Origin of the sequence: Dyadobacter sp. CY356, assembly GCF_021440195.1 — a bacterium.
Classification (GTDB): Bacteria; Bacteroidota; Bacteroidia; order Cytophagales; family Spirosomataceae; genus Dyadobacter.
In genome coordinates, this window is record NZ_JAJTSZ010000011.1 from 56,938 (window position 1) to 114,608 (window position 57,671).

Sequence of the window (57,671 nt, forward strand, 5' to 3'; positions counted from 1 at the left end):
AAAATGGGTTTCTGTCCAAAAACTTTCGGGCAGAGATTAGAAAAATAAAAATGGCAAATATTATATCAATCGTAGGGCGCCCAAACGTGGGTAAATCTACACTTTTTAACCGTCTGATCGAGAGCCGTAAGGCCATCATGGATAACCAGAGCGGCGTTACACGCGATCGTCACTATGGTTATGGCGAATGGACGGACCAGTATTTTACCGTGATCGATACGGGAGGATATGTAGTAGGATCAGAAGATATTTTTGAAGGAGCAATCCGTGATCAGGTTGAGCTGGCGATTGAAGAATCGACGGTAGTTTTGTTTATGGTCGATACCATGACAGGACTAACTGACCTAGACAAAGACTTTGCAAACGTATTACGTCGTTTCAACAAACCGGTTTATCTGGTTGCCAACAAGGCTGAAACAACAGATCGTTACCAATCAGCAGCTGAGTTTTATGAATTAGGTATGGGCGACGAGATCTATCCGATTTCTGCACAAACCGGTTTCGGAACAGGTGATTTATTAGATGAAGTAATCAAACATTTTGAAACAGCGGGTGTTGAAGATCCGGAAGCTGGTATTCCGCGTATCGCAATCATGGGCCGTCCAAATGTTGGAAAATCTTCTTTCCTGAATGTTTTGACAGGCACTGACCGAAGTATCGTTACCGATATCGCCGGAACTACGCGTGACGCAATCCACACGCATTACAATGCTTTTGGAATGGAATTCATTCTGACGGATACGGCCGGTTTGCGTCGTAAATCCCGTGTGAATGAAGATATCGAATATTATTCAACGCTTCGTTCGATCAAAGCGATGGAAGAATCTGACGTTTGTATCATTCTTTTGGATGCAACCTTAGGTTTGGAAGGACAGGATATCACGATCATCGGTCAGGCCGATAAGGCTAAAAAAGGTATCGTGATTATGGTGAACAAATGGGATTTAGTAGAAAAAGATTCTAAAACAGCTGATACTTTCAAAAAACAGCTGCTTGAAAAACTAGCACCGATGAACTATATGCCGATCATTTTTGCATCCGTTGTTGAAAAACAACGTATTCACCAGGTGATGGAAATGGCAATGCAGGTTTATAAAAACAAAACGAAGAAAATCACGACTTCAAAACTGAATGACGTGATGCAGGCAGAAATTGAAAAATATCCGCCGCCGGCACATCGTGGAAAATATATCAATATTAAGTATATGATCCAGTTGCCAACACCTTCGCCGACTTTTGTGTTTTTTAGCAGCAATCCAAAACATGTGAAAGATCCGTACTTGCGCTATCTGGAAAACAGGATGCGTGAAAACTTTGATTTCGCAGGAGTACCGATCACGATTTTCTTCCGGGAAAAATAAGAAGGTAACCGCTTCAAATTTGATAATTAATGCAAAATGCCGGCAAATCTCTTGTCGGCATTTTGCATTCTATCGCCAAAAGGATATGGTTTGGAGACCGAATAATCACTTTCATCTTTTTTTATTTCCAAGGTGCAACCTTTGTTACTAATTTTCCATCATTAAAAAAGACGGATTAAACCGCTTTACGACCGTTTTTAACAAATTGAAAAAAAATATTTCAAAAAAAATGTTAAAAACAAGGTACTATGTATTGCAATGTACCTGATAAAACATATATATTTGTACTGTCAATTAGTTACAAGGATTTAAGCACAACGATTTTCTCTAAAAGACTGAAATAACATAGCCATGAAAACCATAAAATTACTTATCGTCCTTTTCCTTTTCAGCCTTCAGGTTAATGCAACCGGCTATTCTCACAACATGTTTGTAGCGCATAAAAAGCTTCAGGCCGGTAAAGAATATCGTGAAGTAAAAGAACGTGTTGCTAAACAAGTTCCTGCAAAAAGTGTTGTAAATAAAACAGTGATTATTCAGTCTTCAAACACAGCTGTTTTGTATACAAAAAACTTTGCGAATAAAGTTAGCAGCATGGTAACGCTGAATGAAAGAATGCTGGAAGAAGGTCCGGCAGCTTTTTTTGAAAGCGAAGAAGATGAGAAAAGTAATAATTCAATTGCAACAAAATTGGCAGGTTTGATCAAACAGGTTATCTACGCATTCGTTGGATCTTCCTCTTTATCAAAATCTTGAAATAAAAAAATCGCAGATATTACGAATTAAGTTTAGCAGGTATGATTTCAAAATCATACCTGCTTTTTTATGTCGGTTAACCAACGGTGTTCGTGAGCGTTCCGATAGGTTCGATGGTAATATGAACGATATCACCAACCTGCAAAGTAAAGTCGGATGGAGGAATAATTCCGGTTCCGGTCATCAGATAGCAGCCTGTTGAAAATGATAATTCCCGGTATAAAAACCGCAGCAACTCATCCGCCTTGCGTTTCATTTGTGAAAGGGTGATTTCTCCGTTAAAAACCTCTTCGCCATCACGAACGATGGAAAGGTCGATAACAGTTTCCGGTGAAAGCGGCTGTTCGGGAACATAAAGACATGGGCCAAGTGCAGCACTTCCTGTATAAGATTTTGCCTGTGGTAAGTAAAGGGGATTTTCACCTTCAATACTTCTTGAACTCATGTCATTACCAATCGTATATCCAACCAATGTTCCTGATTCAGAGGCAAATAAAGTTAATTCAGGTTCCGGAACATCCCAGGTTGAGTCACGACGAATGCGGACCGTTCCTTTATGTCCCACAACGCGTTGTGCAGTTGATTTGAAAAATAATTCGGGACGCTCGGCATCGTAGACACGGTCATAAAAACTTCCGCCACCAGCTTTTTCAGATTCTTCCATTCGGGCTTCACGGCTACGGAAATAAGTTACTCCCGATGCCCAGACTTCCTGAGAACCAATCGGTGCCAATACTTCCGGCATCGGAAAATCGTCAGTAAAAGTTACAGGAATTAGATTTTCCGTTTGTAACAATAGCCAGTCGTACAAGTCGTCACGGTTAACTACCTTATCCCAATCCGTATCTGGTATACGGTAGAAAAGATCTTCTTTTTCAAGTAATATCCCGTGTTCGGTTTTATATAATTTCATGGTTTCAAGATTGGTTTTGCTTCAATAAGCCACAAAAGTGATACCTATACTTTAAGATAAGTACGAATTTTGAAGTATTTGGGCTATCGGGTCATGAATATTGGGCGAAAGTAAAAAACGCGTCTAATTAATCGTGCCGCCACAAACGCCTGTCAATTGGGATTTTTTCCTGCGCAATTAATCGAATTTCTGAAAAAGAAGAGTGTTTTGGGTGAAGCAAAATGTTATAAGAAAAAGGAACAATTACGGACGGCAGCGCAATGGCAGGAATGTCAGGATTTTGCAACCATTCTTTCAGTCAGTACTGTGTTCTTTCATAATTTTTATCCTGCCAAAACGGAGGCATTTCTTCTCTTTTGTAATATTTGATTTGATCGGGAATTTCAATGGAAGAAAGCCAGTAAACCGGCAAATCTTCATAACGAACGCCGGGAGCGTGCGCAAGGGTTTCAATTAAACCTAATTCAGGCGTTGAAGTTGTATACAAAATTCCTGTTCCTTTCGGATTCCAGCGGGCACCAAACAAGCGGCTTCCTTCCGAAGATAGGGCCTGATCAACAAACTTTTCCCGTACAATTCGATAAACGATCATAAAGTAACAGGATCAGGCAGGAAGACCATAATCCAAACGCCCAAGGACATCATCTACCAGAGAAAAGCCAGTAACGGTATCCATCATTTGCAACGGCGTTTGGTCATTAAGTTCGGTTATAGAAGTCCTGAGCCAGTTTCTGACAACATCTTCTTTTCCTTCAAAAGTATCCAAAGCATGGATTAAAATGTTTTTCAAAAGCAAAAGCCTTTCAGAAGCATCCGTTCCCAAACGCTTTTCCGGTGTGATACGGTGAAGATTTCGCGGCGTCATACCAAGTAAATAGGCCATTTCATTATCTGTAAGTTTGACCATTCCTGACACATTATCTACCACCGAACGCAGAACACCTTCCCTTGATTTTTTGATAACCGACAAATCAGATGACGGGCTTGCGCTGTAATGAACAGCACGATCGGCAAAAGCTTTTAATTTTTCCATACCTCAAACATAAAAAATGGAATTGTGTCATAAATCTATGTGACTTATTTCGCAATTCCAATCTTTAATCAAACTTCAACTAAAATAGTTGAAGCCAGTAACCATCTGATCTTAAAGCTTTTCTTTCAAAAAGTCAGCTGTGTAGTTTCCTTCCAGTTTCGCCATATCTTCCGGCGTTCCGGCGAATGTAAGATATCCGCCGCCTTCTCCACCTTCCGGACCAAGGTCTAAAATCCAGTCTGCACATTTGATCACCTCCATATTATGTTCAATGATGATCACACTATCACCCTGATCTACCAAAGCATTAATGGCTTTTAACAACTTTTTGATGTCATGAAAATGAAGTCCGGTTGTTGGTTCATCAAAAATGAATAACATTTTCCCTTTATGACCCGAACCTTTTCCCAGGAATGATGCCAGTTTCACGCGTTGGGCTTCTCCACCCGAAAGTGTATTGGATGATTGCCCCAAACCGACATAACCTAAACCAACTTCCTGCAATGGCAATAATTTATCAGCCAGCTTAGGCTCCGATTCCCTGAAAAACTCAATCGCTTCATCAACCGTCAGATCCAGAATGTCAGAAACATTTTTGCCATTATACTGTACTTCCTGAATTTCCTGTTTAAAACGTTTTCCGTTGCAGCCTTCGCATTTCAGATAAATATCAGCCATGAATTGCATTTCAACTTTCACCTGGCCTTCGCCCTGACAAATTTCGCAGCGTCCGCCATCCACATTAAATGAAAAATGGGAAGGTTTATAACTCCGCGCTTTTGAAATAGGCAAATCCGACATCATCTGACGGATATAGTCATAAGCTTTGATATAGGTTACCGGATTGGACCGCGATGATTTTCCAATCGGATTCTGGTCAATCATTTCAATCGCTTCCACACGGTCAAGACTTCCACTGAGGTCATTGTATTTTCCAACTTCCTCACTGAATTCACCTTTCAGTCGCATAAGGGCCGGATATAATATTTTCCGGATCAATGTTGATTTTCCTGAACCACTGACGCCGGTTACAACGGTCAGATTGTTCAACGGAATTTTTACATCAACATCTTTAAGATTATTTTCTCTTGCACCTTTTATTTCAAGAAAATGCAAAGATTTTCTTCTTACCGTCGGAACAGGAATTGAATCATGACCTAACAAAAAATCGAGCGTGTGTGAATTCAAACTGTTTTCTTCACCACTCAGTTTCAGTTCACGGATTTCATCCCAGTTTCCCTGAAAAACCAGATTTCCGCCACCAGTTCCCGCTTCCGGACCAATATCTATAATCTGGTCAGCGGCGTGCATGACTTCTTCCTCGTGTTCAACAACGATCACGGTATTTCCCAAATCACGAAGCGATTCCAGAACACCAACCAGACGCTGCGTATCTCTCGGATGCAAACCGATACTTGGCTCATCCAGAATATACATCGAACCAACCAGCGCACTTCCCAGAGAAGTAGCCAGTTTGATACGCTGAAATTCACCTCCTGATAAAGAATTCGTTAACCGGTTTAAAGTCAGATAACCCAGACCGACACGGTTCATATAATCCAGACGGGTTTCGATTTCTGTCAGAATCCGTTTGGCAATACTTCTGTCGTGCTCGTTAATATCAACGGTTTTGAAAAATTCAATTACATCGTTGATCGGCATCAAAACCAGATCCGTAATGGAAACGCCGCCCACTTTTACATAAGAAGCATCCTTTCTTAAACGCGATCCTCGGCAATCCGGACAAGTCGTACGGCCTCGGAAACGTGATAACAATACGCGATATTGAATTTTATAAGTCTGCGTTTCCAGTTCAGCAACAAAGCTGTTGATTCCCTGGAAATATTGATTTCCGGTCCAAAGCAATTCTTTTTGCTCAGCCGTAAGTTCCTTATATGGCTTGTGAATTGGAAAATCAAATTTGGCACCATTACGTACCAAAGGTACCAGCCATTCGCTCATTTTCTCTGTACGCCAGGGCGCAATAGCACCATCATATACAGAAAGATTTTTATCAGGAATAACAAGTTCAGGATCAATGCCTAAAACTTTTCCAAAACCTTCACAGCGTTTGCAAGCACCGAAAGGATTATTAAAACTAAAAAGATTTACAGTCGGCTCTTCAAAAACAATCCCGTCCAGTTCAAACTTATCAGAAAATGTTTTCTGTTCACCATTGACAACCTGAACATAACAAATGCCTTCTCCTTCAAAAAATGCAGTTTGCACGGAATCAGAAAGACGATACTGCGTGTCTTCGTCGTCCTTATGGACCGAAGCACGGTCAATTAAAATATAAATTTCTTTTCCTTCCAAAGGAAAATCTTCCGGTTTTTCCAGAATTTCTTCGATATAAGCTACCTCGGTACCGATCATAATCCGGTTGTAACCTTTGGAAAGAAGTATCGTTAACTCTTCATAAATGGACCTTCCGTCACGGACCAGTAATGTTGTCAAAATTAAAACGCGCGCGCCTTCTTCGTGGTTTAAAATATAATTGACAACGTCAGTAACAGAATCTTTTCGAACCAATTGTCCTGAAACCGGCGAATAAGTATGGCCGATTCTGGCAAAAAGTAATTTCAGATAATCATAAATTTCAGTGGAAGTTCCAACCGTAGAACGCGGATTTCTTGTATTGACTTTTTGTTCAATCGCGATTGCCGGCGAAATTCCTTTGATATATTCCACCTCAGGTTTTTCCATTCGTCCCAAAAACTGGCGGGCGTAACTGCTCAGACTTTCTACATACATCCGCTGGCCTTCGGCAAAAAGCGTATCAAAAGCCAAAGAAGATTTACCCGAGCCCGAAAGTCCGGTAATGACTACCAGCTTATTTCTTGGAATGGCGACGTCAACGCTTTTCAGATTATTAACACGCGCACCTTTAATCAGAATGTATTTTCTTGGATCTAGTTCATCGAATTGAGAAGCGTCAATCCGGGTCACAGGTAATTGCATCATATATAGAAAATCAGGTCGATTTGCGCGGGGATTTTTGGTAATCCCCGATCATTATTTAACCCAAAAATCGGCGAATTAGTTTGCCTTTCCTAATCTGAAATGGTAGTCGCCAAATGATTATCCAAAAAATTGCAGGATAATTTACGAAATACATTTTGGGCGTATATTCCTATTTCGAGCCAACTTTTGCCAAAACGATTCCATATTTTTCATAGTAAACCGTGTCAATCGGATATTCTTTCAAACGTGGTTTTCTTCCAAAAACAATCTCACCCGCTTTGGGCTCACGATCAGACGCATATAGTCCTGAATAAAAATGAAAACTTGGATTATAATGATTGAAGATAACCATGTTGTCAAAGCTGTTTTTCTTTGCCATCAGCGCGGCATCTTTTACTGGTTGCTGCAATAATGCGCCCAGTCGCGGCATCCATAGAATATTAATCGTAAATAGAATAATCAACCCGACAACACTCATCCTGATTTGCAGATCCCAGTCTTTTTTTACCCAAACAATAATCAAAATCGTGATCAGCACAAGCATGACAATTGCATAGAAAATATCAAATTCAGAAGAAACGCCTTTCATAATTTCGACAGCATATTCATCATCAATTTTTGGAATAATACCTTGAATCAAAAAAGGAATTATTGCTAACAAAACCAGTAAAATAAAGGAAGGCCAGACAATGGGAAGACGTTTATTATTGGCTGCAAACCATCCACCCAAAATGCATAACGGCGAGTAACCGTAAATGATGTAATGATGCAGTTTGGTGCCGGAAAGTGAAAAAAGTATAAATACAAAGGCAAACCAGATCAGCAAAAATGAAAAAAACGGATCAGCCCATATCATCCGGATTTTGGAAAATGATTTTAAAACAACTGCGGTAAAAGGAAGAAGACCGAGCAGAAGAACCGGAACAAAATATAAAATGCCGCCATAATGTCCTTCAAAAGCAGTTTGAAAACGGTTTACATTATGGTTCAGGAAAAATCCGCTGATAAATTTTTCACCGGTTTGAAGATATTGCAAAATATACCAGGGCGCCGCAATGATCAAAAATATCAACAAACCCGGAATGTTGAATAAACGTAGAAATGGTTTCCAGGTTTTATTTTTCAACAAATAAATCAAAAAAACGGCTCCGGGGATCAAAACGGCAATCGGGCCTTTGGCGAGAAAACCGACGCCTGTAAATGCGTAAAAAAACCAGATGTATTTTTTGTGGTTTTGATTTAATATTTCAAACAAACAGAACATGGCACCGGTTAATGCCATATTCAAGAGTCCGTCTGCCAGGGCAGCTTTCCCAACGATTGTTATTTGTAAAGATGAAGCAGCAATAAGTGTTGCGAAAAAGGCAGTTTTTTCACCGAGCTTTCTTTTAGTAAACATGTATATCAGCAACATCCAGATCACAGATGCCAGACAGGAGGGAAGCCGCATGGCGAATTCATTCCAGCCAAAAACCTGCGCACTTCCGAATTGAAGCCAGTTGGTAAGCGGAGGTTTGTCAAAACGTTGTTCCTGATTGACAAAAGAAGAAATGAAATCACCGCGGACAACCATTTCTCTGGTTCCCTCGGCAAAAAAACCTTCATCTTCATCAAACAAAGGCGCATTGCCGATTCCCCACAAAAAGCTGAAAAAGATAAAAATGGCAAGAAATATTTTTCGGGTATTTTCAGGATTTGGCATTAAATATTTTGGCTAATAGTCTGATTATAAATACTTCATCAAACCGCCGCCAAGCCTTGGGTTAGACTGCGACTGCCAGAATTGATTCAGATAAAAGTATACGATTACAGAAAAGGAAATCCCGATAAATGCCCCAAGATATACATCGCCCAGAAAATGCGCTAACAGATACATCCGGGAATAGGCTACGAGAAGCGGAGGAATAAGCAGTAAAACTTTTAAAACCGGAGACTTACATTCCAGAGCCAGAATCGTAAAAAGGGCAAAAGCAGCAGTGGTATGCCCCGAAGGAAAACTGTTGAAATAATATAAATCAACACCGTCTACTTTATGAAGCTTTGGCAATAATGCCGATAATATTTTTGGCGGACGATAAATTTCAGCAAAAACCATTCGTTTCAAAAACTGTACAAAAAGGCCTGTTATCGCATAACTGAGAACAATTTTGACCGCAAGCCGGTAAGAATATAATGTGGCTAAAAGTCCGGCGATTAATATAAAAGCACCATCGCCGACAAAAGTCATCCATTTGAAAAAATGGTCTGCAAATGGAGACCAGAAGTGATTAACATGAAGAATAATGTAATTCTGTGTAAAAAGCAGCTGAAGGAAACTCAGTGCCGCCCAGATGATTATAAAAGGTAAAAAATAAAATCTGTGGCGGAATAGGAAGAGTTTCATAGGTTATTATTAGATCTGGATTTCTTTCGAGGTTATAAAACGGACGCCTTTTTCCTTTGCTTCTTCAAAAATGGGATCGGCCAGATAGCCAAAATTTGTTACATCCGAAACACAATCAGTCAGTAATGTAACTTTTGGTATAAGCGCAGGCGCATATTGTAAAATCTGTTTCACACTCGTTGCCACGCAATGCGAACGCGCTTCGCCTGCTATTAAAACCTGGTCAAAAGCTTCAAGTTCAGCCAGAAATTTCTGGTCAAGCTGTGTTTCCGGCGAGCCTTCGATCGGCACCTGGGCACGAAATACGCCAAAATGCTCTGTCAGCGGATTCGTTCCTTTGATAACCGCCTTGTAATCAGTTCCTGTGCGATGTGTCCAGGACAGCAGAGCGTGCAAAATAGTATCATCCAAAGCTGCCCCACCTGAACCGATCAGGCAATGCTCCGGCCAGATGAAGTGTTTGAATTCACCTTCCTTTTCAAGTTTTTCCAGATATTCCAGCACATAATCCTGGTTATAGCGCGGCTTCCATTTTCCGGCTTTCACAGCGGCAGCTGTGATCAAAGTAAAAGGAGCGACCGTATTGCCATTAGGATCTTCCCAAAAAAGAGGATGTGCAATATCCAGAACCCGGTGTGTATCTAGCGTGACAAAAATCTCGTCAATTTCTGCTCCATGCGTTGCAATTAATTGTGCAATTATTTCGACATCCTTTTCAGCCCCAGGTACATACAAGGTTCCTTTTGGATTGCAAAAATCAAATTGAGCATCAATAATAAGCAGCGCTGTGGATTTGTTTTTCATTACAAATTACAATTCAGATGTGAAGAAATAGAGAAAATTAAATAAGTCTGTTAAGCTAGGATTAACTTAAAATGATGTTATTCCCAAATCTCCGGAAGTTCCAGTTGTTTCGCATACATTTTGGATGCCAGCTGATGAACCTGTTTAAGCATTTGATTCACATCCCGTTTATAATCAACATGATAATCTTCATCCAGTTTATTAAATCCGTTCAATGTTGTCTGTGCTTTTTTTGCAATGTAGAGTGCAACTTTGTCCGTTCTGGAACTGTATCCGCGCAGTTTGTCGGCGTACTTTTCCAAAAAAGTATTGAGCAAAAATAGATTGAGCTCCAATGCGCCTAATTTGTCTTTTGTAACCTTTACATGATAAGTAATATCCCCGCTCAAATTCCGCATATCCATCAAAATCCACCCCGGCGAATCCTGAATTATTTTTGAAATTCGGGTAATGCGGCCCATGATCGCCTCCCGCCTTTCCGGAATGGTGGACGAATCCTCGATCAGTTCAAAAAATAATTTATCGGTTAGTGTGCTGTCTTTGGTAATCAGCCGCAGCAGAAGTTTATCTTTTTCTTTCTGAGGCATTTGTATGATGGCTTTTTTTAGTTGATCAGGTATTGGCATAAGCTGTACGCTTTATTTTTTAAATGTGATGTGGTCCGGACTTAAATCCTACAAAAATTGAAACTTCTGATCAGCTTTCATAATCAGGATTTTTTGTAATTTCTATATCTTATATTCTTATAATGATTAGAATTCAACTGATTATGCAACTTTAAAATTATGAACGTTAAAATAAAGATACGTTCACTATGTATAAAGCTAAATTATGTGGAAAAGACATAATAGGCTCTTAACTTGCACCGTTTTTGTAATATAAACGGATTTATACACTATATGATTTCAGTGGCCATGTGCACTTACAACGGGGCAAAGTATTTGCCCGAGCAGTTGAAGAGCATTGCCAATCAGATAATCCCTGTTGATGAACTGGTTGTGTGTGATGATGGATCGAATGACGATACCATCCAGGTTTTAAAAACCTTTTCAGAGAATTCTTCTTTCCCGGTTTTTATTCACCAAAATGAAAGTAACCTGGGGTCTACTAAAAATTTCGAAAAATGCCTTTCGCTTTGTAAAGGAGATATAATTTTTCTTTCGGATCAGGATGATGCGTGGAGAGCCGATAAAGTAGAAAAACAAATAGCCTATTTCAATGAACATCCGGAAATAGACGCGGTTTTTTCAGATGCCATGATGATGGACGATGATTCCAGGCCAACCGGACGTACCATTTGGCAAGAGATTGAATTTAATGCTGAAGCTCAGGCCAAGTGGATCAGGGGAGAAGGACATGAAATTCTTTTTAAAGGATTTGTAGTGACCGGAGCAACGTTGGCAATAAGAAAAAAGGTACTGAGAAAATTGATGCCATTTCCTACGCATGTGCCGGATCTTATTCATGACGCGTACATTGCGATGGTTTTGAGTTTACAGGAAAAAATTGCGTTCATTAATGATACGCTGATTTCTTACCGGATTCATGCCAGCCAGCAGGTAGGTTTTGGTTCAAAAGTGGAATATGTGCGCTTTAAAGACCGCTTTTCCAGAGACAGAAATGAAAAACTTATTCCATTAAAAGAAAAAGCGGACAAATTATTCAAGCTTTATCTTCTGTTGATGGAAATTCCTTTTATTCCAAAAGAAAAGCTCAGGAAACTGCGGATGTCTCAAAAGCATTATCACAAGCGGGCAACGCTGCCGGATAATCGCCTGAAACGTATTGCGCCGGTTGTGACGGATATAGTTCAGGGCAAATATGCTTTTAGCAGCAAGGACTGGTGGCTGCCGGCCTTTGGTGATATTTTTGAATAATTAACACGGAGTCGGTGAAAAGTAAAAATCAGGATCCGGCCGTAGCCGTTGTCATTCCTATATATAAGTCGGCATTGAATGCGCTTGAAACTGTTTCATTCAGACAATGTATGAAAGTTTTAGGCCGATATTCCGTCAGGATTGTGAAGCCTCAAAGCCTTGATATTCAAAACCTGAAAGAAGAATTCCCGTTGATTGAATTCATTTCGTTCGATGATTCTTTTTTTAAAGATATCGATTCCTATAACAGGCTGATGATCTCGGTTGATTTCTACAAAGTATTTACGGATTTTGAATTTATCCTGATCTATCAGCTCGATGCCTATGTTTTCAAAGATGAGCTATTGGATTGGTGTAACAAAGGTTTTGATTATATAGGAGCGCCATCGCTTCACCGTGAAGAATTTGACAGATTACCAGCCGGTTCGGAAAACACTTTTGCTTCTGCACTATCCAGTAATCGATTTGTTCTGAACGGCGGTTTATCGCTCAGGCGAATTCCGGCATTTTTGCGTTATCTGAAAATCTACAACACGTTTTATCCCAAATGGGTTGGAAACGAAGACATGCTTTTTTCTCAGGAAGCCACCCGGCTGATACCCATGAAAATGTTTCTGAAGCTGCCGACATGGCAGGAAGCACTCAGGTTTTCTTTTGAAAAAAGTCCGGCCGCTACTTATGAAATCACCAATCACCAGCTGCCTTTTGCCTGCCACGCCTGGGAACGTTATGATCCTGAGTTCTGGAATTCTTTTATTCCGGTGAAATAAATACGAAAAAGGAGTTTAACAATTTTTAACAAACTATCGAATCCTTACGGAATTTTTGAAGTTAATTTTGTGAAAAAATTAACCATAACAAACTATGAATTATAAATCGCTTTTGGCCTTTGCTTGTGCTATTGTGCTTTCATTTACTGCTACTTTCGGGCAAATAACTGAAAACCCGAAAGTAGAGGAGCAATCAGCGGAATATGTAAAAATCAAGCGTGTAGAATTGACGGACCAGTATACCATCGTCTACATGCAGTTTGAAGAAAAATTAACACCGGGCTTTAAAGATTTGCAGCCTTATCTAAAAAGAAGACAGGGCGGCCAGCAATTTGAAATGCCATCAACCAGTACAATCGGGCTGGATCCTGAAACCCGTCTTTACAAACCTGGGGATGTAAATGTAAGATTCAAATTAATCAAGACGAAGGATATCCCAACAGAAATGCGGAAACAGGTTAATCCTGGCGATGTTGTGGATTTTGTGGCTTATTTTGAAAGACTTTCTCCGGGTATTGAAGTTTTTGATTTCTATGAAGGCCGGGCAAAAAGCAAATACGAAAAGACGTGGAATTTCTACGGAATCCATGTCAAAAATCCTTTGAAGAAAAACGGTAAAACAACCGCGAAAGTTATTCCAAAAACTGAAAAAACGGCTCCGCCGATAATTGAGGAGAAGAAGGAAGAAAAAATCGAAACCAAACCAGTGGTACCGGAAGAAGAATTGGTGATGATTAAAGGGACTGTTTATGATTCAAAAACCAGGAATCCTGTTCCCGCCCAGATCAGCTATCTTGAAAAAGGTGATTCTCTTCAATATAAATCGTCATCCGGAAATTACCGGATTGGTATAAATCCAAATGAAAGATACGATTTCAAAGTATTTGCGAAGGGTTATTATGGAAGTAATTTTAGTTTGAATGCGGCGGATTCTGCTTCCAAAGGATCTTTTGTAAAAGATTTTTACCTTATTCCGCTCACCGTAGGAGAAACCATTTCGCTTCCCAACATTTATTTTGAGACTTCCAAATATACCTTACTTCCGGAATCATTTGCTGAGTTGAACCGGCTCGCAGATATGATGAAGGAAAATCCAGAGATCAAAATCCGTGTGGAAGGACACACCGATAATGTTGGTGATTTTGACAAAAATCTTGAGCTTTCAACAAGCCGTGCTTTATCGGTAAAAACTTATTTGATCAATAAAGGGATTGACGAACAGCGTATTGAAGCGAAGGGTTTTGGAGCTACAAAACCGCTGGCTAAAAACGGTTCAGAGGCAGAAAAAAGAAAAAACCGTCGTGTTGAATTTGTGATTACGAAGATTTAATAATCAGATATAAAAAACGGGTTCCGGAAATAATTTCCGGAACCCGTTTTTTTATAAGCAAAATTATCTTGCTTTGATAATATTGGTAAACTCACGTGATTTAAGAGAAGCACCTCCCACAAGTCCTCCGTCGATATCCGCAGAAGCAAAAAGCTCATCAGCACTTGCAGCTGTAACACTTCCACCATACAGAATAGAGATTTCTTCGGCAGTTTCAGCTCCGTATTTTGTTGCGATATGTGCACGTAAAGCAGCATGCATTTCCTGAGCTTGTTCCGCGCTTGCAGTAAGTCCTGTGCCGATAGCCCAGATTGGCTCATAAGCAATCACAACAGAAAGCAATTGCTCAGCTGAAAGGTGGAAAAGACTTTCGGTGATCTGGTTTTTTACAAAACCGATATAGTCTTCATTTTGTCTTTGATCCAGGGATTCTCCGCAGCAGAAAATTGGAGAAATGCCGTATTCCAAAGCGATATTAACCTTGGCGGCAAGTAATTCGTTGGATTCATTAAAATACTGGCGGCGCTCGCTATGGCCAACAAGCACATATTCAATACCGATTGACTGAAGCATGGCAGCAGAAATTTCGCCTGTGAATGCACCAGAAACTTTATCAGAGCAATTTTGCGCAGCTAATGCAAAATTCGGAGATTCCTCAATATATTTTTTTAGGGTTGTCAGATAAATGGCCGGAGGGCAAAGAATCACTTTTACATCTCCTTTTACTTCATCATTCGCCATGTTAACAAGTTCTGAGGTAAGGGCAACTGCCTCATCCATAAGCTTGTTCATCTTCCAATTACCGGCAACTATTTTTTTTCGCATAATTATTTTATTGTGTTAAATCTTCATTTTGCGCTACAAAAATACCATAATTTCGACATTAACCGTATTCTATTTGCCTTTTAAAAAATATTCAGATTAATGATGAAATATAAAGATTTATTTGTGTTTATTATAGAAATTAGAATTAATTTTACTTAAGAAACTGATTTTGTTAAAATGACCACTTGCATTATTTCACAAGGTGTAAATCATTCTGAATGAGACCGTTTAATTAATGAAAATATAAATACTAACAAAAGTTTAAAAGAAAGGAGGCCAAGATGAAAACGTTTATCTGGTTATGTTTATTCAGCATGGTTTTAATTGTAAAACCTGCCATGTCGGCATCTGCCGACGGAATTGAACTTGCTGATTCGGAGAAATACGGTTATTTCCTGGAAAAAAATCATAAATCTGCACGTATCCCTTTTGAGCTGCACTCAAATCTGATTTTAGTTTATGTCAAAGTAAATGATGTGGACTCGTTACGCTTTATTCTTGATACAGGTGTAAGCTCAATCATTATTACTGATCCTCATATTTTGAAACCGGATAAGCTTCGTTTGACCCGTAGTGTAAATCTGGCCGGTGCAGGGGAAGGTAAATCCATAGCAGCCCATGTAGCCATTGATAACCGGTTTTCCATGGGGCGTTTAAAAGCAAACCATCAAAATATTGTTGTTATCGAAAAGGATTTTTTACGTCTCTCAGAATATGTCGGCGTGCCGGTTCATGGTATTTTTGGTTATGATGTTTTTAACAATTTTGTTGTAACAATCGATTTTGCCAGAAGAGAGCTCGTCCTTGTACAAAACGGGAAGTATAAATACAAAGCCAGCAAGGGCGATAAACACGAGATAACAATAGAAGATGCCAAACCCTTTACCAACGCCGTAACATTATTTGCAGACGGCCGTGAAAAACCTATCCGGGTTTTGATTGATACCGGCGCAGGCCATGCCTTATTGTTGAACAATACGCCAACTGAAACTTACCGGTTACCGGAAAAAGTAATTCGTGCGCAATTAGGAAGAGGTTTGAATGGTGTTATTAATGGCAATTTGGGCCGGGTTGACAGGATGCGTCTTGGAAAATTTGAACTGGACAACATTGTTGCTTCGTTTCCCGATAGTCTTGGATTTAGCGCAAAAATGAGTAAAGGCGTTGAACGTCAGGGTAATATCGGTTGTGAACTATTAAGAAGGTTTAAAGTTACAATGAATTATCATGAAGGTTATATGGTTTTGAAACCCGTGAGAAGAACAATGCGGGAAAAATTTGAACACGATATGAGCGGTATGGAAATCAGGGCTGATGCAGCTAATTTGCATTCTTATTTTGTCAATCATGTGCAGGAATCTTCTCCTGCATTTAGTGCGGGTTTAGTGGAAGGAGATCAGCTGCTTTTTATTGATAATCATGCTGCTGCTGAACTGAATGTAAGCGAGATCTATAAACTCATGCAAAGAGGTGATGGCAGAAATATTGATTTGCTCGTAAAACGCAACGGAGCCATTTTCTTTACCAAAATTACACTGAGAAGAATGATTTGAGTATTTTTAGACTCTAAACTAAATAGTAGTCTTGATTTGGAACGCCTAAGAGTAACAGAAGACGGATCTCATTCTTTATACAATTCCCAATACAATCAGCATTATCATTCTGTGTCTGGAGCTCTCAAAGAGTCCAGACACATTTATATGAACCTGGGCCTGATTCCTGCACTGGAATCATATCAGGAAATTATTCGTGTCTTTGAAATGGGCTTTGGAACAGGTTTAAACGCATATCTTACCTGGCAGGCAGCCGATCAATATAAAAAGAAAGTTCTCTACACAGGTGTGGAGGCGTTTCCGGTTTCTCATGAGGAAGCTTCTAATTTAAATTATGAATCAGTCATTTCCCAACCCGGATTTTTGCAGCTTCATGAATCCTCCTGGTTCACCAATCATTCTTTTTCAGAGTATTTTCAATTCAGAAAAGAGCAATTAACCTTACAGGAATTCTCTACGGAAAATCTTTTCGACGTGATTTATTATGACGCCTTCGATCCCAAAGCTCAGCCTGAACTTTGGACAGAGGAAATATTGCAAAAAATAGCGGCCCAAACCAGATCGGGCGGCGTATTAGTTACATATTCTTCCAAAGGAATTGTGAAACGGGCGCTGGCCGCAGCCGGTTTCAAAGTTGAAAAACACAAAGGACCCGGGAAAAAATGGCATGTTCTCCGGGCAGTAAAACAATAGGTTAAATCTGGTCTGGTTTTATAATGCTTTGCCGGACGGAGCGTTAATGGATACATTTGTGGAATTATTAAAAGTGTTAGTTTAAAACAGTATGACATATCAGGATATTATTGGTCAGGAATTACGGGAAGCACAAACAGTTCTCGATACATTTTTAAGCGATCCGGTTCAAATAGAAAAAATTGAAAAAGCAGCCTCCTTAATGGCGGATGCCATTTTAAATAATCATAAAATAATTTCCTGTGGAAACGGTGGCTCTCATTGTGATGCGATGCATTTTGCAGAAGAATTAACAGGCCGCTACCGTGATAATCGCCGCTCATTACCTGCTATCGCAATTTCTGATGTGAGTCATATCAGCTGTGTGAGTAATGATTTTGGTTTTGAATATGTCTTTTCAAGATTTGTTGAAGGTCTGGGTCAGGAAGGCGATGTACTTTTGGGATTGAGCACAAGCGGAAATTCGGCCAATATTATTCGTGCTGTCGAAGCTGCAAAAGAAAAAGGAATGAAGGTAGTGATCTTGTCCGGGAAAGACGGCGGAAAGCTGGCCGGCGTTGCGGACGTTGAAATCCGTGTTCCGCATTTTGGTTATGCCGACAGAATTCAGGAAATACATATCAAGGTGATACACATTTTCATGCTTCTGATTGAAAAAATGGTGATTGAAAAATAATTTTTAGTAATATGCTTCCAGGTTTAAATTAAGATATTCTGTTTTCATGAAAGTACGTCCGGCGGTTGTTATAGTTAAAGAAGGTACTGTTTTGACCATGCGTTATGTGTATGGGGAAAAAGAAGTTTACGCGCTTCCGGGTGGTAATCCCGATCCTGACGAATGTTTGCCGGAAGCACTTCTCAGAGAACTTATGGAAGAACTAGGCGTCACGGTGGAAGTTGGTGAAATGGCGTTTTGTGGTGAAGTTTTGTGGGGCGGTATGAAAAAAGAAACACTGCATATGGTTTTCAATGCAAGAATTGTGTCGGGAAATCCTGCTCTCAATCCTGCCGAAACGACAGCATTGGAGATGATCTGGCTGCCTTTTGAAGAGCTGGATCAAAAACTGATGTATCCAAATGTTGGAAAACATATTCTTCAATATCTTAATGGCAATTTAAAATCTTCTTATGTTGGTGTGATCGACCAGCCATTTGTCCAGTAAATAAAAATTTATAAATGGTTCACTCACTCGTTATCAGAAGAATCTGAAATAAATTATTGCGGAAAATTGCATTTTCGGGGGCATTTAAAGGCTATTTCCATTATACTTTTATTTCAGGCTTCACAAAAACAGAAACAAACCGTACTTTTGCGGTTTAACGAGTTTCAAGGATCAATGGACAACGAGAGGAAGGAGCGATTATCACAGTTTTTGAAAAGAAACTCTGAAGGCCAAACATTATCACAAGGACGCTCAATTTTCAGCAGTGGAGGTTACAGCATTGTGAAATTGGATTACAATGGAGGAGGTTACGCCGAATTCAAAGTGAAAAGTGATTACTCGGTCCGGGATTATGTTATCAAAATCCAGGATTTTCTTACCCCGAATATAATTACTTCCTGTACCTGCACGCATGATTACGGCGGGCTGTGCAAGCATAGAATTGCAATGACGCTGTATGTGCTGGATAAAATGCCGGCTTATGTAAAGCCAACCGAGCACAACATGGCCGATACTATGGTAGTACTTCCTTCCTTAAAGGATGTTTACCTGGAAGATTTTGTACAGCGTGAATCCTGGAATAATCGGAATCAGCCTGTTAAGGTGGATATTTTGGCAACGCGTGATGGATTTGCCGAGTGTAAAGTAAACCTGCGGGACAACGATTATTCTGTTCAATTCACCAAAATTCCCAACTCCAATCAGATTCAGACAAGCTGTTCCTGTGAGCAGATTCTTTACGTTCCCTTATGCGAGCATAAACTGGCGTCACTTCTAAAACTGCGTGATCAGTTTGGTGAGCGTGCGTTTGACATGATGCGTGACTGGACGGAAGATAAAACCACACTTTTGGCAGAATACGGTTATACGCTGGAAGATAATCTGGAAGGGAAATTTGATTTTAAAATTGATCAGAGCGGGACTTTACAATTAATCAGACAAGATAAAGGGATACAAAAAGTCGGCGTTTTCCAGAACTGGCAAACACTTCGGAATAAGGTAATTCCTGATTTGCAGCCGGTTTATCAGGTAAATGATTCAGATTCACATTCCGGAGACGAAAGGCTTTCCCTGTATGTCTTCTGGCCGAGAGGTTTTGATAGTTTGCTGGATGTAGGTTTTGGAATTTTTTCTGCCAAGAGCAGTTCTAAAACACAAAAATATACCCATATCAGAAGTATTGCCGGTGGATCAGGAACCGCTTATTTACCAGAAGAAATTCCGGTTTTTACGGCCAGTGATTCACGTCTGGTTCGTATTGCGCGTCATTTTAGTCCGGAAGGTCTTCAAAAATATATGAAGAGCCAGGGGCAGTCAGCAGCTCATTTGAGCGACGAATCTTCTGATTATCAAAATGAAGCAAGAAAATGGGTTGGCCGGCAGATCGTCCGGATTTTTAAAGACCTGAGTGGTGAGCGTTTGTTTATTACTGAAAGCGATTATGTAACAAATCAGAATCAGCTTCAGGAAGTAAAAATTCACCCAACACCTGCAAAATTATTTTTTGTATTAACCGAGGATCAGGAATTCATCAGCCTTAATCCTTATGTTGAAATTGAAAAAGGCCGGCCGATCGATTTGCAGCAGGTTGCTTCTTCTTTTGACAGTTTTTGGTTGGGCATTTATAAAGAAGATATTCTTTTCCGTTGGGCCAGTATCAATGACGCCGAAATGGTAGATTATCTGCGTCAGAACGGTTATAAAATCCGGGTTAGAAAAGATCACGCCGAGACTTTTATGAAGGATTGGGTGATGCCGGTTACCGAACATTTCGAAGTTGTTTTCCAAACACGTCATGCTTTGGAAACCAGTGCGATGAAATATGAAAAAGGCCGGGTTTATCTGAAAGAAGATGATGCCAATTTGCTCATCGTCCCGACTTATGTTTATGAAGGCGACGCAGAATCGGAAGAAACAGAATTGATCCACGATAACCAGCGAACCAAAGCCAGATTTGAAGATAATCATATTCATTTGCTGGAACGTGATATGGCTGCCGAGAAAGCGCACTGGGAATGGGTGAAATCGTTGCATCCTGATTTTGCGCAGCAACCTGAACAACCTTTTTTCTTCATACCTTTTGAAGAGGTGATGAAAGACGGCTGGCTGTTCCATTTTGTTGATACGGTCGAGGGAAAGGAAGTCCAGCTTCTAGGTTTCAAAGACCTGAAAAAAATGCGCATTAACCCAAACCGGGGAAAGGTGCAGATCAGAGCTTCTTCGGGCATCGACTGGTTTGATATGCAGATCGAAATCACTTTTGGAGATCAGCAGGTATCACTCGCAGATGCTAAAAAAGCCTTGCTGAAAAAACAGAATTACGTGGAGCTGAAAGATGGCTCGATGGGAATTTTGCCGGAAGAATGGATCCAGAAACTTGAACCTTTGTTGAAATTCGGACGTGTGGATGGTGACGAAGTGCATTTGTCAAAATTCCATTTTTCGCTGATTGAAGAACTTGCTTCGCAAATTGATAATGAAGAAGTTTTGCAGGAGCTTTGGGAGAAAAAACAAAAACTACTGAATTTTAAAGAAATTCCAAGTGTGCCGCTTCCTGAAAATATCAATGCGACGCTGAGACAATATCAGGAGGAAGGATACAAATGGCTGAATTTCCTTGAAGAATTTGGCTGGGGCGGATGTTTGGCGGATGATATGGGTTTGGGAAAAACCCTGCAAATGCTGACTTTCCTGCAACACCAGAAAAACAAAAATCCGCTGGCTACGAATTTAGTCGTAGTTCCTACCACATTGATTTTCAACTGGCAAGCGGAGTCAGCCAAGTTTACGCCGGATCTGAAATTGTATGTTCACCGTGGGATGGACCGCCGGAAAGATCTCGAAATTTTCCAGGATTATGATATCGTTTTGACAACATACGGCACGATGAGGAGTGACGTGGAATTGTTGAAAAAAATACAATTCAACTATATCGTTTTAGATGAATCGCAGGCAATCAAAAATCCTGATTCATTGACTGCAAAAGCATCCAGATTGCTGAGATCAAATAATCGTCTGGCCATGACGGGTACGCCGGTTGAAAATAATACGTTCGATCTTTATTCTCAGTTTGAGTTTTTGAATCCGGGATTGTTAGGTCACGCTGACTTTTTCCGTGCAGAATATGCTACGCCGATTGACAAGTTTCAGGATAAAGTAAAGGCAGAAGAATTACGTCGTCTGGTATATCCTTTTATGTTAAAACGGACGAAGGAAGAAGTTGCCACTGATTTACCTGATAAAACTGAAACCATCTTGTATTGTGAGATGGGTAAGAAACAACGGAAGGTATATGAAACCATTCGTGAAAAATACAGATTACAGATTGCAGAGAAGCTGGCGACCGATGGTTTGAACAAAAGTAACTTCTTAATCTTCGAAGCATTACTGAAACTTCGTCAGATCTGCGATTCTCCGGTATTACTTTCGGATGATGTGGACTATGGAAATGAATCTGCAAAACTGGAAGAGATTGTAAGGGAAATTGAGGAAAATGCTTCTAATCACAAGATTTTGATATTTAGTCAATTCCTTGGAATGCTGGATTTAATTCGTCAGCATCTGGAAAAAGTAAATATTCCTTATGAATATCTGGACGGACAAACGGTTGATCGTGCGGGGCGTGTAAATCGTTTCCAGAATGATCAGAATTGTCGTGTTTTCCTGATGAGTTTGAAAGCTGGTGGAGTAGGACTTAATCTTACCGAAGCGGATTATGTTTATCTGATGGATCCTTGGTGGAACCCGGCGGTTGAACGCCAGGCAATTGACAGAACGCACCGGATCGGACAAACGCGTAAGGTATTTGCTTATAAAATGATCTGTAAGGATACAATTGAAGAAAAAATATTGCTGCTGCAAGAACGCAAGCAGGAACTAGCAGAAGATTTGGTAGGCGGCGAAGCCGGATTCATCAAAAAACTGAGCCAGGATGATATCATGGCATTATTTAGTTAGAAAAGAATGGTCTACGATTTATTTCGTAGACCATTCTTTTTAATATTATTTACTCCACAACAGCAGTAAATTCGATTTCAACAAGATAGTCAGGCGACACTAATTTGCTGATTTCATAAATTCCGGTTGTAGGTTTTATCTCTCCAAAATATGCACCATGTGCTTTGGCGATATCGTCAAATTTGGTGATATCCGTTGTAAAGATTCTTGTGCGTACAACATCTTTCAGCGATACACCAGCTTCTTCAAGCACTTTTGAAATCCTTTCAATGATGTTGTTGGTTTGTGCATAAGCATCATCCGCTTTCACAATTTCTCCGTCAACAATAGCAACAGTTCCTGATACTTCAATAATATTTCCGATGCGAACGGCACGGCAATAACCCATCTTATCTTCCCACGGCGAACCGGTAAGGATATTTTGTCTTGGCATGGTAAGGTATTTTAAATTTTTATGGTGTAAATATATTGGTTGAATTTTAAAGGAAGGTGTTGACGAAAGATTTATGGAAAAATTTTGAGCAAATAAATGACTGCATCGCAGTCCCCTGTTTATAGCAACCATTTCGAAGTACTAAATCCTGGCTCCTTCGGAGCCTCCCGGAATGAGCAGGAAACTCCCATGGAGTTAGGGCTCTGGCATTGGATCATTTTTCTATAAACAGGAGGCTCCAAGGGAGCCGTTTCAGAAATTTTATTTTAATCAAATCAACCACCCATTTGTTTAATGGCTATATCATAAATATTTCGATTATCAACGACGGCCTCGCCGTCTCCTGTTTATAGCTATAATCGAAGTACCAAATCCTGGCTCCTTCGGAGCCTCCTCGAATGTGTAGGGCACTCCGATGGAGTTAGGGAATCTGGCATTGGATCTTTTTCTATAAATAGGGTGCTCCAAAGGAGCCGTTTTAGAAACCACCCATTTGTTTAATGGTTATATCGTAAATTTCTCAATTATCAACTACGGCCTCGCCGTTTCCTGTTTATAGCTATAACTTTGATGTGCCAAATCCCGGCTCCTTCGGAGCATCCTGAGATGTGCAGGAAACTCCGATGGAGTTAGGAATCTGGAATTGGATCTTTTTTCTATAAACAGGGGGCTCCAAAGGAGCCGTTTTAGAAACCACCCATTTGTTTAATGGTTATATCATAAATTTCTCAATTATTAACGATGGCCTCGCCGTCTCCTGTTTATAGCTATAACTTCGACGTGCCAAATCCCGGCTCCATCGGAGCCTCCTCGAATGTGTAGGGCACTCCGATGGAGTTAGGGAATCTGGAATTGGATCTTTTTCAATAAACAGGGTGCTCCAAAGGACCCGTTTCAGAAACCACCCATTTGTTTAATGGTTATATCATAAATTTCTCAATTATCAACGACGGCCTCGCCGTCTCCTGTTTATAGCTATAACTTCGACGTGCCAAATCCCGGCTCCATCGGAGCCTCCTGAGATGTGCAGGAAACTCCGATGGAATTAGGGATCTGCCATTAGATAGCTTTTCTATAAACAGGAGGCTCCAATGGAGCCGTTTCCTGAAACTCATTCCTTACCTCAAACCTTTCTTTTTCAAATATTCAATCAACGCTTCCGGATGATCTGTTTGTAAACCTTGCACGCCTTTATTTATCGCCTCATCCCACGAAGCCGGCCCTTCCGTTGGACTTTGAACGTCGAGCCAGGTTGAAATGCCTTTTTCTTTTATCATTTTCTCCATGTCCGGATTCACAACATTATCAATAACGCTGATGTTAATTTCGGTTAAAAAGGAGGACAACTGTTCAATATTTTTGATCTCGTCCGGAACACTGGTCATTAATGGCATTTGAGGTGCTATCGATTTCCATTGCGGATATTGTTCCTTTTTATTAATATAGACTACAATCTGTTTTTCCATACCTGCCTCCTGTATCTGTTTCCAGGTTTGCGCCACATCTGCATCTTTAAAATCCAGGTAAATGTTGATCTTGTTTCTACACAATTTCAAAACATCTCTGAATTCCGGGATTTTGTGTGTTTTGTGGTTATGATTAAAAACCTGGAGCTGCTTGATTTCGGCCAAGGTATGATCAGTTATATTCCCTTTTCCGTTCGTAGTACGGTCAACAGTTCCGTCATGGTGAATGATCAGATGACCATCTTTTGTGGAACGCAAATCCACCTCCACATAATCCACGCCATATTTAATGGCTTCATCAATTGAGGCCAGTGTATTTTCAGGAACGTTAACATGATTTCCGCGATGAGCAATCACAATCAGCTTGTGCTTACTTGCAGGTAAATTCTGCGCTGTTGAAAGGGTTGAAATAAAACAGAAAAGTATCTGAATCAGAAAAAATTTAATTTTGTAGGCGGGCATTATAAAATTGATTTGTTGTTTGAAAAACGTGAAAAACGCCTTTTCAATACTAATTTTTTAACAATAGAGGCTACTCATACGTATTAAGAAAAAAGGTCTAAGCATTTAAGATTTTATCTCCCAAATACTAAGACCTTTTATATTGTTCAGCAATCACTATTGAGCCAGGCTAAAAGCTAACAGCCAACAGCTAGTTAAACTATTTCAAAACTCGACAATTTTACAAATTCCTGAACGCGCGCATCAATTTCTTCTTGTGTAAGATTTATGATACGTTCGGTACCGAATTTCTCAACACAGAAAGATGCCATAGCAGAACCGTAAATGATAGCGCGTTTCATGTTTTCAAAAGAGATATCATCCGTTTTGGCAAGATATCCGATAAACCCGCCTGCGAAACAGTCTCCTGCTCCGGTTGGATCAAAAACAACTTCTAATGGCAAAGCCGGTGCGAAGAAAATTCTTTCTCCCTGGAACAAAAGTGCTCCGTGCTCTCCTTTTTTGATGATCAAAGTTTTTGGGCCCATTGCCATAATCGTAGAAGCCGCCTTACGCAAAGAATATTCTCCTGAAAGCTGCCGTGCTTCCTCATCATTGATCGTCAAAACATCAACCAACGAAATAACGTCTTTCAAATCGTCCATGGCAATGTTCATCCAAAGATTCATTGTATCAAGCATGATCAGTTTCGGACGTTTGGCCATACGCTCAATAACAGATTTCTGTGTAGCAGGAACCGTATTTCCCAACATCAGATATTCTGTGCCCTGATAAGATTCCGGGATAACCGGATCAAAATCAGCCATTACATTCAACTGAGTTTCAAGCGTATCACGTGTGTTCATATCCTCATGGTACTTACCCGACCAGAAGAAAGTTTTACCGTCAGGGATTGTTTTTAAACCTTCGGTATTAACGCCGTGTTCTACAAGCAGGTCAACCATTTCCTGAGGGAAATCGCCGCCTACAACGGCTACCAGATTATTTTTTTTGGTGAAATACGATGCAGATAGTGTGATATAGGTTGCCGCGCCGCCAATGATTTTATCGGTTTTTCCGAAGGGTGTTTCAAGGGCATCAAACGCCACAGAGCCAACTGTTAATAAACTCATAAAGTAGTATAGTATTGATTTTTAGTAAGTTTCAATTTTTGATTGGAAGACAAAAACGCTGCGAAGATAATAAAAACAGCTGAATAGCATATTTATAAGAATGTATAATGCTAAACAGTTGGCGGTCAATCCTGAGTTATTTGCTATTTTTGTCAGGCAACGTTAAATAGGATGTAAATCTGAGACGGAAAATTACTATCATTGAAACGATGCAAATATGATTGCCATTGACAAAGCAAGAGCGCAAATCGAAATTGCGAAAGAACTTCTTAGAAATCATGCAAAGCCCAAAGATGGATTATTTCAGAACAAAAAGTATGTTAAAAAAGCCGGACTTACTGCTTATAAAGGTCTTTTCTTGCTGCTTGTCGAGTTGTTGAAAGAAGACAGTAAAGGCCAAAAAGTTATAATAGAGCAGGATTTATTCAAATTGAATAAAAGAATATTTGCTGACTTTATCACCGCTCAACAAGTTCTGAGCAAATCAAGGGGAGTTTATGGAACAAGGAGTCAGGATTTAGCCAAACTTGGAATTCTGGAAGCTGAAAACATTATAACCTGGGTTGAAAAGTGCCTTAACAAAAGACAAAAAAGAGCAGAAATGCTTTTTAAAGATATGCAGACCAATTACTAAATTGATTACAAGAAAGTAAAATATTCATGACTGATAAAACTTACCAGCCCCTTAAAATATTCAATACGCTTTCCCGTAAAAAGGATTTGTTTGTGCCAATCGCTGCGCCTTATGTAGGTATGTACGTCTGTGGGCCAACGGTATACAACAACGTTCACCTTGGAAATATCCGGACTTTTTTATCCTTTGATATACTGTACCGTTATCTGACGCATATTGGCTACAAAGTCCGTTATGTAAGAAATATTACGGATGTCGGCCATTTGGTGGGTGACGGTGACGAAGGCGAAGATAAAATTGGTAAAATGGCGAAGCTGCAACAGCTTGAACCGATGGAAATTGTTCAGCGCTATACGAATGATTTCCATGACGTTACAGCTGAATTTAATTTGCTGCCGCCAAGTATCGAACCGACGGCAACGGGACATTTGATTGAACAAATTGAAGCGGTTAAATCACTAATTGAAAAAGGTGCAGCTTACGAATCTAACGGTTCAGTTTATTTTGATATCACAAAATATAATGACGCCGGAAATGAATATGGAAAACTTTCTGGAAGAATTCTGGAAGATCTTCTGAATGAAACGCGTGATCTGGACGGGCAGTCTGAGAAGCGCAACCCGCTCGACTTTGCGCTCTGGAAAAGAGCCAGTCCTGAGCATATCATGCAATGGGATTCTCCATGGGGAATGGGTTTTCCTGGCTGGCATTTGGAGTGTACTTGCATGAGTGCCAAATATTTAGGCAAACAATTTGATATTCACGGCGGTGGAATGGATTTAAAATTCCCGCACCATGAATGCGAAATTGCACAGGGAAGAGCTTTGACTAATATTGAGCCGGTTCGTTACTGGATGCATACGAATATGCTGACGGTAAACGGACAAAAAATGTCAAAATCACTGAACAATTCATTCCTTCCAAGCCAGTTATTTTCAGGAGATCATGAATTGCTGGACCAGGCTTATAGTCCGATGACCGTTCGCTTTTTTATGTTGCAAAGTCAGTATAGAAGTACGCTTGACTTTTCTAACGATGCCTTAAAAGCGGCTCAAAAAGGATATAAAAGATTGGCAAATGGTATCCGTTTGGCCAAAATGCTGAAATATTCTGACGAGGAAGTTGCTCGTGACGATAAGAAAATTGAAGATATAGAAAAATCAATTCAGGGTTTCTATGACGCCATGAATGATGATCTGAATACGGCTGTGGCCATCGCCAATCTGTTTAATATGCTGAAATACATCAATATGCTGAACATGAATCAGGTTAAATCAGCCGCTTTGGGTGAGTCAACTTTTACATCTTTGCTGGAAAACTTTATTGTTTTTATTGAAAACGTACTTGGCGTCAAAGAGGAACTTAGCGAAGGACACGCGGTGCTGGACGGCATGTTAAATCTTTACCGCGAATACAAAGCGGTTCAGAATTACGAAAAAGTGGATGAGATCCGTACTTATTTCAAACTTCAGGGACTTGCGATCCGTGACAGCAAATTGCGCGTGGACTGGGCATATGAAGAGTAGGAAAATGAGAAAAAGTGGATTTTTGAGTTCCGTTTTGATGGCTTGTTATTTGACTTTCATATTATTTTTGTACAGCTGTAAGTCAAAAACGAGTTCAGAACAGGCCACAGAACAAATAGAAAAGTTAGTAGCAAGTCCGGTTTTTAATGCGGATTCAGCCTTTCAATTTGTCAAAAAACAGGTTGAATTTGGAGCTCGGGTACCCAATTCGTCTGCGCATAAATCCTGTGGCGATTATCTGGTTGCGACTTTCAAAAAGTTTGGACTGGAAGTAACGGAGCAAAACTTTACGCCTACGACTTACGATGGTAAAAAATTAAATGCCAGAAATATTATTGCCAGTTTCAACCCAAAAGCGACTAAAAGAATTTTGCTGACTTCGCACTGGGATTCCCGTCCGTTTTCTGATCAGGATTCTGTTTTAAAGGATAAGCCTGTTTTGGCAGCAAATGATGGTGCGAGCGGAGTAGCGGTTCTACTTGAAATCGCAAGAGTGCTTTCTTCTTCCGGAAATAAATTAAATCTCGGGGTAGATATTATTCTTTTTGATGCCGAAGACTGGGGTAATTCTGAAAAGGCGATGGATAAGTTTGGTGGATTTTGTTTAGGATCTCAATACTGGGCTACGAATAAACATATTCCAAATTACACAGCTTATTTTGGCGTTTTGCTGGATATGGTAGGAGCTAAGGGAGCTACTTTTCCGAAGGAAGGTTATTCAGTGAGTATGGCAGAGGGCGTGGTTCGCAATGTTTGGGGAATTGCCAGTCAGCTCGGATATAGTAATTATTTTATTGACAAAGCAGGTCCATCCATAACAGATGATCATATTCCAGTCAACGAAACGGCTAAAATTCCGATGATTGATATTATTCACATCAAACAAAATGATCCGGAACGGACGTTTTTTGATCAATGGCATACAGCGCATGATGATCTCGAAAATATAGATCCGAAAACTTTGCAAGCAGTTGGGCAGACTTTGATCCAGGTTTTGTATCAGGAGAGTGAAGCTGTGCTTTAAGGGGTTTCACGCAAAGGCGCGAAGGTTAAAAAACGCAAAGACCTCAAATTTTTCTCTTATTGGTCTTTACGTGAAACTTTTAACGTGATAATTACAGTGCGCTGCACCTTGGGTTTATGAAGTTTGATTTTTTCTCTACAAGTATTAAGGTGCTCTGCACCTAATCTATTATGAGAGCATATTAAGAATTATCTGCGATGCGAAGGTACAGAGTACCGAAATATTTGTAGAAAACAATACAAATCTCCAGGCGCCTAAGGTGCAGAGCACCGAATAACTTATGTTAAATCTTCTTAACCAGGATCGTTATATCCGAATTCCTCCCCTTATCATCACTACAAGAAATCTTAACCTTTCCGACCGACGGACTAATAAATACCGCTTCATGCGGCGCAGAACGTTTCACGAGCTTATCATTCACATACCAAAAAACCTCCTGCACATCATTCCCTGTCTGGCAGCTTAACTGAATTTGCTGCGGCTCACTCGTTTGTATAAAATACTCACTTCCATCATTTGGACTAATAATCAATGGCGCTCCTTCTTGGAAAACCCTTTCGCAGGAAGGATTATGTGGCGGCAATTTCTGATATGGAATTTTCTTTGATTCGTAATATGCAATTAATTCCGGAGCCAGATTGAGGTATGTTTTCTTGACAAAACCACTTATAGGAAGACAATAAGTACAATAAGTGATTTTCGAAGCCTGATCGGTAAAGACATATCGCAGGTGCTGACATTTCCGATAAGGAGAAACACCCATAATGAAGTAATCCGTAATCTGGTGATCACAAAAATCACTTGGAATATCTCCGCTCACGGCGCATATTTTTCTTAAAGACACATTCTCCGGCATTTGATACCAGCTATTGGTAGCATTATAATCCAGCGAATTGAAGATTGAAAACAATAATGGCGTAGCAGTATTCGCACCACTTAACTCAGGAACACCTTCACCGGAAAAATTTCCAACCCAGACACCAATCGTATATTTTCGATTATAGCCAATACTCCACGCATCCCGCTTTCCATAAGATGTCCCAGTTTTCCAGGCAATTTTTGGTAGGTGATAGGTATTGTCAAAGTTAGTAGGCAGGTCGGGGCGGGTGACTTGCGTTAAGATGTTGTTTAACAGAAATGTCGCTTCTTTTGAAACAAGTTGTTCGCCTTTTTTGGAGACCGGGTTTTCTGTGGTATATCGTAATTGTTTTAATTCCCCTTCGTTCGAAAAAGCGGCAAAAAGTCGTGTAAGTTCTTCAAGCGTAACACCGCAGCCGCCCAGAATCATTGATAATCCTAAATCTTTTGATTGTTTTCTGATTGTTTGAAAATCTGCTTTTTTTAATTTATCAATCAAAACCGGTGTACTTACTTCCTTCAAAATCTTGACTGCCGGAATATTCAGGGAATTGGCCAAGGCAAATTCCGCAGTAACCTGACCGTTAAAATGCTGGTCAAAGTTTTCAGGTTCATAACCACTGAAATTTGTCGGCACATCATTTAAAACGGTTTTCGGCGTAATAATCCCTTTGTCAAAAGCAGTCGCATAAAGTATTGGTTTCAACGTACTTCCGGGAGAACGGATTGCCCGGATTCCGTCCACCTGTCCGCCGTCATAAGGATTGTTAAAATCAGCCGAACCGACATAAGCTTCAACCGCCATCGTTTCATTGTTAATAACCAAAACTGCGGCATTATGAATATTCATACTTTGCAGCCTGTTGACATAATTTTTTACCTGTTCTTCAATCTGTTTTTGCGTCTGGATTTTTATGGTGGTATTGATAATTGGCTCGTCAGGAAAATCTTTTTTCAAACGCTGCGAAAGGTGAGGTGCCTGTTTTGGCGCGGTCAGCCTTTTGACAGTCAGAGGCTCTGCCATAGCATCCTGAATTGTATTTTTATCAAATAAATTTTCATTACCAAACCGTGTCAGCCATTGATTTCTGGCCGTTTTCAACGCATCATTTCTCGTTCCTGGCCGTAAACTTGATGGCCGGTTTGGCACAATGGTAAGTGCAGTAATTTCCGCCAGACTTAACAGCTGAGGAGTTTTACCAAAATAGAAAAGTGAAGCCGCTTTAATTCCTTCAATATTCCCACCATAAGGCACCAGATTTAGATACAGTTGAAGAATTTCATCTTTTGAATAATGTAATTCCAGCTGCACAGCCCGGAAAGATTCAGTCAATTTGTTCAGATAAGTTCTTTTTTTAGGCTCCAATAACCTGACAACCTGCATGGTAATGGTTGAAGCACCTGATGTTCTTTTACCACTAAGAATATTTCTCCCCGCCGCACGAAACATTGCAAATGGATTTATGCCGGGATGATAATAGAAATACTGATCTTCTTTATGGATAAGGGTTTTTTGCAAAAGCGGCGTGATTTCAGAAATGTCGGTATAAAGCCGCCATTTGTCGTCCGGACTTAAAAACGCATGTAAAACGCTTCCGTCGCTGACTGTGATCTGGGTTGAGTATTGGACTTTTGGTTTGAATGGGAAGAGGAGGTCGAGGAGGAGGAATGCAGTGATAAAGCAGCCCAATGTAATGGCTGCCTTTTTTATAAAAGATTTATTAACGGATTTTAACAACAACAATTTGATTTAAATTATAAAAGAGAGTTTCAATAACAGCTTAAATCAGAAAAGATCAATCAGGTTCGTGAAAATATGATTTAAGGATTTGAAGTGTATAAAAATAAATATTACCATCTAATTTCCTTCCATTTGCCCATCCCGTCAAAATTTCCTTATTTACTGACATATTACAAATAAAGACAATCATAATACCAATATGTCAAAATATATTGCGGCTATTGACCAGGGAACAACGAGCACACGTTGCATTCTATTTAATCATCAGGGAAATATTGTTTCCGTCGGGCAAAAGGAGCACGAACAGATTTATCCGCAGCCGGGCTGGGTGGAACATAATCCGGAAGAAATATGGAAAAATACGCTGGAAGTCATTGCCATTTCCCGTATAAAAGCCTCTGCCACAGCCGCTGATATAGCTGCCATTGGTATTACAAATCAAAGAGAAACAACGGTTGTCTGGAACCGCCGGACGGGGAAACCTTATTATAATGCATTGGTGTGGCAGGATACCAGAACGACGGATCTGGTAGCAAAATATGAAAAAGAAGGCGGATTAAACCAGTTTCGGGATAAAACAGGCTTGCCGGTTTCAACTTATTTCAGCGGTTTAAAATTAAAATGGCTTTTAGAAAATGTGGAAGGCCTGCGCGCAGATGCGGAAAAGGGCGAAGCCATTTTTGGAAATATTGATACTTTTTTAATCTGGAACCTGACAGGCGGAGGCCATGGCGGAATTCATGTAACGGACGTTACCAATGCCAGCCGGACGCAATTGATGAATCTTCGGACTTTGCAATGGGATCAGGATATGCTGGACGCCTACAATATTCCTGCAATTGTGTTGCCAGAAATAAAAAGCAGCAGCGAGGTTTATGGCACGGTGAACAATGAGGTTTTGCCAGGCGTTCCTGTCGCCGGAATTTTGGGAGATCAACATGCTGCGTTGGTCGGACAAACCTGTTTTGAACCCGGTATGGCGAAAAATACCTACGGAACAGGTTGCTTTTTGGTAATGAATACGGGGACAGAATTGAAAATGTCTGATAACGGTTTATTGACTACCATCGCTTATAAATTTGGAGACGAACCTGTCCAATATGCTTTGGAAGGCAGTGTTGCGGTAACCGGTGCGCTGGTTCAATGGGTGCGGGATAATTTGGGATTAATTAAAAAAAGCAGTGATATTGAAAGTCTGGCGAAGACAGTTGAGGATAATGGCGGTGCCTATTTCGTTCCAGCGTTTTCCGGATTGTATGCGCCTTACTGGCGGAATGATGCACGTGGCGTCATTGCCGGTTTGACCCGTTATGTTACGAAAGGACATATCGCCCGGGCAGTTTTGGAAGCAACGGCTTATCAGACGCTGGATGTTGTCAATGCGATGGAGCAGGATTCCGGTATCAAATTATCTTCCCTGCGTGTCGATGGCGGGATGGTTTTGAATGAATTGTTAATGAAATTCCAGGCGGATATGCTCAATACCCAGGTTGTTTCTCCGGCAGTTGCAGAAACAACGGCATTGGGTGCTGCTTATGCGGCAGGACTTGCCGTTGGTTATTGGAAAAATACAGACGAACTGAAAAGTAACTGGGCCATTGCACATACCTGGAACCCGGATATGGACGAAACAAAAAGAGAAACATTATATAAAGGATGGCAAAAAGCGGTAACAAAATCATACGCCTGGATGGATTAATAAAAATTTAATGGATGAATGAACTATTTTATAATCTGTATAAACTAAACTCTTTTGTTGGCCTGTGTTCCTTTAAAGCGTAACTTCGCGCCGCGAAAACCTAATTAAAGTAGCCTTATGCATACCCTCCATCTTAAAAAGCCGCTCGCTTTTTTTGATCTAGAAACTACCGGTGTAAACATTGCCCGGGATCGGATCGTAGAAATTTCGGTGGTGAAGGCTCTGCCTAATGGGGAAACGGAAATTCGCACAAGACGCGTTAATCCTGAAATGCCTATTCCACTGGAAAGCAGTCTGATACATGGCATTTATGATGAAGACGTAAAGGATGCACCGACCTTCAAAATGTTTGCAAAAAACCTTGCAACGTTTCTGGAAGGCTGTGATCTGGCTGGATTTAACAGTAATCGTTTTGATATTCCAATGCTTGTTGAAGAGTTTTTGCGGGTTGGTGTTGAGTTTGATATCAAAAATCGCCGTACAGTAGATACTCAGCGGATTTACCACATGATGGAGCCGAGAAATCTTTCTGCTGCCTATAAGTTTTACTGTGATAAATCCCTGACAGATGCACATAGTGCCGAAGCTGATACGATAGCAACTTTTGAAGTTTTGCAGGGTCAAATCGCTCGTTATGAGGGTCAAAAGGTAATTGATTCACACGGAAAAGAACTGGGAACGGTAGAAAATGATGTAGCCGCTTTGCATGCCTTAACAGCATCAAAGCTTATAGATTTTGCCGGAAGAATGGTTTATAACGAGAAAGGCGAAGAGGTTTTCAACTTCGGAAAACACAATGGAAAACGTGTTGCGGATGTCTTGAAAAGTGAACCTTCTTTTTACGATTGGCTGATGAAAGCGGAGTTTCCATTGGATACGAAACGCAAGCTGACAGAAATAAAATTACGCGCTTTAACACAGAGATAATATAATAGGTACGCTTAACATTTGAGTAAGCGGTATTTATGTCTATTTTTGCCCGATAAGTTTCAGTGATGAGTCTAGAAATTAACTGATCCTGAAAATTTTAAATCATTGACTATTTTAAACGAATACCCATTTAGGTAAATCTGCTATGATCCCGAACCCGAATATACCAGAGGTTATTCAGAATGTCCCGCTTCAATATTATCTCATCCTCAGCACATTACTTTTTGTGATTGGCATCATTGGTGTACTTACGCGTCGTAATGCGATCATCATTTTCATGTCTGTTGAGTTGATGTTAAATGCAGCCAACATTTTATTGATTGCTTTTTCTTCCTACCGGTCGGATCCTTCCGGGCAGGTTTTCGTGTTTTTTATCATGGCTGTGGCCGCAGCAGAAGTAGCCGTTGGTTTGGCGATTATCGTTATGATTTACCGAAATACGCGAAATACGGACATCGGTTTCCTTAATAAATTGAAATGGTAAGCCTTATTGGTTAATATACAAAATATAGAATATGTCTGCTTCATTACTAGTTCTGATTCCTTTATTACCTTTTCTCGGCTTTCTGATCAATGGTATCGGATTCCGTACTATACCAAAAGGTGCAGTTGGAATAATCGGGTCATTAGCTGTTATCGGTAGTTTTGCTCTTTCTCTGAATGCATTTAACGCATTTGTAGCTGCGGGAAGCACCCCATTCGTTCTGCCTCTTTTTGACTGGATCACGGTTGGCGATCTTAACATCCCATTTTCTTTCCAGATTGACCAGCTTTCGTTATTGATGCTGATGATCATTACCGGTGTAGGTTCGCTGATCCACATTTATTCAATTGGCTACATGAAACATGATGAAGGTTTCGGTAAGTTTTTTGCTTATCTGAATCTCTTCCTTTTCTTCATGTTGCTGCTCGTTCTGGGTTCCAATTATGTGATTATGTTTATCGGTTGGGAAGGTGTAGGACTTTGTTCTTATCTGTTGATCGGGTTTTGGAATAAAAATACAAACTATAACAACGCTGCACGTAAGGCGTTCATCATGAACCGTGTAGGTGATTTGGGTTTCCTTTTAGGAATTTTTACAATCATCGCAACTTTCGGTTCAGTAGAATATCTTGAAGTATTTAGTAAAGCCACAGGTTTTCAGGTTGGTGATCCTGTAATCATTGCGATTACCTTGTTCCTGTTTATTGGGGCCATGGGAAAATCAGCACAGATTCCGTTATATACCTGGTTACCAGATGCGATGGCGGGTCCGACACCCGTTTCTGCACTTATTCACGCAGCAACGATGGTAACGGCCGGGATTTATATGGTGATCCGTTCCAACGTCCTCTATTCTCTTGCGCCTTCGACGCTTGAATTCGTTGGAATAATTGGTGGTGCGACTGCACTTTTTGCTGCATCGATCGGACTTTTACAAAACGATATCAAAAAAGTACTGGCTTATTCTACGGTGAGTCAGCTGGGTTATATGTTCATGGGTTTAGGCGCGATGGCTTATTCTGCCTCGATGTTTCACGTAATTACCCACGCATTTTTCAAAGCATTATTATTCCTTGGCGCTGGTAGTGTGATCCACGCCATGTCCGACGAACAGGATATCCGTTCAATGGGTGGTTTGCGTAAAAAACTTCCGATTACGTTCCTTACATTTTTAATCGCAACCATCGCGATTTCAGGTATTCCTCCGTTTGCAGGTTTCTTTTCAAAAGATGAGATTTTAGCGCATGTTTTCGAACATAACAAATTACTTTGGGTCGTTGGTGTGTTGGGTTCGTTGATGACTTCCTTCTACATGTTCCGTCTGCTTTTCCTTACTTTCTTTGGGAAATTCCGCGGAACGCACGATCAGGAGCATCATTTACATGAATCGCCTGCTTCGATGACAATTCCTCTGGTAATTTTGGCCGTTCTTTCGGCTTTGGGTGGATTTATCGGAGTGCCGGAAGCTTTGCACGGAACGCACAAACTCGCTGAATTTATGAGTCCTTTGTATGAAGGTTCTCGTCAGGTTAATCCGGAGGCTTTCCTTCCAACAACTTTATCGCATTCAGAAGAATATATTTTAATGGCTGTTTCCGTTGGTGTTGCTTTAATTTCTCTGATTATAGCATACGTGATGTATGTTCAAAAAGAAAGTGTTCCGGCTCCGGACTCGGAAGAAAAATCAGCGGTTCAGAATTTGATTTACAACAAATATTACGTTGATGAACTTTACAATGCTGTTTTTGTAAAACCAATTAAATCATTATCCAACGTCCTTTACAGTTTCGGTGAATTTTTCATTGATCTTTTTGTAAATGGCACAGCAAGGCTTATTGCTTTTCTGGGAGGATTATTACGTAAAACACAAACGGGTTCAACCGGAGATTATGTATTTGCCATGGTTCTTGGAATCGTAGTCATTCTGTTCTGGAAGCTGTTGTTATAGGCATTTTGTTGAAACTGACATATTAAATATTTATACCGTTCACCATTTAGTGCTGACCGTTGACTTGAAAATATGCTTACTCTTCTTTTAATACTTTTGCCCATTGTGGCCGGCGTTATTACCCTCTTGGTTGGAGCTAATCTGGCGAAACAGGTAGCCTTAGTCGGCGCTCTTGCTGAGTTAGGACTTGCTCTTTTTGTCTGGTCTCAATTTGATCCGGCAGCTGGGGTTCAGTTTGGTTTTAAATATCACTGGCTTGCATCCGCAGGAATTTCTTTTGCGGCAGGTTTGGATGGGATCAGTTTGGTGCTGGTGTTATTAACTGCTTTTCTGACACCACTGATTATCCTTTCGACTTTCAGTCATTCTTATAGAAACAGTGCTGCATTTTATTCGTTAATTCTGTTTATGTCGGCTGCGCTTGTGGGTGTATTTACAGCAACCGATGCATTCTTATTCTATCTTTTCTTCGAAGCAGCACTTATTCCGGTTTATTTCCTGGCCGCTGTTTGGGGTGGAGAAAATCGTTTGAAAGTAACTTTCAAGTTCTTCATTTATACCATGTTCGGTAGTTTGTTCATGCTTGTTGCATTGATCTATTTATACTACCAAACGCCGGGAACGCATACTTCTGAAATAACTGCTTTTTATAATTTACAATTATCTGCCAAATCACAAGGATTCATTTTCTGGGCTTTCTTTGTAGCTTTTGCTATCAAAATGCCATTATTTCCTTTCCACACCTGGCAGCCTGATACCTACACAGAAGCGCCAACACCGGCAACGATGTTACTTTCTGGTATTATGCTTAAAATGGGGGTTTACGGTTTGATCCGTTTACTGCTTCCAATCGTTCCGCTAGGTTTACAGTCTTATGGAATGCTTGCTGTGGTTCTATCGGTAATCGGAATTATTTACGGTTCGATCATCGCCATTCAGCAGCGTGATATGAAACGCCTGATCGCTTATTCTTCTTTCGCTCACGTTGGATTGATGGCCGCCGGTGTTTTTGCAGCTACAACAAATGGTTTGCAGGGCGCAATGATTCAAATGCTGGCTCACGGTATCAACGTGGTTGGTTTATTCTTTGTAATCGATATTATCCTTTCCCGTACCAAAACGCGTAGTCTGGATCAATTGGGTGGTATTACGCAGGTTGCGCCTCAGTTAAGTGTATACTTTTTGATCATTCTTTTAGGAAGTGTTGCATTGCCTTTGACCAACGGATTTGTTGGAGAATTTCTGTTGCTTTCCAGTGTTTTTGCATTCAACGGTTGGTTAGGTGCTATTGCAGGTCTGACGATCATTCTTGGATCAGTGTATATGCTTCGTCTATTCCAAATGTCTATGTTCGGGCCAAAATCCAAATGGGTTGAAGGTTTCCAGGATCTGACATTCAGTGAAAAAGCGGTTTTATTGCCTTTGGTGATTATGGTATTATGGATTGGAATTTACCCAAATACATTTTTGAGCATTTCCGAGCCAGCTGTAAATAATCTTTTGCAATTCGTAGGGAAATAGTTTCTAAGGAAAAAGAATAATTAATATAGTCTGATAGCCGAAAGCGGACCGCCGAAAGCTACTATTAATGACAAACGATAATAAATAATTATGTATCCCATTGTTTTGTTGTCAGTTCTTGGAATCGTAACACTCTTCTTAGGGTTCTCGAAATCGAAGAATATCTTATTGCCAGCTGTCCTGCTTTTCCTTGCCATTGCTTTGGCAGGTAATTTCTTTGAGTGGAACAAAGGGCCGTTGTTATATTTTTACGATATGTTCCGGGTTGATAACCTGACACTGGCCTTCAACGGCATCATTCTCGCCTCCGCTTTCATGATCGTTGCGATCTCCGGAGGTTTTCAGGATAACGCAGAAGCGGAACCGGCTGAGTATTATGCTTTAATGCTTTTCTCTCTGGTTGGTGCGATTATGATGGTAGGTTTTGAACATTTGATCATGCTTTTCCTTGGTGTCGAAATTCTTTCTGTTGCGATGTACGTATTGACAGGTAGCAACAAACGTAATTTACGTTCGAACGAAGCCGCATTGAAATACTTTTTGATGGGTGCATTTGCAACCGGTATCATGCTTTTTGGTATGACATTACTTTACGGAGCTACCGGTTCATTTGAATTGAGTGAAATTCAGGCTTATGTTTCTACAACACAGCAAGCGGTTCCTTCCTACATTTTATATGCGGGATTATTATTGCTGCTGATTGGTATGTTGTTTAAAGTTTCCGCCGCACCTTTCCACTTCTGGACACCGGATGTTTACGAAGGAGCACCAACGATCTTTACAACGTTCATGTCAACGATTGTAAAAACAGCCGGTTTTGCAGCACTTTATAGATTATTATCACATTCATTTACCGGAGTATATGGTTTCTGGTGGCTGGTAATCGCAATTATTGCTATTCTTACTTTGCTTGTTGGAAATATCGGAGCGACTACACAGAACAGCTTCAAACGGATGATGGCATATTCAGGGATTTCCCACGCAGGATATTTGCTGATCGCATTAACGGCCCTTTCTAAACCAACGCAAAATGCAATCGTATTTTACTCACTGGCATATTCACTTTCAACAATCGCCGCTTTTGGTGTGTTGATCTTAGTATCAAAAGAGAAAACATTCGAAGGCCAGCCGGACGAACGTTATGACGCATTTAACGGATTGGCTAAGAAAAATCCTTTCCTTGCATTTGTGGTAACAGTTTCGATGTTATCTCTGGCCGGAATTCCACTAACAGCAGGTTTCTGGGGGAAATTTTTTGTGTTCAGCAGCGCGGCTGACAGAGGAATTATCTGGGTGCCGGCGATTGCAGTTTTAATGTCGGTTGTTGGTATTTATTATTACTTCCGTGTAATTATTGCATCTTATTTGAAAGAAGGTGATATCGCAGAAATTCGTGTTGCACCGTTTTATAAAGTTATTCTGATTCTTGCAACCGTGCTGACTATTGTATTTGGTTTGGCTCCTGGATTGTTGGAGGGGATTTTTTAAGATATAATTTTAATTAGTCGAAAGAGCTTCACTTCTGTGTGGCTCTTTTTTTTTGTTACTTTTTAATTAAAACCACGTAAGAATAAAATAACGCCCCCAACGTCTCTGAAAATCTTCATTAGTCTATAATTACACGTTTAATTATTGTTACTATGACAGATTTCTCCTCGAATGAAATACCCCAGTTTAATGAAGATTTTAGGAAATCTCATTATCATCAAAACCTTCTGAATTTTAAACTGGAAGATCTTTTGGACCGGGAAGCTATCAACCTTGATAATAAGAATATCAGTGAATTTATTAAGAATAAAAGAATCCTGATCACAGGCGCGGCCGGATCAATCGGGAGAAATCTTGTGAAACAGATTATTTTATTCAAACCAAAAAGACTCATTTTACTTGATAAATCGGAAACTGCTGTTTATGAACTGGATGAAGAGATCAGGGAAATGCGGATTTCTGGAATAGAAATAGTTTCATTCATAGGCGATGTTTCAGATGACAAGCGGATGAAACCTTTGTTTCAAAAAAATCAACCTCAGATTATTTTCCACGCCGCTGCTAACAAGCACGTGCCTCTTCTTGAAAGAAATGCATACGAAGCAATCAAAACGAATATTTTTGGAACAAAGATACTGGCAGATCTTGCTGTTGAATTTTGGGTGGAAAAATTCATTTTGATATCCACAGATAAAGCGGTTAATCCCTCAAACGTAATGGGCGTTACAAAGAGATTTGCAGAGATAATTTTACAGAATCTCAACAAAACAAATAATACCACACAATTCATCGTAACACGATTTGGCAATGTATTGGGGACAAAAGGCTCTGTTGTTCCTGTCTTTAAAAGACAGATTGAGAGAGGCGGCCCGGTTGAAATCACGGATGCCAAAGTAAAACGTTATTTTATTACCATGAGTGAGGCATGTCAGTTAGTGCTTGAAGCAGGTGCGACCGGTCATGCCAATGAGATATTTACTTTGGATATGGGAGAATTGGTATTACTGAAAGCACTGGCGGAGAAAATGATTCGTTTAACCGGTCTTCAGCCAGATGTGGATATTGAAATTATTTATATCGGTCTGCGGGCGGGGGAAAAGCTTGTGGAAGAGAGGTTGGGAATAGATGAAGAAGATACGCCTGCGCATCATCCGAAATTAAGAATTGCCAGGCTTGCAGCTTTGGATGGATTTGAAGTTGACAAAGTATTGACAAAACTGGGAAAAGCACTTGATGCCGGAGAAGACAATGAAATGATACTGATTTTGAAAGAAGCAATCCCGGAATATATCAGCCATAATTCAGAATTTGAAAAACTGGATATATTCCGGGCTGCAAAAGTTGAAAAGAATATTACGGAATAAACTGATTTGTTTTCATCCAGTTGATACAGCGGGTAAACCATTCATCAAAGGGCGGCGTTTTTAAAAATCCATGTTCTCCATTTGAATAAATGTGAAGTTCGGACGGACTCTTGAATTTACTTAAAGCCTCATAAAACATAAGACTGTTTGAAACCGGTACAACCGTATCATCTCCGGCATGTGTAATAAAAGCCGGCGGTGTTGATTGATTCACCTGTAATTCATTGGAAAAATATTTAATCTGATCGTCAGTCGCTGTTGGTCCCAGCAAATTACTGCGTGAACCTTTGTGCGTTGGGGCTTCCAGAAAGCTGATTACCGGATAAACCAAAACCATAAAATCTGGTTTGATGCTGGTTTTTTCTTTATTGTCAATAACGGATTTATCAAAATGAGTACCTGCTGTGGAAGCTAAATGTCCGCCAGCTGAAAAACCCATAATCCCGATTTTACCCGCATCAACATTCCATTCCTTTGCTCTTTCCCGAACCGTTTTTATCGCTTGCTGCGCATCCTGCAATGGTCCTATTGACTTATCTTTCATGATTTTATCGCTTGGCAGACGGTATTTTAGAACAAAAGCCGCAATACCCAAACGGTTAAATGCCTGGGCAACTTCATAACCTTCCCGGTCAATAACCAGCACGCCATAACCGCCGCCCGGACAAATAATTACCGCCGCCCCATTACTCTGCCCGACGGGCGGAAGAAAAACGGAAAGCGTCGGCTTTGAAACATTTCTGACTACACCTTTTGTATTGGTTTCTTCATATGCCGCCTCCTTCGCATTCGGGATTGCACCTGTATAAAGAGGAATTTCTTTTTGAGCAAATCCGGTCAAAAATGATCCGGCCAAAAGAACGAAGGAAAAAAGAAATTTATACATACCAGATTTGAAAAATATGCTGCTAAAAAAGTTTTAATCAGTAATTGCGCGGTCCAGATGAACATAACCGCCATCTACATGAATAAGCTGGCCTGTTGTATGACTTGAACGCGGAGAAAGCAAAAATGCCGTCATGTTTGCAATTTCTTCGGCTGTCGTCATTCTCTTTTCCAGCGGAATTTTACTTTCAATGGAAGCCAGTTTTTCCTCAGGATTTGGTAAGGTCCGGATCCATTTTTCATACAAAGGCGTGTAACATTCTGCCACGATAATTGCATTGACACGGATTCCATATGGCAACAATTCAACCGCCCATTCGCGCGTCAAAGCACTGCGTCCGCCATTTGCAGCGGCATAAGCCGAAGTTCCGCCTTGTCCGGTCTCCGCAGTTTTTGATCCGATATTTAAAATTGAACCCCTTGATTTTTTCAGGGCTGGCAAAGCATGATGGACAATCAGATAATAATGAACCAAATTACTATGAAGGCTTTGGATAAATTTTTCATAACTGCCGTTTTCCAAGCCTACACTGTCGTTCACGCCTGCGTTGTTGACAATGCCTTCTATTCTTCCAAAAGTATCTTCAATCAGTTTTACAGCTCTTTCACATTCTTCCGGTTTTGATAATTCCGCTGTAACCTGAAAGGCACGGCCGCCTTCCTGTTCTATTTCTGAAACGGCCAGCAAGTTATCCTCTTCATTTCTGCCAATGATTACAGGTATCGCACCTTCCCAGGCCAATACGTTTGCAATTCCTTTTCCAATTCCCTTGGCACCGCCTGTAACGATTATTACTTTATCCCTAAGCTCTAAATCCATGTTTTTAATGGTTTTGATATTTTTCTGATTTTGATATAAATTACTTATTATTACATGTAGACTACGCAAGATCGCTGCAAATGGGTCTCTTTTACCGCTGGCTCTAACCACGTTTCAGAAATTATTTCCTTTACTCAGTTAGTCACAAACAAATTAAGACAATTTGAAGTAAAATTTACCCACAAAGTTTGACATCGATTTAATAAGGGCAGAGTTGCGGGAACTATTATATCAAATTGCACCTTTCTATGTAAATTGTATTAATAACGATTAATTAATATAATATTTACAAGAAAATAAAATGCTATTAATTGTCTTTTAGCTTCGGACAATCTAAAAAAAAGAACTAGTTTTGTGTAACGCCGAAAAAGATATATTGTTTTTCTAGTACATTATTAATAGAAATAATTAAACTTTTTCGTTTTGAAAGAAATTGTGAATACAAAATAACCCTTGATATTAGAATGAAATATACGGTACATGCAGAGGGCAAGTTTCAATTTATCGACGAAGGAAAGGGCGAAACATTATTGCTGTTGCATGGCCTGTTCGGTGCATTGAGTAACTGGGATGGGATCATTGAATGTTTTTCAGATCGCTACCGTGTAATTATTCCTTTGCTGCCAATTTATGAACTTCCGCCTCGTGAGGCTGGTTTGGATGCACTTCTGGCCTTTCTTGAAGAGTTTGTTATATTTAAAAATCTGACAAATGTGACAGTTCTTGGAAATTCTCTGGGCGGTCATATTGGTTTGTTATATACCTTAAAGAACCAGGAAAACGTTACACGTCTGGTGCTTACCGGAAGTTCAGGACTTTTTGAAAATTCAATGGGCGGCTCTTTTCCAAAGAGAGGAAGCTATGAATATATTCGTGAGCGGGTTGCCTATACATTTTATGATCCGGAAGTTGCTACGAAAGATCTGATTGATGAAGTTTTTGAAACCACATCAAGTATTCCAAAATGTATGAGTATTGTCGGAATTGCAAAGTCTGCTCAGCGTCATAATCTGGCAAAAGATCTTCATAAAATCAAAGTGCCAACATTACTTGTCTGGGGCTTAAATGATACGATTACGCCGCCTCATGTGGGTTATGAGTTCAACCGTTTGATCGCCGGATCGGAATTGCATTTTATAGATAAGTGTTGTCATGCGCCGATGATGGAACATCCTGGCAAATTTAACGTTATAGTAGAAAGCTTTTTAGAAAAACATGCATCAGTTCCGGTGGAATAGTCATTTTTTAAAGAGCCTTTAACGGCTCTTTTTTATTTTACAGAATATTCTTTTTCATGAAAGTTGACAGGTATTTGATTTTTTCATAGATTCGATAAAAACACTATTTTAGTTATGCTAGCTGCAACGTTAATTAATCCCATGATACCGATACTGAAACTTACCGATACGGTAGGGACGGCATTGGACTGGATGGATGAGTTTCGTACCCGGCAGCTTGTCGTGGCCGATTCAGGTTTTTATAAAGGAATTGTTTCTGAAGATATTCTTTTTGATATATCCGATACCACGCAGCCACTTTCAAGAATCATCATTCAGCATGAGGATGTTTTTGCAACGGAAGACAATCACCCTTATGAACTGTTAAGACTTGTTACCCAGTTTGCACTGGATATTGTTCCAGTCGTTAACGAAAATAAAAACGTTACCGGCACCATTCTGGTAAGGGATCTGGTTGAACGTTTTGTAAGTGAACTCGGAATCCAGGAAAAAGGAGCGGTTGTTGTTTTGAAAATTGCTGAGAGAGATTATTCTCTGTCTGAAATCAGCAGGCTGATCGAGTCAAACGGAACCAAGGTTTTAAGCAGTTATTATTCTTCCAGTGAATCACTTCATCCGGCAGATGCTTCTTTGCTGACATTAAAATTAAACCGTACGAATATCAATCCGATCATCGCCACCTTGGAACGCTTTGGATATGATATTGAAGAAGCACATGCCAACGATCCGATCGAAAGTGTGGATCAGGAACGGCTTGATATGTTACTTCGGTATTTAGCTACATAATATTCTCGGAATAGTACATTGCCAATCGGCATTTTGTCCCGTATCTTGCGGACTAAAAGGATCACATACTTTTCTTTGCATGAAAATAGCAATTCACGGACGCAACTTCAATGAGTCTGCCCGCCCGTTTATAGAATCTATGTTCAATGAGCTGTCCCGTCGGAAAATCGACGTTCAGCTTTCCGAGCCGTTCCGGTCCTTTTTGGATAAACAAGGCATACAGCATTTTTCAAATATGGTTTACGGAAACCCGGATGAACTTTGCAATGCCCGGATGGTTGTGAGCATGGGCGGGGACGGGACTTTGCTGGAAACTATTTCTCATGTTGGTAAAAGACGGATTCCTGTCATTGGTATCAATGTAGGCCGCCTGGGCTTTCTGGCGACGGTTTCTCCCGAGCGGATTTCTGATATGATAGAAGCGTTGGAAAATAACCAGTATAAAATTGACGAAAGAACGCTCGTAAAAGTTGAATCTAATATTGATTTGTTTGAAGGAAGAAATTTTGGTTTGAATGATTTTACAATTACAAAAACCGATACGGCTTCCATGATCACGGTTCATACTTACCTGAATGACGAATTCCTGAATTCTTACTGGGCGGATGGACTGATTATTTCTACACCAACCGGCTCAACAGGTTACTCTTTAAGCTGTGGCGGTCCGGTTCTGGTGCCGCATTCCCAAAATTTTATTATCACGCCGGTGAGTCCGCATAACCTGAACGTACGGCCTTTGGTTGTAGAAGATTCTTCGGTGATCAGGCTGGAAGTGAAAAGTCGCAGCAATAATTTCCTTGTTTCGATGGATTCGCGTTCCAGAGTTGTGGATGAGGTAACAGAACTCACAGTTAGCAAAGCAGATTTTACCGCCCGCCTTATAAAAATGCGTGACGACAGCTTTTTGGATACCTTGCGCAGTAAATTATCCTGGGGACTTGATATGAGAAACTGACCGGTTTCTTTTCTGACATCAATTTAAGAAAACATGCAGCTGATATTCCATTCCTTTAATCTTGAATTAAAACACACTTTCACCATTGCGCATGATTCCCGCGATATGCAGCAGACATTGATTGTTGAGATGAAAGACGGTGATTTCAGCGGTTTTGGTGAGGCAACTTCCAATCCATATTATGGTGCCACGATTGAGAAAATGATCACTTCTCTTGAAAGCATCCGTTCAATGATTGAGGCTGATACACTGAATTCTCCCGAGGAATTGTGGGCAAAAGTAAATCCTTACCTTAAAAATAATTCCTTTGCACAATGTGCTTTGGATGAAGCTGCACATGATTTATTTGCCAAGAAAAAAGGTCAGAAATTGTATAAGAGCTGGGGTTTATCCATTGATCGTAATCCATTGACCAATTTTACGATTGGTATTGATACCGTTGAAAAAATGGTTTCAAAAATGCAGGAACTTCCCTGGCCGATTTACAAAATAAAATTAGGTACCGATGACGATCTTCGGATTGTAAGAGAATTACGGGCGCATACCACGGCTGCTTTTCGTGTGGATGCAAATTGTGCCTGGTCTGCCGAACAAACAATTAAATTTTCCGGTGAATTAAAAAATCTGGGTGTTGAATTTATTGAACAACCCTTACCGGCCGATGATATTGAAGGTATGAAAAAGGTTTTTTCCGGCAGTGTTTTGCCTGTGATAGCCGACGAAAGTTGCATTCTGGAAAGTGATGTCATAAAATGTTACGGACTTTTTCATGGGGTTAATATAAAGCTTACCAAATGTGGCGGATTAACGTCTGCCCGGCGGATGATCCAGGAAGCGAAAGATTTAAATATGACCACGATGGTTGGTTGTATGACTGAATCCAGCGTAGGAATTTCTGCCATTGGCCATTTGCTCCCTCTATTGGATTATGTCGATATGGACGGTTCTTTATTGATCAAAAACGACCCGGCAACGGGTGTAACTTTTGATTTTGGGAAAGTGATTTATGCGTCCGAAAATGGTACTGGCGCAGTATTAAAATGAAAATCTATCCCACCAGTCATTTGCCAGGCCGAAAGGTTTTACTGAATAACGGGAAGGAATATCTTTATTTCAGTGGAACGGATTATTTGGGAATGGGCCATCATAAAGGATTTCTAACTTATCTGAAAGAAGGAAATTCGATTTACGGAACACATTTCGGAAGTTCGAGGAATAATAGTCTGAGGCTGGAAATTTATGAAGAAACTGAAACAGCCCTGGCGAAGTTTTCCGGTGCTCCTGCGGCATTAACAACGTCATCAGGTATGTGGGCCGGGCAGTTGCTGATGAAAGAATTACCAGGGATTATTGCTTCGGATTTACAACATACAAATTCCCATACATCAAATATCCGTTATTATTACGCGCCAAGGGTTCATCCAGCCTTATGGGCAGCAGAATTTTCACCTGAAACTTCAGGTTGGGAGGATTGGGCAAACAATACCATTCAAACAATTCAGGAAAGCCATTCAGATTGTATTCACATTATTTGTTCAGATTCCATAGGTTCTCCTTTTGTTGAGAGGTTTGATTTTTCAGTTTTTAATAAGCTCCCATTTCATAGAAGAATCTATCTCATCGTCGATGACTCGCATGGATTGGGTGTTTTAGGTGAAAATGGGGGAGGGATTTTAAGAACATTGTCTTCAATTCAACAGGTTAAATTAATCGTTTCTTCTTCCCTGAACAAAGCATTGGGAATTCCAGGCGGTGTAATTCTGGGAGATTTTGATAGTATAACTTCTATCCGGAAAAGTCCGTTTTTTTCAGGTGCATCTCCTTCACCGCCGGCGTACATGTATGCACTCAACAAATTACTTGAATCAAACACTTATCCAATTGTTCATCAGCAGCTGCTTGACAATATGGCTTATATTTCTGAAAAACTGACTGAAACCGGACTTTTTGTGAGCACATCAACTTATCCCGTTTTTTGCAGTATGAACAGTAAGCTATTTGATTTTCTGGAAGAAAATGGAATTATGGCATCCTGTTTTTCTTATCCACAGCCAACAGATCCACCCATCACAAGAATCGTGATCAGCGCGATACATCAAAAAGAAGACCTCGACCGATTGGCCGAGGTCTGTATGAAATTTTAAGATTTCTTCTTTTAATTCATGCTTGCACTCGTCTTATAACGGCCCTTGCAAAGCTTGTTCTTCACGCAATTTCTCTCTTGCAATCTTTGCAGAAACAAATATACTGATCTCGTAAAGCATTAATAAAGGAATCGCTACCAGAATCTGGCTGTAAATATCCGGTGATGGTGTAATTATGGCCGCAACAATCAAAATAACAATCATGGCATGTTTGCGATATTCACGCATAAAACTTGGCGTTAAAATGCCCACTTTGGATAAAACAAATACAACAATCGGTAACTGGAATGCAATACCGCAGGCAAGTGTTAAAGTTGCTACTGTTGAAATGTAAGAGGATATATTGAATTCATTGGCAATGGATTCATCCAATTTATAGTTTGCCAAAAAGTTGATTGCCAGAGGTGTAACCACAAAGTAACCAAAAAGAACACCTGAGAAAAACAGAAGCGTTACATAGAAAACGGCTCCTCGCGCAGATTTACGTTCTGAGGCTTTAAGGCCGGGTTTGATAAATCGCCATATTTCCCAAAAAGCATACGGAAATGCGAAAATTAATCCGACAATAATAGATGAAGTTAGTCCCATGGTAAACTGGTCTCCAACACCAATACTCTGAATCTTGAAATCAAGTGATTTGATACAAAGATCTTCGTAACCAACGATTACGGATAATTTACACATCATTTTGTAAGTCCAAAAATCTGGTTTTGCCGGAGCAAGAATTACATAACGATATATTTCTTTGATGTATATGTAAGCAATGATGGCGAAAACCAAAATAGACCCTACCGCACGGATAACGTGCCATCTAAGTTCTTCAAGATGTCCAATAAAAGACATCTCCTGGCCAGCTCCTTCTTCTTCTTCGTGCTCAAATTCTTGATCTAAGGGCATACAATTTTTAGGTATTAATCACACTATATACGGGCGAAATCGATATTACGATCTTTTTTATTAACGAAAAGTCAAAATTACTCAAAAAACCCGCCGGATCGTTTCGACGGGTTTTTCTTAATAAATTTATAATCAGGACTTAGTCCATGATAAAAGGATAATCATTTTCTGCGTAAACATCAGTGTAAGCTTCAGATGCATCCGGAAAATCCGAATCTTCGGCGAACTGAACAGATTCAGCCACGATTTCTTTTACTTTTTTGTCAATCGCTTCAAGATCTTCTGCCGTAGCAAGTTTGTTATCCAAAATTACAGCTCTGATTTGTTCGATCGGATCGCGGTGTTTGTATTCCTCAACCTCTTCTTTTGAACGGTATTTCTGAGGATCAGACATGGAGTGTCCACGGTAACGATAGGTACGGAATTCCAGGAAAGTTGGTCCATCGCCTTTACGTGCGCGTTCTGCGGCACGTGAAACGGCTTCATGGATCGCTTCCACACTCATTCCGTCAACTGGTTCCGAAGGAATGTCGTAAGCTTCTCCCAAGGTATACAATTCAGTAACGTTAGATGAACGCGCAACCGAAGTTCCCATCGCATATCCGTTGTTTTCAACAACGAAAATAACAGGCAGTTTCCAGTTCATCGCCATGTTCAGCGCTTCGTGGAATGCACCCTGGCGAATTGCTCCGTCACCAAAGTAACAGATGCAAAGTTTACCTGTTTTGTTATACTTTTCAGCAAAGGCAATACCTGCTCCCAAAGGAATTTGAGCACCAACAATACCATGTCCGCCGACAAAGCCATTTTCTTTATCGAAAATGTGCATTGAGCCGCCTTTCCCCTTTGTTGTTCCTGTTTTCTTTCCGTAAAGTTCAGCCATAATTGCTTTTGGATCTGTTCCCAGAGCCAAAGGAATACCATGGTCACGATAAGCAGTGATGTATTTATCTCCTTTTGTAAGCGCAGTGGCAGCTCCCGAAGAGCATGCTTCCTGTCCAATATAAAGGTGACAAAAGCCGCGGATTTTTTGCTGTCCGTAAAGCTGGCCAGCCTTTTCTTCGAATCGGCGTTGTAATAACATGTTCTCGAACCAGAACATATAGCGTTCTTTCGAATGCTGTAATTTGGGTGCTGATGCTTTCATTTTTTCAGTAACGGTGGCCATGTATTTGGTTCTCGTTTATAAAGACAGAACTTTGTCTTAAAGTTAGTGGTTTGAACAAGATCTGTTTTTGCCGGTAAACAACGCAAATGATTTGCGAAAATAAGCATAAACTATATAACAAAGAAGTTCATGTGGTTAGAAAAGCTCCATCTTACGTACTTTAAGAGCTATGAGGAGAAAGGTTTTGCGTTTGGAGAGCGTGTAAATTGCCTTGTCGGGGAAAACGGAAGTGGGAAAACAAACCTATTGGACGCGATTTACTTCCTGACACTCACCAAAAGTGCATTTCATAACCAGGATGCTTTGGGTATCCGGCATGGACAGGATTTTTTTATACTGGATGGAATTTTTAATGAATCTGAAAGAAATATTCAGATTACATGCAGTTTTCAGCGCGGCCAACGAAAAATTTTTATGGCCGACAAGAAAAATTACGATAGACTAAGTGATCACATCGGACTTTTTCCTTTGGTTTTAATCGCACCTAACGACACCGATCTGATCCGCGATGGGAGTGAAGAACGCCGAAGATTTTTTGATGGCGTATTGGCACAGGCAACTCCGGAATATTTAAATGATTTTTTACAATACAATAAGATATTAACCCAGCGGAATGGTTTACTCAAACTTTTCGCTGAGCGAAATTATCTGGACGAAGATTTGCTGGATACTTACAATGAGCCATTAATCATTTTAGCGATACGGATTTACCAGCACCGCCGCGCTTTCATGGATCGTTTTCTTCCTTTGTTCAGAAAGTATTACGAATTTTTAAGCAGCGGAAAAGAACAGGTTGATGTGTCCTACGAAAGTGAAGTTGCATCAGAAGATTTCGCCCAGGAATTCAGGAAAAACCGTTCGCGCGATCTTCACGCGCAGCGCACCGGAAAAGGTGTGCATAAGGATGAATATGTTTTTGAGATTGATGGAATTACCTTAAAAAAATTCGGTTCTCAGGGACAGCAAAAATCATTTGTGATCGCACTGAAACTTGCCCAATTTGAATTACTTAAAATTGAAAAGGAAAAAACACCGATTCTTTTGCTGGATGATATTTTCGACAAACTTGATGACCGAAGAATAAATAAACTAATTGAGTTGATTGATGACGGTTTTCTTGGGCAGGTTTTTATAACGGATGCAAGACCGGAACGGTCACAGAAAATTTTAGAAAAAGTAAAGGCAGACGTGCGCTTCTTCGAAATAAACCGGTAATTGTTTAAACGCAGAGGTCGGGGAGTTGGGCGCGGAGTTTGGGAAGTTTTTATTTTAGTTTTAAAAAGAGAGTTAAGCATATCTTTCGGTTAATAAACCGTGGAACTCGCGCCATACTCCTTTTACTCTGCGTTTAAACAAAAAATAAGCCGCGAAACTCCATGCCTAACTCCCTTTACTCTGCGTTTAACTAAACGTATTTGGTATGAAGCTCTTTCGCTTGCGCTACGAATTCTTTTACTTTTTGTTCTTCGTCTTTTTTGCAGATTAACAGAACGCCGTCATATTCGGCTACAATGAATCCGTCCAGGCCGTTAATTACCACAAGCTTTTCCTGAGGTGTTTTTATGATACAATCTGTTGTGTTATGCAAAATGAGATTTCCCTCAGTCACATTCTGGAATTCGTCTTTTTTAGAAACTTCATATAGAGATTTCCAGGTACCCAGATCTGACCATCCGAAACTGCTCAATACCACATGCACATTGTCAGCTTTTTCCATAATTCCATTGTCGATAGAAATGCTTCCGCAATGGGAATAGGCTTTGCTGATAAAAGATTCTTCGGTTTCTTTATAATAATGGGTATCCCCACTTTCAAAAATCTCTGCTATATCGGGCTGGTATGCACGTAATGCGCGTTTGAAAGCCTGAACGTTCCAGACAAATATTCCTGCGTTCCAGACAAAATCCCCGCTGTCGAGAAACTGCTCTGCTAATTCCAGATGAGGTTTTTCGGTAAAAGATTTTACTTTTTTTACCGTCAATTTGTCCGGAATATACTGGATATAACCATAACCGGTATCAGGCCTGGTTGGTTGAATACCCAATGTTATCAGCACATCATCATTTCTGGTTGCACCCAGGGCTATTTTGATCGTATCCTTGAACGTTTCTTCTTTTAGAATAATATGGTCAGCAGGGGCAACAACAATATTGGCATCAGGATTTTGTGAAGCAATTTTGTAACATGCATAAGCAATACAAGGTGCCGTATTTCTTCTATGCGGTTCCAGAAGAATCTGGTCGTCCGACAACATTGGAATTTGCTCTTTGATTATATTTTTATATTCCTGACTGCTTACTATATAAATATTTTCCGGAGGACAAACGCCATCAAAACGTTCAACAGTCTGTTGTAAAAGTGTTTTTCCGGTTCCGAGCACATCATGAAATTGCTTAGGAAAATCAGTACGGCTGAAAGGCCAGAAACGTGTACCAACTCCTCCTGCCATGATAATCACAAATGTATTTTGCATTGTAGAAGTGTAAAGTTATTTATAGCGTATTAGATGCGGTAAAGCTAAGGATAAACAATTGATGATGCCAATTCTGCGGATTTGTTAATATATTTTTCACCAATTGGTATTAATCGCTTTCCCTAATTAACAAAAAATAAAGTGTCTGATTCCCATTTATTCTGAATTCGATTAACATTCTATATTTTATTAATAATATAAAGAAAAAATAGTACAATTATACTAGGATGTAACTTAATTCATTTAAATTGCTAATCATCAAACTATAACCCATTAAGTATATGTATCCAAATTTTACCCAAAAGGTATCATGTTTTGTCGTGATACTTTTACTGTACTCGGGCTTTGCTTTTTGTCAAACCAGTATCAGTGGAAAAGTAGTAGAGGCTTCTACAAATGAACCTCTGACCGGAGTCAGTGTTCAGGTTAAAAATAAAATCATTGGCACGATTACCAACGCAGAAGGCAATTTTAATCTGGCAACAACTTCTCTTCCGCCTTTTACACTGGTTGTTTCTTCAGTAGGCTTTGAAACACAGGAAATAAATATTACGGGAGGAATTTCAAATATTGAGGTCAAGCTTGTTGAGCAGGCTATTCTGGGAAAAGAGCTGATCGTTTCCGCTTCAAGAGTAGAAGAAAGTGTAATGCGCTCGCCGGTTTCAATAGAAAAAATTGATATCCGCACCATTCGTGAAACGCCTCAGGCATCTTTTTATGACGCGCTTCAAAATTTAAAAGGCGTTGAAATGAGTACCCAGTCGCTGACATTTAAGTCAGTCAGCACGCGCGGGTTTGGAGCGAATGGAAATACACGTGTTGTTCAATTAATTGACGGTATGGACAATCAGGCACCGGGGTTGAATTTTTCGGTTGGTAACGTAGCCGGCATTCCAGAACTCGATGTGGAAAGTGTTGAAATCCTGCCAGGCGCAGCGTCTGCCTTATATGGCCCGAATGCGATCAATGGGATTATTTTGATGAACAGTAAATCTCCGTTTACGTATCAGGGGCTGAGTGCTTACGGAAAATCAGGTGTAATGAGCGCTTCCAACCGTACCAAAACAAACACGCCTTTTTATGATATGGGTATCCGTTATGCCAAAGCGTTTAATAATCGTCTGGCATTCAAAGTAAACGCATCATATCTGACAGCAAAAGATTGGCAGGCAACAGATTATCGAGATCAAAGCCTGGTAAATGGTACCTCACTTGAAAATAATAACAATAATGTTTTGAATAACCCATATTATGATGGTGTCAACCGATTGGGGGATGTTGGAGCCAATGTCTATAATGTGCTGTACGCCAACGGTATTCCCGGTACCGGTGCTAACGGAACCTCCGCAGCCCTGGGGGCTATCTATTCAACACAAATTCCGCAAGCAGGAAACCTGACACTTCCACAATTACTGGGAGGCCAGACACCGCTTCAACAGTTAGACATAGCCAGATCTATATTCAGCAAGGTTGTGCCTCAATATTATTTAAACGCGCCCGGATATGCGGAAAATGCTTTAACCAATTATCCTGCTAAAAGTCTGAAACTGAATGCTTCGCTACACTATCGTTTAAATGATAATGTTGAAGCGATTTTGCAGGCAAACTGGGGCAAGGGTTCTGCGGTATATACAGGTGCGGATCGTTACAATATTCAAAATTTTTCTATTGGGCAATATAAGGCAGAGGTCAAAGGAAGCAACTTTTTTGTGCGAGCTTACATGACGAGGGAAAATTCAGGAGATGCCTATGCCATGGGCGTTTTAGGAAGTCTGGTTAGTCAGAGTTATTTGCAAACGGCACTGGGCGCAGGACTTCCTTCTTTTTTAAATACGGCTTTGACACAATACGGAGGTGCATTACTTCAGGCTTATCAGGCCGGGCTTGCTGGTGGGTTATCGCAGCAACAGGCCATTCAGGCAGCTTCCGCAGCCGCCAATGCTTATGCTGGTGCCAATAATACTCAATGGTTAACCACTGCGCTTGCGCCTGGAATTGCTACCGCTAATCAACAATATTTGCCAGGCGGAACCCAGTTCGAATCCACGGTTTCTGATATTAAAACCAAACCAATTCCGAACGGGGCAAAATTCCTTGACAAATCGAATTTATACCATGCGGAAGGAATGTATAATTTCACAAAGCTGATTAACCCCAGGGTTATAGAATTAATTGCAGGTGCAAATTACCGGATTTACGATCTTAATTCGGGTGGGACATTATTTGAAACTCAGGACGGAACACCAACGGGAAAAGAGTTTAATATCAAAGAATATGGCGCATATACCCAAGCATCCAAAAGCTTTGGTGATGTTTTTAAACTGACTGCATCTGTTCGGTATGATAAAAACATGAATTTCAAGGGGCAGTTCAGCCCGCGTATTTCCGGAGTTTACACGGTTGCTAAAAATCATAATTTCCGTGCATCTTTTCAGCGTGGTTTCCGTATTCCAACCACTCAAAATCAATACATCAATTTGTTGACACCGAGTGTAAGGTTGGTAGGCGGACTTCCTCTTTTCCGTGAGAAATACAATATGGTAGGGAATGCGGTATATGAGCAAACGGCCATAACTTCGTCCAGTTTACAAGATGGAAGTTTGAAACCATACAAGTTCCGCGAATGGCAGCCTGAACGCGTGCAAACTTATGAGGTTGGTTATAAAGGTGTTATCAGAAACAAATTATATATAGATGCATTTTACTATTACAACCGTTTTTTAACTTTTGACGGAGTTACAGTTCTTTTGCAAAGAAAAGATTCTAATGGTCCGCTTACCGATCTTCTGGATCCGACCAAAAGAAATACGTACAGTATGCCGGTGAATGCAACACAAACGGTGAAGAATTCCGGTTGGGGCGTGGGGCTGGATTATGTTTTGGGAAAAGGATATACTTTCAACGGAAATCTCACCCAAAATATTCTGAACAACAATGCGGAGCTTTTGAAGAATGATCCTTCGTTTGTCACTTTTTTTAATTCCCCAAAATATCGTTTCAATCTGGGTTTTTCAAATCGTGACATCAACCGGACTGGCTGGGGCTTTGGTATTACGTTCCGCCATCAGTCAAGCATGGTTTGGCAGGCTTCTGTGGCGAGCGTAGCGGCTAATGTTCAGCAAAAAACGGTGATTCCGGCTTACTCAACTTTAGATGCACAAATCAGCAGAAAAATAACTTCTATTAAATCAATAGTTAAAATCGGCGGAACCAACCTGACCGGCAAACTTTATACAACAGGCTGGGCTAATCCGTCGGTAGGAGCTATGTATTATGTGTCCATCACTTTTGATGAATTATTGAATTGAAAAAAATCCGTACTACGGTTTTGGGTCGTAGTACGGATAAATATTTTAATCAAAGTTTGATTATTTATAAAGATTATTTTGATCCAAAAGACAGGTCGCCGGCATCTCCAAGTCCCGGCACAATATAATATTGTTCATTCAAACGTTCGTCCAGAGCTCCAACCCATAATCTGCATTGTGGAACGCGTTTTTGCAGGAAATCAACACCTTCAGGGCTTGCGATCACAGATGCAATATGTGTCTGTGCGGGAATGCCGAAACGTAAAAGTGCATGGTAAACTTTCTCCAGTGAGCGGCCTGTTGCCAGCATCGGGTCAATAAGAATTAACGTTTTTCCACTAAGATCGGGACTGGTGATATAGTCCATTTCTACTTCAAATTCATCATCTTTAAGATTATGTCCGCGATAAGCACCAACAAATGCATTATCCGCTTTGTCAAACATATTCAAAAAACCCTGATGTAAAGGAAGTCCGGCGCGTAAAATCGGGGCGAGTACAACGGTTTGAAGCAAAGCTCTTGAAGGTGCTTTTCCCAGAGGCGTTTCCACCGATGTGGAGCGATAGATCAAAGATTTTGAAATTTCATAAGCGAGCAGTTCCCCGACACGTTCAATATTGCGGCGAAATCGCATTCGATCTTTCTGGATGTCAGAATCGCGTAGTTCGGCAATGAAGTGGTCAACAATGGAAGGCTTCTGGGATAGTAAAAACATAACTTTGATCTTATTTAACCTATTCGATACAAGATATTACAATATGATTGACGAAATTTGACACTTTCGTTCAAATTAGTTGCATTAATGCCGATTTACCCGCATAATAGAAATATTTATCTATGAATCAACGCTTCGACAAGTTCTTCTTATGTGTTTTTTTTATATTGATTACTTCATCATATGTTTTTTCCCAAAGTACCTTCGCTCCAATCAATGATGACTATTACCATCTGATCGATCGCCTTGAAATTAAACGCGGAAAATTTTCGGAAGGATTTCATTCAAATGTAAAACCATTTGAGAGAAAGGCAATCGTTGAATTGACGGATTCTATACTAAAAGAGGGAAATGTTTCGCTTACGGAAAGGGATTGGCAGACTATCGATTATTTAAGGGAAGATAGCTGGGAATGGACCAAAGGTTATGTTTCAACAGATTCAGCCCGTTCATCCAAACTTTCCCGACTGGATCCCGGAAATAAATTCAGGCTTTTCAAAGGGAAAATGAGTAACGGACAAAGAAGATTCTGGCAGCACCCGGCCGATTTTTATAGTTATCACGACAAGGACTTCGATCTGCATTTAAATTTTACTACCAACAATTTTATAGGAAGCGATAACAACGTTGATTCTCCACTTTGGCTGACAAGTCGCGGCGTTGAAATTCGCGGTATGATCAATGAAAAGTTGGGATTTTATACTTATGTAAGTGATAATCAAGGTGTTTTTCCTAAATACGTTATGGATTATACCAAGGCGTATAATTTTCCGGGTGAAGGTTTGGCCAAAAAAATCCAGAATGATAAGGGCGTTGATTATTTTTCAGGAAGAGGTTATATCACTTTCAAGCCATTGAAGGCTATCAATGTTAAATTCGGTCATGATGTCAATGTTTTTGGCAGCGGTTATCGATCGTTATTGCTTTCGGACAATAGCAGCCCATATTTATTTTTAAGAATTGACACACAGCTTGGTCGCTTTCACTATACCAATTTGTGGTCGAGCATGATCAATAATCAGAAGGGAGCCAGCGAAGGTCTTTTACTTAATAAAAAGTTTTCAGCCATACATCATTTGAGTGTTAATGTCACCGACAAAATCAATATTGGTGTTTTTGAAGCTGAGGTTTTTAGTCGTGATTCTACTGGTGGTGGTTTTGACTTAAATTATTTAAACCCGATTATCTTTTACCGTTACATCGAATCTTA

47 protein-coding genes (1 of these 47 running past the window's edge) are annotated in these 57,671 nt (G+C 40.2%); 28 read left to right on the forward strand and 19 right to left on the reverse strand.

The window, feature by feature from the left end:
* The first annotated feature begins 50 nt into the window (after positions 1–50).
* A complete protein-coding gene (gene der / locus LXL81_RS26495) occupies positions 51–1,361 on the forward strand; it encodes a ribosome biogenesis GTPase Der (protein ID WP_234650625.1) in 1,311 nt (436 codons plus the stop codon).
* Positions 1,362–1,712: 351 nt separating this feature from the next.
* Positions 1,713–2,117 carry a hypothetical protein gene (locus tag LXL81_RS26500; protein WP_234650626.1) on the forward strand — a complete coding sequence of 135 codons (405 nt, stop codon included), beginning with the start codon at positions 1,713–1,715 and terminating at the stop codon, positions 2,115–2,117.
* Positions 2,118–2,193: 76 nt separating this feature from the next.
* Here the strand turns inward: LXL81_RS26500 and LXL81_RS26505 are convergent, their stop codons facing one another.
* The 8 genes from LXL81_RS26505 to LXL81_RS26540 form a co-directional block, all read right to left on the reverse strand.
* A complete protein-coding gene (locus tag LXL81_RS26505) occupies positions 2,194–3,030 on the reverse strand; it encodes a fumarylacetoacetate hydrolase family protein (protein ID WP_234650627.1) in 837 nt (278 codons plus the stop codon).
* 298 nt (positions 3,031–3,328) lie between these two features.
* Positions 3,329–3,622: an RES family NAD+ phosphorylase gene (locus LXL81_RS26510; RefSeq protein WP_234650628.1), complete on the reverse strand. Its 294-nt coding sequence runs from the start codon at positions 3,620–3,622 to the stop codon at positions 3,329–3,331.
* Between the two features lie 12 nt (positions 3,623–3,634).
* Positions 3,635–4,063, reverse strand: a complete 429-nt coding sequence (locus LXL81_RS26515) for an antitoxin Xre/MbcA/ParS toxin-binding domain-containing protein (RefSeq protein WP_234650629.1) — start codon at positions 4,061–4,063, stop codon at positions 3,635–3,637.
* A gap of 111 nt (positions 4,064–4,174) precedes the next feature.
* Positions 4,175–7,027, reverse strand: coding sequence for an excinuclease ABC subunit UvrA (gene uvrA / locus LXL81_RS26520; protein ID WP_234650630.1), 2,853 nt, complete (start codon positions 7,025–7,027; stop codon positions 4,175–4,177).
* Between the two features lie 169 nt (positions 7,028–7,196).
* Positions 7,197–8,729, reverse strand: a complete 1,533-nt coding sequence (locus LXL81_RS26525) for a glycosyltransferase family 39 protein (protein ID WP_234650631.1) — start codon at positions 8,727–8,729, stop codon at positions 7,197–7,199.
* A gap of 24 nt (positions 8,730–8,753) precedes the next feature.
* Positions 8,754–9,410, reverse strand: a complete 657-nt coding sequence (locus tag LXL81_RS26530) for a phosphatase PAP2 family protein (RefSeq protein WP_234650632.1) — start codon at positions 9,408–9,410, stop codon at positions 8,754–8,756.
* Between the two features lie 9 nt (positions 9,411–9,419).
* Complete coding sequence (locus LXL81_RS26535) at positions 9,420–10,214, reverse strand: isochorismatase family protein (RefSeq protein ID WP_234650633.1); 795 nt, start codon at positions 10,212–10,214, stop codon at positions 9,420–9,422.
* A 77-nt stretch (positions 10,215–10,291) separates the two neighbouring features.
* Complete coding sequence (locus LXL81_RS26540; protein ID WP_234650634.1) at positions 10,292–10,801, reverse strand: hypothetical protein; 510 nt, start codon at positions 10,799–10,801, stop codon at positions 10,292–10,294.
* 327 nt (positions 10,802–11,128) lie between these two features.
* Between LXL81_RS26540 and LXL81_RS26545 the strand changes: the two genes are divergently transcribed.
* The 3 genes from LXL81_RS26545 (at position 11,129) to LXL81_RS26555 (ending at position 14,191) form a co-directional block, all read left to right on the forward strand.
* A complete protein-coding gene (locus LXL81_RS26545) occupies positions 11,129–12,091 on the forward strand; it encodes a glycosyltransferase family 2 protein (RefSeq protein ID WP_234650635.1) in 963 nt (320 codons plus the stop codon).
* A 14-nt stretch (positions 12,092–12,105) separates the two neighbouring features.
* A complete protein-coding gene (locus tag LXL81_RS26550; RefSeq protein ID WP_234650637.1) occupies positions 12,106–12,861 on the forward strand; it encodes a DUF5672 family protein in 756 nt (251 codons plus the stop codon).
* A 94-nt stretch (positions 12,862–12,955) separates the two neighbouring features.
* Entirely contained in the window at positions 12,956–14,191 is a 1,236-nt protein-coding gene (locus LXL81_RS26555) for an OmpA family protein (protein ID WP_234650639.1), read from the forward strand.
* Between the two features lie 63 nt (positions 14,192–14,254).
* Here the strand turns inward: LXL81_RS26555 and tpiA are convergent, their stop codons facing one another.
* Positions 14,255–15,016 carry a triose-phosphate isomerase gene (tpiA, locus tag LXL81_RS26560; RefSeq protein ID WP_234650641.1) on the reverse strand — a complete coding sequence of 254 codons (762 nt, stop codon included), beginning with the start codon at positions 15,014–15,016 and terminating at the stop codon, positions 14,255–14,257.
* A gap of 281 nt (positions 15,017–15,297) precedes the next feature.
* Here tpiA and LXL81_RS26565 point away from each other — a divergent pair, with 281 nt between their 5' ends.
* The 5 genes from LXL81_RS26565 to LXL81_RS26585 all read left to right on the forward strand — a co-directional run bounded on the left by LXL81_RS26565 (position 15,298) and on the right by LXL81_RS26585 (position 22,382).
* The gene (locus tag LXL81_RS26565; RefSeq protein WP_234650642.1) at positions 15,298–16,569 is read left to right on the forward strand and encodes an aspartyl protease family protein; all 1,272 of its coding nucleotides are present in this window, start codon (positions 15,298–15,300) and stop codon (positions 16,567–16,569) included.
* A gap of 36 nt (positions 16,570–16,605) precedes the next feature.
* Positions 16,606–17,262, forward strand: a complete 657-nt coding sequence (gene mnmD, locus LXL81_RS26570) for a tRNA (5-methylaminomethyl-2-thiouridine)(34)-methyltransferase MnmD (RefSeq protein ID WP_234650644.1) — start codon at positions 16,606–16,608, stop codon at positions 17,260–17,262.
* A gap of 91 nt (positions 17,263–17,353) precedes the next feature.
* Positions 17,354–17,938 (forward strand): D-sedoheptulose 7-phosphate isomerase, encoded by a 585-nt coding sequence (gene lpcA, locus LXL81_RS26575; protein ID WP_234650646.1) that lies wholly within the window; start codon positions 17,354–17,356, stop codon positions 17,936–17,938.
* Between the two features lie 46 nt (positions 17,939–17,984).
* Positions 17,985–18,425 (forward strand): NUDIX domain-containing protein, encoded by a 441-nt coding sequence (locus tag LXL81_RS26580; protein WP_234650648.1) that lies wholly within the window; start codon positions 17,985–17,987, stop codon positions 18,423–18,425.
* A 210-nt stretch (positions 18,426–18,635) separates the two neighbouring features.
* The gene (locus LXL81_RS26585; RefSeq protein WP_234650650.1) at positions 18,636–22,382 is read left to right on the forward strand and encodes a DEAD/DEAH box helicase; all 3,747 of its coding nucleotides are present in this window, start codon (positions 18,636–18,638) and stop codon (positions 22,380–22,382) included.
* 49 nt (positions 22,383–22,431) lie between these two features.
* On the opposite strand, the gene LXL81_RS26590 is transcribed toward LXL81_RS26585, so the two are convergent.
* The 3 genes from LXL81_RS26590 to LXL81_RS26600 all read right to left on the reverse strand — a co-directional run bounded on the left by LXL81_RS26590 (position 22,432) and on the right by LXL81_RS26600 (position 25,855).
* Positions 22,432–22,815, reverse strand: coding sequence for a RidA family protein (locus LXL81_RS26590; protein ID WP_234650652.1), 384 nt, complete (start codon positions 22,813–22,815; stop codon positions 22,432–22,434).
* Between the two features lie 1,118 nt (positions 22,816–23,933).
* Positions 23,934–24,743 carry a glycerophosphodiester phosphodiesterase family protein gene (locus LXL81_RS26595; RefSeq protein WP_234650655.1) on the reverse strand — a complete coding sequence of 270 codons (810 nt, stop codon included), beginning with the start codon at positions 24,741–24,743 and terminating at the stop codon, positions 23,934–23,936.
* A gap of 194 nt (positions 24,744–24,937) precedes the next feature.
* A complete protein-coding gene (locus tag LXL81_RS26600) occupies positions 24,938–25,855 on the reverse strand; it encodes a PfkB family carbohydrate kinase (protein WP_234650657.1) in 918 nt (305 codons plus the stop codon).
* Between the two features lie 217 nt (positions 25,856–26,072).
* On the opposite strand from LXL81_RS26600, the gene LXL81_RS26605 reads away from it, so the two are divergent.
* From LXL81_RS26605 to LXL81_RS26615, 3 genes are read left to right on the forward strand one after another with little or no spacing between them, the layout of a single operon-like run.
* Positions 26,073–26,489 (forward strand): DUF5618 family protein, encoded by a 417-nt coding sequence (locus tag LXL81_RS26605; RefSeq protein WP_234650658.1) that lies wholly within the window; start codon positions 26,073–26,075, stop codon positions 26,487–26,489.
* A 26-nt stretch (positions 26,490–26,515) separates the two neighbouring features.
* Positions 26,516–28,015, forward strand: a complete 1,500-nt coding sequence (cysS, locus tag LXL81_RS26610; protein ID WP_234650660.1) for a cysteine--tRNA ligase — start codon at positions 26,516–26,518, stop codon at positions 28,013–28,015.
* 4 nt (positions 28,016–28,019) lie between these two features.
* Entirely contained in the window at positions 28,020–29,039 is a 1,020-nt protein-coding gene (locus LXL81_RS26615; RefSeq protein ID WP_234650662.1) for a M28 family peptidase, read from the forward strand.
* A 283-nt stretch (positions 29,040–29,322) separates the two neighbouring features.
* Here LXL81_RS26615 and pbpC read toward each other — a convergent pair whose 3' ends face one another.
* Complete coding sequence (gene pbpC / locus LXL81_RS26620; RefSeq protein ID WP_409013979.1) at positions 29,323–31,635, reverse strand: penicillin-binding protein 1C; 2,313 nt, start codon at positions 31,633–31,635, stop codon at positions 29,323–29,325.
* 202 nt (positions 31,636–31,837) lie between these two features.
* On the opposite strand from pbpC, the gene glpK reads away from it, so the two are divergent.
* The 7 genes from glpK to LXL81_RS26655 all read left to right on the forward strand — a co-directional run bounded on the left by glpK (position 31,838) and on the right by LXL81_RS26655 (position 41,072).
* Positions 31,838–33,337, forward strand: coding sequence for a glycerol kinase GlpK (glpK, locus tag LXL81_RS26625; RefSeq protein ID WP_234650664.1), 1,500 nt, complete (start codon positions 31,838–31,840; stop codon positions 33,335–33,337).
* 117 nt (positions 33,338–33,454) lie between these two features.
* Positions 33,455–34,264, forward strand: a complete 810-nt coding sequence (locus LXL81_RS26630; RefSeq protein WP_234650665.1) for a 3'-5' exonuclease — start codon at positions 33,455–33,457, stop codon at positions 34,262–34,264.
* Positions 34,265–34,412: 148 nt separating this feature from the next.
* The gene (nuoK, locus tag LXL81_RS26635) at positions 34,413–34,751 is read left to right on the forward strand and encodes an NADH-quinone oxidoreductase subunit NuoK (RefSeq protein WP_137338024.1); all 339 of its coding nucleotides are present in this window, start codon (positions 34,413–34,415) and stop codon (positions 34,749–34,751) included.
* 31 nt (positions 34,752–34,782) lie between these two features.
* Positions 34,783–36,699 carry an NADH-quinone oxidoreductase subunit L gene (gene nuoL / locus LXL81_RS26640; protein WP_234650667.1) on the forward strand — a complete coding sequence of 639 codons (1,917 nt, stop codon included), beginning with the start codon at positions 34,783–34,785 and terminating at the stop codon, positions 36,697–36,699.
* 72 nt (positions 36,700–36,771) lie between these two features.
* Positions 36,772–38,220 carry a NuoM family protein gene (locus LXL81_RS26645; protein WP_234650670.1) on the forward strand — a complete coding sequence of 483 codons (1,449 nt, stop codon included), beginning with the start codon at positions 36,772–36,774 and terminating at the stop codon, positions 38,218–38,220.
* A gap of 90 nt (positions 38,221–38,310) precedes the next feature.
* Entirely contained in the window at positions 38,311–39,708 is a 1,398-nt protein-coding gene (locus LXL81_RS26650) for an NADH-quinone oxidoreductase subunit N (RefSeq protein WP_234650672.1), read from the forward strand.
* A 152-nt stretch (positions 39,709–39,860) separates the two neighbouring features.
* On the forward strand, positions 39,861–41,072 hold the full coding sequence (locus LXL81_RS26655; protein ID WP_234650674.1) for a polysaccharide biosynthesis protein: 1,212 nt from the start codon (positions 39,861–39,863) through the stop codon (positions 41,070–41,072).
* On the opposite strand, the gene LXL81_RS26660 is transcribed toward LXL81_RS26655, so the two are convergent.
* Both LXL81_RS26660 and LXL81_RS26665 read right to left on the reverse strand, forming a co-directional pair.
* Positions 41,062–41,958 carry an alpha/beta hydrolase gene (locus LXL81_RS26660; RefSeq protein WP_234650676.1) on the reverse strand — a complete coding sequence of 299 codons (897 nt, stop codon included), beginning with the start codon at positions 41,956–41,958 and terminating at the stop codon, positions 41,062–41,064. The genes LXL81_RS26655 and LXL81_RS26660 overlap by 11 nt on opposite strands.
* A gap of 33 nt (positions 41,959–41,991) precedes the next feature.
* Positions 41,992–42,777, reverse strand: a complete 786-nt coding sequence (locus LXL81_RS26665) for an SDR family oxidoreductase (RefSeq protein WP_234650677.1) — start codon at positions 42,775–42,777, stop codon at positions 41,992–41,994.
* 464 nt (positions 42,778–43,241) lie between these two features.
* Between LXL81_RS26665 and LXL81_RS26670 the strand changes: the two genes are divergently transcribed.
* The 5 genes from LXL81_RS26670 to LXL81_RS26690 all read left to right on the forward strand — a co-directional run bounded on the left by LXL81_RS26670 (position 43,242) and on the right by LXL81_RS26690 (position 47,900).
* Positions 43,242–44,015, forward strand: coding sequence for an alpha/beta fold hydrolase (locus LXL81_RS26670; RefSeq protein ID WP_234650679.1), 774 nt, complete (start codon positions 43,242–43,244; stop codon positions 44,013–44,015).
* Between the two features lie 141 nt (positions 44,016–44,156).
* A complete protein-coding gene (locus LXL81_RS26675) occupies positions 44,157–44,801 on the forward strand; it encodes a CBS domain-containing protein (RefSeq protein ID WP_310589614.1) in 645 nt (214 codons plus the stop codon).
* 79 nt (positions 44,802–44,880) lie between these two features.
* Entirely contained in the window at positions 44,881–45,756 is an 876-nt protein-coding gene (locus tag LXL81_RS26680) for an NAD kinase (RefSeq protein WP_234650682.1), read from the forward strand.
* A 33-nt stretch (positions 45,757–45,789) separates the two neighbouring features.
* The gene (locus LXL81_RS26685) at positions 45,790–46,800 is read left to right on the forward strand and encodes a dipeptide epimerase (RefSeq protein WP_234650684.1); all 1,011 of its coding nucleotides are present in this window, start codon (positions 45,790–45,792) and stop codon (positions 46,798–46,800) included.
* On the forward strand, positions 46,797–47,900 hold the full coding sequence (locus tag LXL81_RS26690) for an aminotransferase class I/II-fold pyridoxal phosphate-dependent enzyme (RefSeq protein WP_234650686.1): 1,104 nt from the start codon (positions 46,797–46,799) through the stop codon (positions 47,898–47,900). The genes LXL81_RS26685 and LXL81_RS26690 overlap by 4 nt, the downstream gene beginning before the upstream one ends.
* A gap of 33 nt (positions 47,901–47,933) precedes the next feature.
* On the opposite strand, the gene tatC is transcribed toward LXL81_RS26690, so the two are convergent.
* Together tatC and pdhA are read right to left on the reverse strand one after the other, a co-directional pair.
* On the reverse strand, positions 47,934–48,797 hold the full coding sequence (gene tatC / locus LXL81_RS26695) for a twin-arginine translocase subunit TatC (protein WP_234650689.1): 864 nt from the start codon (positions 48,795–48,797) through the stop codon (positions 47,934–47,936).
* A gap of 139 nt (positions 48,798–48,936) precedes the next feature.
* Positions 48,937–49,965: a pyruvate dehydrogenase (acetyl-transferring) E1 component subunit alpha gene (pdhA, locus tag LXL81_RS26700; RefSeq protein WP_234650691.1), complete on the reverse strand. Its 1,029-nt coding sequence runs from the start codon at positions 49,963–49,965 to the stop codon at positions 48,937–48,939.
* A 129-nt stretch (positions 49,966–50,094) separates the two neighbouring features.
* Between pdhA and recF the strand changes: the two genes are divergently transcribed.
* Entirely contained in the window at positions 50,095–51,180 is a 1,086-nt protein-coding gene (recF, locus tag LXL81_RS26705) for a DNA replication/repair protein RecF (RefSeq protein ID WP_234650693.1), read from the forward strand.
* A 190-nt stretch (positions 51,181–51,370) separates the two neighbouring features.
* On the opposite strand, the gene LXL81_RS26710 is transcribed toward recF, so the two are convergent.
* Entirely contained in the window at positions 51,371–52,438 is a 1,068-nt protein-coding gene (locus LXL81_RS26710) for a mannose-1-phosphate guanylyltransferase (RefSeq protein ID WP_234650695.1), read from the reverse strand.
* A 281-nt stretch (positions 52,439–52,719) separates the two neighbouring features.
* On the opposite strand from LXL81_RS26710, the gene LXL81_RS26715 reads away from it, so the two are divergent.
* On the forward strand, positions 52,720–55,746 hold the full coding sequence (locus LXL81_RS26715) for a TonB-dependent receptor domain-containing protein (protein ID WP_234650697.1): 3,027 nt from the start codon (positions 52,720–52,722) through the stop codon (positions 55,744–55,746).
* A gap of 73 nt (positions 55,747–55,819) precedes the next feature.
* Here the strand turns inward: LXL81_RS26715 and upp are convergent, their stop codons facing one another.
* Positions 55,820–56,461, reverse strand: coding sequence for a uracil phosphoribosyltransferase (gene upp, locus LXL81_RS26720; RefSeq protein ID WP_234650699.1), 642 nt, complete (start codon positions 56,459–56,461; stop codon positions 55,820–55,822).
* Between the two features lie 122 nt (positions 56,462–56,583).
* Here upp and LXL81_RS26725 point away from each other — a divergent pair, with 122 nt between their 5' ends.
* Positions 56,584–57,671, forward strand: partial view of a capsule assembly Wzi family protein gene (locus LXL81_RS26725; protein ID WP_234650701.1) — the 5' portion only. It continues 688 nt past the right edge of the window; the window shows 1,088 of its 1,776 coding nt (coding positions 1–1,088); it begins with the start codon at positions 56,584–56,586; its stop codon lies beyond the right edge, outside the window.

Excerpts from the sequence above, each read along its gene's own strand:
- glpK (WP_234650664.1), top strand. The coding sequence starts at position 31,838 with ATGTCAAAATATATTGCGGCTATTGACCAGGGAACAACGAGCACACGT.
- recF (WP_234650693.1), top strand. The coding sequence starts at position 50,095 with ATGTGGTTAGAAAAGCTCCATCTTACGTACTTTAAGAGCTATGAGGAG.
- LXL81_RS26645 (WP_234650670.1), top strand. The coding sequence starts at position 36,772 with ATGCTTACTCTTCTTTTAATACTTTTGCCCATTGTGGCCGGCGTTATT.
- uvrA (WP_234650630.1), bottom strand. The coding sequence starts at position 7,027 with ATGATGCAATTACCTGTGACCCGGATTGACGCTTCTCAATTCGATGAA.
- LXL81_RS26540 (WP_234650634.1), bottom strand. The coding sequence starts at position 10,801 with ATGCCTCAGAAAGAAAAAGATAAACTTCTGCTGCGGCTGATTACCAAA.
- LXL81_RS26630 (WP_234650665.1), top strand. The coding sequence starts at position 33,455 with ATGCATACCCTCCATCTTAAAAAGCCGCTCGCTTTTTTTGATCTAGAA.
- LXL81_RS26605 (WP_234650658.1), top strand. The coding sequence starts at position 26,073 with ATGATTGCCATTGACAAAGCAAGAGCGCAAATCGAAATTGCGAAAGAA.
- tpiA (WP_234650641.1), bottom strand. The coding sequence starts at position 15,016 with ATGCGAAAAAAAATAGTTGCCGGTAATTGGAAGATGAACAAGCTTATG.
- LXL81_RS26660 (WP_234650676.1), bottom strand. The coding sequence starts at position 41,958 with ATGTATAAATTTCTTTTTTCCTTCGTTCTTTTGGCCGGATCATTTTTG.
- upp (WP_234650699.1), bottom strand. The coding sequence starts at position 56,461 with ATGTTTTTACTATCCCAGAAGCCTTCCATTGTTGACCACTTCATTGCC.
- tatC (WP_234650689.1), bottom strand. The coding sequence starts at position 48,797 with ATGCCCTTAGATCAAGAATTTGAGCACGAAGAAGAAGAAGGAGCTGGC.
- nuoK (WP_137338024.1), top strand. The coding sequence starts at position 34,413 with ATGATCCCGAACCCGAATATACCAGAGGTTATTCAGAATGTCCCGCTT.
- LXL81_RS26685 (WP_234650684.1), top strand. The coding sequence starts at position 45,790 with ATGCAGCTGATATTCCATTCCTTTAATCTTGAATTAAAACACACTTTC.
- LXL81_RS26510 (WP_234650628.1), bottom strand. The coding sequence starts at position 3,622 with ATGATCGTTTATCGAATTGTACGGGAAAAGTTTGTTGATCAGGCCCTA.
- LXL81_RS26565 (WP_234650642.1), top strand. The coding sequence starts at position 15,298 with ATGAAAACGTTTATCTGGTTATGTTTATTCAGCATGGTTTTAATTGTA.
- LXL81_RS26505 (WP_234650627.1), bottom strand. The coding sequence starts at position 3,030 with ATGAAATTATATAAAACCGAACACGGGATATTACTTGAAAAAGAAGAT.
- LXL81_RS26530 (WP_234650632.1), bottom strand. The coding sequence starts at position 9,410 with ATGAAACTCTTCCTATTCCGCCACAGATTTTATTTTTTACCTTTTATA.
- LXL81_RS26675 (WP_310589614.1), top strand. The coding sequence starts at position 44,157 with ATGATACCGATACTGAAACTTACCGATACGGTAGGGACGGCATTGGAC.
- LXL81_RS26525 (WP_234650631.1), bottom strand. The coding sequence starts at position 8,729 with ATGCCAAATCCTGAAAATACCCGAAAAATATTTCTTGCCATTTTTATC.
- LXL81_RS26710 (WP_234650695.1), bottom strand. The coding sequence starts at position 52,438 with ATGCAAAATACATTTGTGATTATCATGGCAGGAGGAGTTGGTACACGT.
- LXL81_RS26655 (WP_234650674.1), top strand. The coding sequence starts at position 39,861 with ATGACAGATTTCTCCTCGAATGAAATACCCCAGTTTAATGAAGATTTT.
- pdhA (WP_234650691.1), bottom strand. The coding sequence starts at position 49,965 with ATGGCCACCGTTACTGAAAAAATGAAAGCATCAGCACCCAAATTACAG.
- LXL81_RS26615 (WP_234650662.1), top strand. The coding sequence starts at position 28,020 with ATGAGAAAAAGTGGATTTTTGAGTTCCGTTTTGATGGCTTGTTATTTG.
- LXL81_RS26665 (WP_234650677.1), bottom strand. The coding sequence starts at position 42,777 with ATGGATTTAGAGCTTAGGGATAAAGTAATAATCGTTACAGGCGGTGCC.
- LXL81_RS26715 (WP_234650697.1), top strand. The coding sequence starts at position 52,720 with ATGTATCCAAATTTTACCCAAAAGGTATCATGTTTTGTCGTGATACTT.
- LXL81_RS26650 (WP_234650672.1), top strand. The coding sequence starts at position 38,311 with ATGTATCCCATTGTTTTGTTGTCAGTTCTTGGAATCGTAACACTCTTC.
- LXL81_RS26580 (WP_234650648.1), top strand. The coding sequence starts at position 17,985 with ATGAAAGTACGTCCGGCGGTTGTTATAGTTAAAGAAGGTACTGTTTTG.
- LXL81_RS26600 (WP_234650657.1), bottom strand. The coding sequence starts at position 25,855 with ATGAGTTTATTAACAGTTGGCTCTGTGGCGTTTGATGCCCTTGAAACA.
- LXL81_RS26555 (WP_234650639.1), top strand. The coding sequence starts at position 12,956 with ATGAATTATAAATCGCTTTTGGCCTTTGCTTGTGCTATTGTGCTTTCA.
- LXL81_RS26595 (WP_234650655.1), bottom strand. The coding sequence starts at position 24,743 with ATGCCCGCCTACAAAATTAAATTTTTTCTGATTCAGATACTTTTCTGT.
- LXL81_RS26545 (WP_234650635.1), top strand. The coding sequence starts at position 11,129 with ATGTGCACTTACAACGGGGCAAAGTATTTGCCCGAGCAGTTGAAGAGC.
- lpcA (WP_234650646.1), top strand. The coding sequence starts at position 17,354 with ATGACATATCAGGATATTATTGGTCAGGAATTACGGGAAGCACAAACA.
- LXL81_RS26535 (WP_234650633.1), bottom strand. The coding sequence starts at position 10,214 with ATGAAAAACAAATCCACAGCGCTGCTTATTATTGATGCTCAATTTGAT.
- nuoL (WP_234650667.1), top strand. The coding sequence starts at position 34,783 with ATGTCTGCTTCATTACTAGTTCTGATTCCTTTATTACCTTTTCTCGGC.
- LXL81_RS26590 (WP_234650652.1), bottom strand. The coding sequence starts at position 22,815 with ATGCCAAGACAAAATATCCTTACCGGTTCGCCGTGGGAAGATAAGATG.
- LXL81_RS26515 (WP_234650629.1), bottom strand. The coding sequence starts at position 4,063 with ATGGAAAAATTAAAAGCTTTTGCCGATCGTGCTGTTCATTACAGCGCA.
- LXL81_RS26670 (WP_234650679.1), top strand. The coding sequence starts at position 43,242 with ATGAAATATACGGTACATGCAGAGGGCAAGTTTCAATTTATCGACGAA.
- cysS (WP_234650660.1), top strand. The coding sequence starts at position 26,516 with ATGACTGATAAAACTTACCAGCCCCTTAAAATATTCAATACGCTTTCC.
- LXL81_RS26690 (WP_234650686.1), top strand. The coding sequence starts at position 46,797 with ATGAAAATCTATCCCACCAGTCATTTGCCAGGCCGAAAGGTTTTACTG.
- LXL81_RS26680 (WP_234650682.1), top strand. The coding sequence starts at position 44,881 with ATGAAAATAGCAATTCACGGACGCAACTTCAATGAGTCTGCCCGCCCG.
- LXL81_RS26500 (WP_234650626.1), top strand. The coding sequence starts at position 1,713 with ATGAAAACCATAAAATTACTTATCGTCCTTTTCCTTTTCAGCCTTCAG.
- der (WP_234650625.1), top strand. The coding sequence starts at position 51 with ATGGCAAATATTATATCAATCGTAGGGCGCCCAAACGTGGGTAAATCT.